Annotated in this window: 46 protein-coding genes (1 of these 46 running past the window's edge); 25 read left to right on the top strand and 21 right to left on the bottom strand. The window is 56.9% G+C overall.

Translation table 11 applies throughout. The features are described from left to right. On the top strand, positions 1-969 hold a 969-nt coding region (locus tag GIV35_RS05800; RefSeq protein WP_329609954.1), incomplete at its 5' end, for a GLUG motif-containing protein. A 239-nt stretch (positions 970-1,208) separates the two neighbouring features. After that, positions 1,209-2,201 (top strand): fimbrial protein, encoded by a 993-nt coding sequence (locus tag GIV35_RS05805; protein WP_236265417.1) that lies wholly within the window; start codon positions 1,209-1,211, stop codon positions 2,199-2,201. 54 nt (positions 2,202-2,255) lie between these two features. On the opposite strand, the gene GIV35_RS05810 is transcribed toward GIV35_RS05805, so the two are convergent. After that, positions 2,256-3,218: a fimbrial protein gene (locus GIV35_RS05810; protein ID WP_236265419.1), complete on the bottom strand. Its 963-nt coding sequence runs from the start codon at positions 3,216-3,218 to the stop codon at positions 2,256-2,258. Positions 3,219-3,302: 84 nt separating this feature from the next. Beyond that, on the bottom strand, positions 3,303-4,058 hold the full coding sequence (locus tag GIV35_RS05815; RefSeq protein WP_236265421.1) for a hypothetical protein: 756 nt from the start codon (positions 4,056-4,058) through the stop codon (positions 3,303-3,305). Positions 4,059-4,299: 241 nt separating this feature from the next. On the opposite strand from GIV35_RS05815, the gene GIV35_RS05820 reads away from it, so the two are divergent. The 7 genes from GIV35_RS05820 (at position 4,300) to GIV35_RS05850 (ending at position 11,545) form a co-directional block, all read left to right on the top strand. Next, complete coding sequence (locus GIV35_RS05820; protein WP_236265423.1) at positions 4,300-5,223, top strand: ABC transporter ATP-binding protein; 924 nt, start codon at positions 4,300-4,302, stop codon at positions 5,221-5,223. Beyond that, entirely contained in the window at positions 5,220-5,954 is a 735-nt protein-coding gene (locus GIV35_RS05825; RefSeq protein WP_236265425.1) for a heme exporter protein CcmB, read from the top strand. The genes GIV35_RS05820 and GIV35_RS05825 overlap by 4 nt, the downstream gene beginning before the upstream one ends. Before the next feature lie 4 nt (positions 5,955-5,958). Continuing rightward, positions 5,959-7,794: a Gldg family protein gene (locus GIV35_RS05830; RefSeq protein ID WP_236265427.1), complete on the top strand. Its 1,836-nt coding sequence runs from the start codon at positions 5,959-5,961 to the stop codon at positions 7,792-7,794. Between the two features lie 217 nt (positions 7,795-8,011). Beyond that, positions 8,012-8,824, top strand: a complete 813-nt coding sequence (locus GIV35_RS05835) for a fimbrial protein (protein ID WP_236265429.1) — start codon at positions 8,012-8,014, stop codon at positions 8,822-8,824. Positions 8,825-9,145: 321 nt separating this feature from the next. Further along, positions 9,146-9,625 carry a hypothetical protein gene (locus tag GIV35_RS05840; RefSeq protein ID WP_236265431.1) on the top strand — a complete coding sequence of 160 codons (480 nt, stop codon included), beginning with the start codon at positions 9,146-9,148 and terminating at the stop codon, positions 9,623-9,625. Positions 9,626-9,670: 45 nt separating this feature from the next. Further along, the gene (locus tag GIV35_RS05845; protein WP_236265433.1) at positions 9,671-10,657 is read left to right on the top strand and encodes a fimbrial protein; all 987 of its coding nucleotides are present in this window, start codon (positions 9,671-9,673) and stop codon (positions 10,655-10,657) included. A 138-nt stretch (positions 10,658-10,795) separates the two neighbouring features. Next, complete coding sequence (locus tag GIV35_RS05850) at positions 10,796-11,545, top strand: SDR family NAD(P)-dependent oxidoreductase (protein WP_223024112.1); 750 nt, start codon at positions 10,796-10,798, stop codon at positions 11,543-11,545. Here GIV35_RS05850 and GIV35_RS05855 read toward each other — a convergent pair. After that, entirely contained in the window at positions 11,542-12,462 is a 921-nt protein-coding gene (locus GIV35_RS05855) for an AraC family transcriptional regulator (protein WP_223024111.1), read from the bottom strand. The genes GIV35_RS05850 and GIV35_RS05855 overlap by 4 nt on opposite strands. A gap of 86 nt (positions 12,463-12,548) precedes the next feature. Here GIV35_RS05855 and GIV35_RS05860 point away from each other — a divergent pair, with 86 nt between their 5' ends. The 6 genes from GIV35_RS05860 (at position 12,549) to GIV35_RS05885 (ending at position 20,352) form a co-directional block, all read left to right on the top strand. Then, positions 12,549-14,024, top strand: a complete 1,476-nt coding sequence (locus GIV35_RS05860) for an aldehyde dehydrogenase family protein (RefSeq protein ID WP_236265436.1) — start codon at positions 12,549-12,551, stop codon at positions 14,022-14,024. Positions 14,025-14,538: 514 nt separating this feature from the next. Beyond that, on the top strand, positions 14,539-15,126 hold the full coding sequence (locus tag GIV35_RS05865) for a fimbrial protein (protein WP_236265959.1): 588 nt from the start codon (positions 14,539-14,541) through the stop codon (positions 15,124-15,126). 57 nt (positions 15,127-15,183) lie between these two features. Beyond that, positions 15,184-15,900: a fimbrial biogenesis chaperone gene (locus GIV35_RS05870; protein WP_236265958.1), complete on the top strand. Its 717-nt coding sequence runs from the start codon at positions 15,184-15,186 to the stop codon at positions 15,898-15,900. Between the two features lie 99 nt (positions 15,901-15,999). Beyond that, positions 16,000-18,462: a fimbria/pilus outer membrane usher protein gene (locus tag GIV35_RS05875; protein ID WP_236485902.1), complete on the top strand. Its 2,463-nt coding sequence runs from the start codon at positions 16,000-16,002 to the stop codon at positions 18,460-18,462. Positions 18,463-18,581: 119 nt separating this feature from the next. After that, a complete protein-coding gene (locus GIV35_RS05880; protein ID WP_236264830.1) occupies positions 18,582-19,574 on the top strand; it encodes a fimbrial protein in 993 nt (330 codons plus the stop codon). 148 nt (positions 19,575-19,722) lie between these two features. After that, a complete protein-coding gene (locus tag GIV35_RS05885; protein WP_223024105.1) occupies positions 19,723-20,352 on the top strand; it encodes a response regulator transcription factor in 630 nt (209 codons plus the stop codon). Positions 20,353-20,363: 11 nt separating this feature from the next. Here GIV35_RS05885 and GIV35_RS05890 read toward each other — a convergent pair whose 3' ends face one another. Together GIV35_RS05890 and GIV35_RS05895 are read right to left on the bottom strand one after the other, a co-directional pair. Beyond that, positions 20,364-23,996 carry a transporter substrate-binding domain-containing protein gene (locus GIV35_RS05890; protein WP_236264829.1) on the bottom strand — a complete coding sequence of 1,211 codons (3,633 nt, stop codon included), beginning with the start codon at positions 23,994-23,996 and terminating at the stop codon, positions 20,364-20,366. A gap of 109 nt (positions 23,997-24,105) precedes the next feature. Further along, a complete protein-coding gene (locus GIV35_RS05895) occupies positions 24,106-24,954 on the bottom strand; it encodes an EAL domain-containing protein (protein ID WP_236264828.1) in 849 nt (282 codons plus the stop codon). A gap of 206 nt (positions 24,955-25,160) precedes the next feature. On the opposite strand from GIV35_RS05895, the gene GIV35_RS05900 reads away from it, so the two are divergent. Further along, positions 25,161-28,385 (top strand): hybrid sensor histidine kinase/response regulator, encoded by a 3,225-nt coding sequence (locus GIV35_RS05900; RefSeq protein ID WP_236264827.1) that lies wholly within the window; start codon positions 25,161-25,163, stop codon positions 28,383-28,385. 37 nt (positions 28,386-28,422) lie between these two features. Here GIV35_RS05900 and GIV35_RS05905 read toward each other — a convergent pair whose 3' ends face one another. The 6 genes from GIV35_RS05905 to GIV35_RS05930 all read right to left on the bottom strand — a co-directional run bounded on the left by GIV35_RS05905 (position 28,423) and on the right by GIV35_RS05930 (position 38,711). Continuing rightward, on the bottom strand, positions 28,423-29,856 hold the full coding sequence (locus tag GIV35_RS05905) for an efflux transporter outer membrane subunit (RefSeq protein WP_236264826.1): 1,434 nt from the start codon (positions 29,854-29,856) through the stop codon (positions 28,423-28,425). A gap of 10 nt (positions 29,857-29,866) precedes the next feature. Then, positions 29,867-32,968 (bottom strand): MexW/MexI family multidrug efflux RND transporter permease subunit, encoded by a 3,102-nt coding sequence (locus GIV35_RS05910; protein WP_236264825.1) that lies wholly within the window; start codon positions 32,966-32,968, stop codon positions 29,867-29,869. Between the two features lie 19 nt (positions 32,969-32,987). Continuing rightward, on the bottom strand, positions 32,988-34,103 hold the full coding sequence (locus GIV35_RS05915; RefSeq protein WP_236264824.1) for an efflux RND transporter periplasmic adaptor subunit: 1,116 nt from the start codon (positions 34,101-34,103) through the stop codon (positions 32,988-32,990). A 62-nt stretch (positions 34,104-34,165) separates the two neighbouring features. Continuing rightward, on the bottom strand, positions 34,166-35,383 hold the full coding sequence (locus GIV35_RS05920) for an MFS transporter (protein WP_236264823.1): 1,218 nt from the start codon (positions 35,381-35,383) through the stop codon (positions 34,166-34,168). A 214-nt stretch (positions 35,384-35,597) separates the two neighbouring features. Then, a complete protein-coding gene (locus tag GIV35_RS05925; protein ID WP_236264822.1) occupies positions 35,598-36,890 on the bottom strand; it encodes a filamentous hemagglutinin N-terminal domain-containing protein in 1,293 nt (430 codons plus the stop codon). A gap of 111 nt (positions 36,891-37,001) precedes the next feature. After that, a complete protein-coding gene (locus GIV35_RS05930) occupies positions 37,002-38,711 on the bottom strand; it encodes a ShlB/FhaC/HecB family hemolysin secretion/activation protein (RefSeq protein ID WP_236264821.1) in 1,710 nt (569 codons plus the stop codon). A 219-nt stretch (positions 38,712-38,930) separates the two neighbouring features. Between GIV35_RS05930 and GIV35_RS05935 the strand changes: the two genes are divergently transcribed. Then, a complete protein-coding gene (locus GIV35_RS05935) occupies positions 38,931-40,040 on the top strand; it encodes a DmpA family aminopeptidase (protein ID WP_236264820.1) in 1,110 nt (369 codons plus the stop codon). On the opposite strand, the gene GIV35_RS05940 is transcribed toward GIV35_RS05935, so the two are convergent. Next, positions 40,031-40,831 (bottom strand): helix-turn-helix domain-containing protein, encoded by an 801-nt coding sequence (locus GIV35_RS05940; protein ID WP_223024092.1) that lies wholly within the window; start codon positions 40,829-40,831, stop codon positions 40,031-40,033. The genes GIV35_RS05935 and GIV35_RS05940 overlap by 10 nt on opposite strands. Positions 40,832-40,934: 103 nt before the next feature. Here GIV35_RS05940 and GIV35_RS05945 point away from each other — a divergent pair, with 103 nt between their 5' ends. From GIV35_RS05945 to GIV35_RS05955, 3 genes are all read left to right on the top strand, one after another. Then, a complete protein-coding gene (locus GIV35_RS05945) occupies positions 40,935-41,750 on the top strand; it encodes a carbon-nitrogen hydrolase family protein (protein WP_236264819.1) in 816 nt (271 codons plus the stop codon). Between the two features lie 63 nt (positions 41,751-41,813). Next, entirely contained in the window at positions 41,814-42,914 is a 1,101-nt protein-coding gene (locus tag GIV35_RS05950) for a polyamine ABC transporter substrate-binding protein (RefSeq protein ID WP_223024090.1), read from the top strand. Between the two features lie 683 nt (positions 42,915-43,597). Further along, positions 43,598-43,885 (top strand): hypothetical protein, encoded by a 288-nt coding sequence (locus GIV35_RS05955; protein ID WP_223024088.1) that lies wholly within the window; start codon positions 43,598-43,600, stop codon positions 43,883-43,885. A gap of 47 nt (positions 43,886-43,932) precedes the next feature. On the opposite strand, the gene GIV35_RS05960 is transcribed toward GIV35_RS05955, so the two are convergent. The 3 genes from GIV35_RS05960 to GIV35_RS05970 form a co-directional block, all read right to left on the bottom strand. Next, the gene (locus GIV35_RS05960) at positions 43,933-44,157 is read right to left on the bottom strand and encodes a hypothetical protein (RefSeq protein ID WP_233475279.1); all 225 of its coding nucleotides are present in this window, start codon (positions 44,155-44,157) and stop codon (positions 43,933-43,935) included. 224 nt (positions 44,158-44,381) lie between these two features. Continuing rightward, positions 44,382-44,579, bottom strand: a complete 198-nt coding sequence (locus GIV35_RS05965; RefSeq protein WP_223024087.1) for a hypothetical protein — start codon at positions 44,577-44,579, stop codon at positions 44,382-44,384. A gap of 319 nt (positions 44,580-44,898) precedes the next feature. Then, positions 44,899-45,867, bottom strand: a complete 969-nt coding sequence (locus GIV35_RS05970) for an AraC family transcriptional regulator (protein ID WP_223024086.1) — start codon at positions 45,865-45,867, stop codon at positions 44,899-44,901. A gap of 101 nt (positions 45,868-45,968) precedes the next feature. Here GIV35_RS05970 and GIV35_RS05975 point away from each other — a divergent pair, with 101 nt between their 5' ends. Beyond that, entirely contained in the window at positions 45,969-47,219 is a 1,251-nt protein-coding gene (locus GIV35_RS05975; RefSeq protein ID WP_105226462.1) for an MFS transporter, read from the top strand. Between the two features lie 40 nt (positions 47,220-47,259). Here the strand turns inward: GIV35_RS05975 and yecR are convergent, their stop codons facing one another. The 4 genes from yecR to GIV35_RS05995 all read right to left on the bottom strand — a co-directional run bounded on the left by yecR (position 47,260) and on the right by GIV35_RS05995 (position 49,462). Continuing rightward, positions 47,260-47,562 (bottom strand): YecR family lipoprotein, encoded by a 303-nt coding sequence (yecR, locus tag GIV35_RS05980; RefSeq protein ID WP_213154309.1) that lies wholly within the window; start codon positions 47,560-47,562, stop codon positions 47,260-47,262. 396 nt (positions 47,563-47,958) lie between these two features. Further along, the gene (locus tag GIV35_RS05985) at positions 47,959-48,393 is read right to left on the bottom strand and encodes a glutathione S-transferase family protein (RefSeq protein WP_105226463.1); all 435 of its coding nucleotides are present in this window, start codon (positions 48,391-48,393) and stop codon (positions 47,959-47,961) included. A gap of 68 nt (positions 48,394-48,461) precedes the next feature. Next, complete coding sequence (locus GIV35_RS05990) at positions 48,462-49,064, bottom strand: glutathione S-transferase (RefSeq protein ID WP_105226464.1); 603 nt, start codon at positions 49,062-49,064, stop codon at positions 48,462-48,464. A gap of 11 nt (positions 49,065-49,075) precedes the next feature. Further along, a complete protein-coding gene (locus GIV35_RS05995) occupies positions 49,076-49,462 on the bottom strand; it encodes a hypothetical protein (protein WP_236264363.1) in 387 nt (128 codons plus the stop codon). A gap of 145 nt (positions 49,463-49,607) precedes the next feature. On the opposite strand from GIV35_RS05995, the gene GIV35_RS06000 reads away from it, so the two are divergent. Continuing rightward, positions 49,608-50,507 (top strand): LysR substrate-binding domain-containing protein, encoded by a 900-nt coding sequence (locus tag GIV35_RS06000; RefSeq protein ID WP_200648081.1) that lies wholly within the window; start codon positions 49,608-49,610, stop codon positions 50,505-50,507. 79 nt (positions 50,508-50,586) lie between these two features. Then, positions 50,587-51,141 carry a hypothetical protein gene (locus GIV35_RS06005; protein ID WP_232914425.1) on the top strand — a complete coding sequence of 185 codons (555 nt, stop codon included), beginning with the start codon at positions 50,587-50,589 and terminating at the stop codon, positions 51,139-51,141. A 308-nt stretch (positions 51,142-51,449) separates the two neighbouring features. Here the strand turns inward: GIV35_RS06005 and GIV35_RS06010 are convergent, their stop codons facing one another. Next, on the bottom strand, positions 51,450-52,724 hold the full coding sequence (locus tag GIV35_RS06010) for a glycoside hydrolase family 68 protein (protein ID WP_202691497.1): 1,275 nt from the start codon (positions 52,722-52,724) through the stop codon (positions 51,450-51,452). Positions 52,725-53,012: 288 nt separating this feature from the next. On the opposite strand from GIV35_RS06010, the gene GIV35_RS06015 reads away from it, so the two are divergent. Both GIV35_RS06015 and GIV35_RS06020 read left to right on the top strand, forming a co-directional pair. Then, positions 53,013-53,234, top strand: a complete 222-nt coding sequence (locus GIV35_RS06015) for a PLDc N-terminal domain-containing protein (protein WP_003190416.1) — start codon at positions 53,013-53,015, stop codon at positions 53,232-53,234. Positions 53,235-53,248: 14 nt separating this feature from the next. Beyond that, positions 53,249-53,764, top strand: coding sequence for a hypothetical protein (locus GIV35_RS06020; RefSeq protein WP_105226467.1), 516 nt, complete (start codon positions 53,249-53,251; stop codon positions 53,762-53,764). Between the two features lie 15 nt (positions 53,765-53,779). On the opposite strand, the gene GIV35_RS06025 is transcribed toward GIV35_RS06020, so the two are convergent. Further along, positions 53,780-57,671, bottom strand: the 3' portion of a protein-coding gene (locus tag GIV35_RS06025) for a CheR family methyltransferase (RefSeq protein ID WP_236264369.1). Its footprint extends 260 nt past the window's final position; the window shows 3,892 of its 4,152 coding nt (coding positions 261-4,152); its start codon lies beyond the right edge, outside the window; its stop codon occupies positions 53,780-53,782.

The raw sequence follows: 57,671 nt of genomic DNA on the forward strand, positions 1-57,671 counted from the left end.
AACCAGGGGGGCTTCATCACTGATGCCATCAGTACCGGGTCGACAAATGGCAACGGCGCCGGCGTCAATGTGGGCGGCCTGGTGGGTTTCAACTCCAACGGTTCGCTTGAGCGCACGGCGTCATCGGGCGAGGTACGCGGCACTGGGGCCGGTAATGTGGGCGGTCTGGTAGGCTTCAGCAAAAACGGCGACATTATCCAGTCAACCTCCACCAGCAAAGTTACAGGGTACGGCGCCATCGGTACCGGAGGCTTGGTGGGAACTAGCCAGAATAGCAGGCTCAAAGAGGTCAAGGCTGGCGGCGATGTATGGGATAGCGCTGGGGAGAATGTTGGTGGTTTGGTGGGTAATAATATTTCCGGCACCATTGATACAGCACAAGCCTTGGGCACTGTCACAGGCGGGCGCAATGCTCGGGTTGGCGGTCTGGTGGGGAACAACTATGAGGGCTCCATCACTCATTCCGTGGCTCGCGGAAAAACCAGCGGGTCGATTTCAAGTCAGGTGGGAGGCCTGGTAGGGGCCAATGCTGGCGAGTTGCAGTCGGTTGAAGCCAGTGGCGCGGTGGTGGGTGGGGAAAGCAGCTATGTCGGCGGCCTCGTCGGCACCCATGGCAGCAACTTCAGCAGCCACATTGAATCGGCCATGGCCAGTGGCACCGTTCAGGGAGGCGTGCGTGCGATTGTGGGCGGCTTGGTCGGTCTAAACCAGAGCTCTATCACCAACTCATCGGCAACTGGCGGGGTCAGTGGTGGCAGCAATGCGACCCTGGGAGGCTTGGTCGGCACGAACGCCGGAAACGTTCGCCTGTCTGTCGCCACTGGGAAGCTCACCGTGTTATCGCCTTATTATGGCCAGACCTTTGGTGGCCTGGTCGGAGCTAACTTCGGTGATATGGCATTCAATGGCGTCTCCGGAGAGGCTGCGCTTGTGCCTTTGTATGGCATAAATTTTGGCTCCATTCATTGATCGTTAACCTTTCCTTCTAATCACAGACGGCCTGACGCAGGTGATGCGTCAGGCCGTCTGCTGACTCTGCGATGCCTGATATGAATTCAGTACTAAATGTTCGGCGTTCAAGGTCGGCCATAGTGTGCGTCGGCACATGGCTGTTTATATGTGGCGTGGCGGCTGAAGCCGGGACGTTGGTCGACAGTGTTGCGACGTCTTGCACATTCAGCAACGGTATGGGCAGGCCGTGGTCGCAAGTGACACCTTTGACGAGTAATACGCCCACTGGCTCGGTGTTATGGGAGCGCGCTGTAGCGCTGAATGCCAACTACAACTTTGCCCCGGCTGCCGGCATTGCCCATGAGTTGGTTTCTATGGGCTATTGGGGACCCGGTACACCGCTGACAGACGGAATTGCCCCCACCAACGTTGACGGCATTGGCCTGAAAATATATGTGAACTCATCGGACGGCCAACGTCGACCACTGCTGCAAACGCCGTTGCCGGTAGCGATGGAGAAAGAGCGTGTTCAATATGATTCGTCCGCTGCGCAAACGCGTGGTTCAACGATGGTTACCAATTATATGCAACAGTTGATTCTGACGGTCGCACCCAGCCAACTGCCTGCCGGAAAATTGATCGTTGATCGTGTCGCCGGCAGTTCTCGGCTTGCGCTTTATGCGGTGGATTTACCCAAAGGCAAAGCTGCTTTTGGCAGCAGTGTGGAGGTACCTACAGACAATATACCGATTGGCATCTGTCGCGCGCCCTACCTGTTGATGGGGCCCGCCGCTATCAATATGGGTAATGGGGGCCCGATTGAAATTCCAAATACCTGTGACGTGCAAACCTACCAGACTATACCGGTGCAACTGGGGCGAATGAGCCTGAACGATTTTCCGCAAGTGGGCTCGACCTCAACGCCTGTGCACTTTGCCATCGAGTTGAGCCAATGCGCCGCCAATGCCAAGCCGGTGATTACATTCACTGACAAGTACGGACCGTCTGCGAATCCCGCCGTTCTAACGCTTGAGCCGATAGCAGCCAGCGCCCGTGGTTTCGGGATTGTCATGAATAATGAATTGACCCAGCAGGTGATTCGATATGACGGTGCAGGGTATGCGATGAAGCGGGCAGGTGAGGGCGCGAAAATACCTTTGAGTGCGCACTATATTCGGTTGGGCAGTGAGGAGGCGTTGAGGGCAGGCGCCGCTAAGGGGGCGGCGGAGTTCACGTTTACGTTTCCTTGAGGGGCGGCTGCATGTTCAGCGACATCGATTGGGCGAAGTGGTGAGCGCTGGCAACTAGAGGTAGCTCATGACAAATGTCATTTCGGTATTTGCTGTACCCGGGGTGATGCCTGAGCCACCGGCGATTTTGAAATAGCGTGCGTTGAGAGGGATTGTAAAATTTCCACCGGCGCTTGAGTATTCCTTGAACGGCAAGGACGTATTTAGGGAGACCGGGACCATGCTGTCGTCAGTGACTTGCAGACCAACTCCCATTGCTGTCGAACCAGGGTTAAGCTTGATGATGCCTTGGTTGTCGCTCAACGAAGGTGAAGAGGACGTTGGTACGAGCGAATACATGACTTTGTTTATCCCGGCTGGGCAATTATAAATTTTGATGTTGAACGGGATAGTTTTATTTGACGGTGCGCCATTTTTTGGGAAGTCACTCAGGCGGTGTTGTCCCATGTGGACGTTGACGTTAGCCGTTTGACAGGCGGGGGCAGTCAGTGTAACGCTGTTCGACAGTTTTATTGTTGAAACTTTAAGGATACCTAACTTAATCCCCGAGATTTCGCCGGCTGGGATGATCGCGCCGCTTATGGTGTCGCCTGTTTTTATAATTCTTAACTGGGTGGTGACTCCGCTCATATTGTAAGTATTAGGTGCAAGTGGCGTTTGGCTCGCCTCCTTGAGTGGATTGCCATTATAGAGTAACTGGAAAGACAGTCCTGAGTTGTTTATAATATGAGTGCTGGAGTTAGCGGGAGTGTTTCCCATGTTATTTATTGCTCCCCATGTTGTTGTGCTATTGCAGTGGATTTCTTTGTTGGACGGGCCGTGAGTAAATACAGCTGATTCAAAAAGGGTTGCGCCTATTGGTGTATCTCGAGGAATAACCAGTGAACGCGGCATGCTGGTTGAGAATGTATCGGCACCTGATCCGTTGGAATACGTACAGTCTGCTGAAACAATGCCCGAACTGCAGATAAATACAGGAGCTGCGTATAGGAGTGCTGTTAAATTTCTGGCTTTCATTTCTGGGTCTATGGTGGCAAAGACGATGAATTGTCAAAAAACGACATAGTGCGTAGCGTTCGGTGCGCGAGGTCAAACCTCAAGTTAGGGGTTGATCTCGGCTTTCATGATTTCGTTAAGCATCTTTTCGGCCTCCTGTATTAATTGAGTGTTGGTTAATATGTCTTGCTCGCTAAGCTTTAATGCTGCTTCCCGGTGCTTTAATGTCTGCTCGAATTGATCCAGTTGTCGTTGACGCTCATCCAGCAACACATATTGACTCAATAATATTTGCTTGTGGTGAGTGATACTGGCGATTAGTGATTTGAGGTTAGCCTCAATTCTTTCTGGCGTGGTCTGTTCGGCAGGTGTCACCAGAAGTTTATCGGTTGCTGGGCCTGTAATTGCCGTGGAACCAACATTGGCATCTGACTGCAAAGAAAAGCTACTTGCTTTTTTCTGGGGTTCGTATCTCAGCAGACTTGTTAGCCACGCGTCACTGATCTTCAAGTTGTAATGAGTACTTACAGCGCTGCATTGAATGTCGGTATCGGTCAGGTCCATCAGCGCATAGGTATCGTCGGTTTGTATTGGGTCAGGCGCACAGGCATCGCGGAAAATATGCCTGAGCACTTGAACGGCCGTCGTAAGGATCTCGGCCGGCACATCACACATATGCAGTTTTTGGCCGTCCCCCTCAATGTTCGTCAGGTAAATCTTGACCAACTCATCGCCCGATTTTTCATTAAGGCTATAAACCAGAAACTGTCGGTTGATGCGGGTTGCGGTGAAGCCGCACAGGACCACTGCGTTGAGTAGCTGGCCTTGGGTATCGGGTACTTCAAGCGTTCGAAATAACATGGGAAATATGGCTCCGTTAGCGTGGGCGGTTGGTGGAGAGGTCAGTAGAATAGCCACCCGAAGATGGCAGCGTTGTCAGACAATTCGTACTTGCCGGCAGACACTTCGACTTACGCCAAGGAGCAATCGGATTTTCCGCTGATGAGGTTTCAGGATCCGTACCCTATCGATAAGGTGCGTCGCGAAACGAAGCGTGCACTCTCAGACGCTTCGCCTCGTCTGAGCAGGTAACTGGGCAACCATGATCGATATAACGCATTTGACCAAACGTTTCGGCAAAGCCCTGGCAGTAGATGATGTGTCTTTCAAGGCTACCTCGGGTGAGGTGTTGGGGATGCTCGGCCCGAACGGCGCGGGAAAGTCCACCACCCTGCGTATGCTTACTGGGTTCGTGTCGCCCACCTCAGGCACCGTCAACCTCTTTGGTTTTGATATATGCCGTCAGACGCGCCACGCTCAACGTCTGATCGGCTACGTTCCTGAAACAGCTGCTTGCTATAACGAAATGTCCGTCGCGAGTTTTTTGGGCTTTATTGCTCAAGTGCGCGGCTTGCGTGGACGCGAAAAGACAGCGCGGGTCACGGCCATGCTTGAGCAATTCGAGTTGATGGAGGTACGTGGCCAGACCATCGATACCCTGTCCAAGGGGTTTCAGCGCCGCGTCGGATTGGCGCAAGCGCTCCTGCATGATCCCAAGATACTGATCCTCGATGAACCCACCGATGGTCTGGACCCGAATCAGAAATACCGCGTGCGCGAGCAACTCAAGGAGTTGGCCCGCGACAAAATCGTCATCATTTCTACCCACATCCTCGAAGAGGTCACTGCATTGTGCAGTCGTGTGCTGGTCATGGATAAAGGTCGGCTGTTGGTCGACAGCACGCCGCTGGAACTGGAAGGTCGTTCGCGCTATCACCAGGCTGTGACGTTGTACGCACCCCGGCCTCTGGATGTCATGACCCTTGGCATGCTGCCAGGCGTTGCAGGTATCGAGGCGGGGCCTGAACCTTTCAGCGTACGGGTGCTGGCGCGCACTGGAGCGGTGATATTACCGGCTATCAATTCGCTGATTGTGAGTCGTGGCTGGGATGTACCACGCCAGGAAGTCGAGCGGGGCTCGCTGGGGGAAGTCTTCCGGCTGCTGACCCGGGAGCAACAACCATGAGGACGTTCTGGCCGGTGTTCAAGCGCGAACTGTGCAGTTATTTCGTCACTCCCGTCGCGTATGTGTTCACCCTCTTGCTACTGCTGCTCAGCGGTATCAGCACGTTTTACCTGGGCGACTTCTACCAGCGTAACCAGGCCGACCTGGCACCGTTCTTCGACTATCTGCCGTGGCTATATGCGTTGCTGCTGCCGACCCTTGCCATGCGTATGTGGTCCATCGAGCGGCAGAGCGGATCTATTGAGTTGTTGATGTGCCTGGCGGTGGGTACGGCTGAGGCGGTTGTAGCCAAGTTCCTCGCCGCCTGGGTGGTCAGCGGGTTGGCGCTGGCGTTGACGTTTCCGCTGGTGATTACAGTCAACTACCTGGGGGCGCCGGACAACGGCGTCATCCTTTGTGGCTATCTGGCCAGTTGGTTGCTGGCTGGCAGTTGCCTGGCCATTGGCGGGTGCCTGTCGGCACTGACCAAGAACCCACTGATTGCCTTCCTTGCTGCGATGGCGTTATGTCTGGCATTCATGGCCTGTGGCTTCCCGGTGGTATTGGATGTCTTGCGTGGTTGGTCAAGTTTGCCCTGGCTCGATGGCGTGGCTTCGCTGAGTTTCCTCACACATTTCGAGGGACTATGCCGAGGTGTGATCGACCCACAGGACGTGTTGTACTTTTTCAGCCAGATCATAGGCTGGCTCGCCGCTACCGTGATTGCGGTTGAATTGAAAAAGGCAGTATGACGCCATGTCATTCAAATCGGTGACGCGCACTTGCTTGCGCCTAATGGTCATTATCGCTGGGTTCGTGGCGGTCAACTTCGAGTTGGCACCACGTTTGGCGTCCATGCGGTTGGACCTTACCGAGCAGCAGCTTTACACCCTGAGCCCGGGGTCGCGTCAGATCATTCAAGCCGTAGTCGAACCCACCGACCTGTATTTTTACTTTTCCAGCCAGGCCGCCAGGGACCTTACGGTCATGCGCAGTTACGCGGTGCGCATCCAGGCACTGCTGCGTGAATATGAGCGTGTGTCAAATGGCCGACTACGGGTGCACATGATTGACCCTGCGCCGTTTTCAGCAGACGAAGCCCGCGCAGTCGAACTTGGCCTGCAACCTGCCCCTATCGGCAAGGCGGGTGCTGCGGTTTTCTTTGGGTTGGCCATCGTTGACGCCCAGGCGCACCACGCCAGCATTGGGTTCTTTGCGCTTGAACAACAAACGTTCCTTGAGTACGACATCAGCCGCACATTGCAGAAGTTGACTCGGCCTGCGCGGCCCGTGATTGGGCTGATGTCTTCGTTGCCATTGGCAGGTGGCTTCGATGTGCAGTCGGGGCGAACCCGGCAGCCGTGGCGCATTATGCAGGAGATCAACAATGCGTTTGAAGTGCGCGAATTGGCGTCCGATGTCGACACCATCGACAGTGCACTCAATGTCTTGATGCTCGTGCATCCCAAACGGTTACCTGTGACGACACTGCGCGCTATTGACCAGTTTGTGCTGCGTGGTGGACGTTTGTTGGTGTTCGTCGACCCTTATAGCGAGCAGGATCGTGGCGATTACTATTTTGGGATACCCAGCAAAGACAAGTCTTCTGGCCTCGCGCTTTTGTTCAAGGCGTGGGGCATCAAGCTTCTACCCGATAGCGTGTTAGGCGACAGCCGCTACGGTCAGTTTGTGGCATTGGCACAAGGCGCAGAGCCGGTCTGGCAAGCGACTGCCCTGGGGTTGTCACCCTCTGCGATGAATGAACAGGATGTGATTACTGCTGGTATTGGCAGCCTTAACCTGACCACCGCCGGTATCTTGAGCGCCTTGCCGGGTGCAACAACTACTCTGACACCGCTGCTGCACAGTTCGGAGCAGGCTATGCCCTACAAGACAGCGCTTCTGAATCATCTGGAAAAGCCTGATGAGTTGTCCAAGAGCTTCAAGGCTACAGGCGAGCGTTACCTGATCGCGGTACGCCTGCAAGGGGCGGCACGCTCGGCTTTCCTGGACTCTCCCGGAGCGCTTACCGAGGCGCAGAATATCAACGTCGTGGTGGTGGCGGATACAGACGTATTGAGCGACAACCTGTGGGCGGATGTGCAGCAGCAAGGGGGCCGTCCGGTCACGGTGCCATGGGCTGACAATGCGGTGTTGGTGCTCAATGCGCTGGACAGCCTGTCCGGGTCGGATGCCTTGATCAGCTTACGCTCGCGGGGGCATTACAGCCGAACGTTCACTGTGGTCGAACAGTTGCAGCAGCAAGCCCGCGAGCGTTATCGCGACATGAGAAGCGAGCTGCAAGATAAGCTCGATCTGGTTGAAAAGCGTCTCGCTGCGTTGGCCGCTGAACAGGGGCGGGATATGCCTCGGACGGCAGAGCAGCAAGCGACTTTTGATCAGTTCAGCAATGAAAAAGATGCGTTAGACAAGAAAATGCGTCAGGTCGCGAGCCATCTCAACTTTCAGATCGAGCAGTTGGGTGTGCGTATGAGATGGCTCAATCTTGTATCTGTCCCCTTGGTAATTACTTGTTTGTTGTTGTGTGTGGCCTTCTTAAGAAAGCGAGCGCAACGCCAGCGCAATATTTAATAAAGGTATTAAGTATATGTGGGGTTTTCGCAGGTGCAGAAGAAGTCTCTGGATTGTTGTTGTTGGTCTACTGAATGCATTGCCGGGCTCTGCATTGGCAGGTTGTGTAATCAGCGGAAATAAAATCTATCCAAAGATTACGGATGTACCATACGACAGTGGGGGTGTGATATCTAGTGTTTGGCATACGGGTACCATGATGCTCAAGTGTATTGGAATGTACAATGGTACCTATACTAACCAGATGAGTGCGGTTGGTGCCGTTGCCGGCACTTCAGTGATGTTTGAAGGGGTTAGTTACAAGCTCTATAAAACGAATGTTATTGATGTTTTCTATTTTGGTACTTTTGCAGTAGATAATGGAGCAGAGCAGCAGTTCGGTTCGGCTCCCTACGTAAGTTCCAAAGTAACGGGTCCCGGTTCCGGGACCTCAGCATTTGATCTGAAAGCTTTAGTTAAAATAAGGTTTTATAGCTCCAGCAAGAGCCTGTCTTCCGGTGTGCGCAATATAGATCTTTTAGATCTTGTTCGAGGTGATATTAACTATTCGACGCCCGGCGTCTATTCTGGTAAATGGATTATGCAAAGTGAAGGCTTTTCGTTTGTGGCAAAAGGTACGTCGTGCGTACTGATAACGCCCGCCATCGTCAAGTTGAAGCAGGTAAGCATCGTTTCTATTCCTACGATAGGTTCAACGGTAGAAGGGGGGGCGTTCACCTTAAGTTTAGCCTGTAATGCGGGTGCCCCCTCATTCAAGGTCAGTTACGCGATGACTGACGTTTATAATCCAGCGAATACATCTACTGTCTTAACCCTGGCTGCTGAACCTTTGAAGGCGAACGGCATAGCATTGCAATTATCGGACGAGGGCCGGGCCGTTATTTTTTCCTCACCGGTGAAATCTTCAATGGGTAGTTTGACGCATGGAGCTCTCAGTAAGGCAATGAGCGTTCAGTACATTCGAACGGAAAAAGTCGCCACGCCCGGAAAAACAACCGCGGCGGTCAGTATGACCTTTACGTACGACTAGTCAGTGGCTCGCGCCAGTTAGCGATCATCAGTGAAGTACCCAAGGACTACCTGACTGCTGTACGGCACTACCGCTATTTCGCCTCGGTCATCATGGTCCATGAAGACACCGACCGTGAAATCGAGGGTGGTTTGTGGCATTGGCACAAGGCGCAGAGTCGGTCTGGCAACCGACCGCGCTGGGGTTGTCACCCTCTGCGATGAATGCACAGGATGTAATCACTGCTGGTATTGGCAGCCTTAACCCGACAACCGCCGGTATCTTGGGCGCCGTGCCGGGGGCAACGTCCTGACGCCGCTGCTGCACAGTTCAGAGCAGGCCATGCCCTACAAGACGGCGCTTCTGGATCATCTGGAAAAACCCGATGCGTTGCCAACGGCTGACAATGCGGTATTGGTGCTTAACGCGCTGGACAGCCTGTCGGGGTCGGATGCGTTGATCAGCTTGCGCCCGCGCGGTCATTACAGCCGCACCTTCACCGTGGTGGAACACGCACGGCAACAAGCGCGTGCGCGCTTGCGCGATATGAGTGCCGAGTTGAAAGGCCGGTTGGACATGACCGAAAAGCGCTTGGCCGAGTTGGCCACAGGGCCGTATTCCTTTGTGTGCATTGTAGGAATTATCTTACTTTCTGTGTGGCTATATCTGATGAGGGCGTCAGATTGGTGCGGTGGTTGCGACTCTCATGCTGAGTTAAATTTTTGCGTGTTTTCAACGAGCGTCTTTTTGAGGTGCCGATTATTCAATGCCGGGAGTTGGGCGTGCCCTTTTATATCTAGCGCTGCTTATGTATCGGAGTAGTCCCAAGAGGCATCCATGTCCTCGTATAGTGATAAGGAACAGGAGGTGAGTATCAGTAAAGCAATAGTATGTTTGATTCTGTTTTTTTCAAGCGGGCAGGCGCTAGCCACCCATTGTATCTATAGTAGCTTAAGCTTGACTCTACCTAGTTTTAGTTATCAAGGAGCCGGTTCAGGAATGATCTCTACGGCTTGGCATCAGGCAAGTAATGCGTCACTAATGAATTGTGATGTGACGGGCGCCGTAAAATCCGAGATTGTCAGCGAAAGTCCGCTGGCGGTCTCTGGAGCTTACTCTTTTGGTGGGGCCTCCTACGCGCTGTTGCAAAGTCCCGTACCTAATATTTCATTTATTATTTCCTTGGCGGACACCAAGGGTAATTGGAAGCCTTACCAAGGGCTACCGGTGACGACCTACGAGCAGGTTGGTAGCGTAAGTAGTACCTTTGGGATTAAAGTATTAGTGCGTTTAGTTGCCACGGGGAGATTGGATCCTGGTTCCTATAGCCTGCCTCCAGTGGATTTACTTCGTACCGGCGTGAGCCAAGGCGGATATTATACAGGGTCGGCCATTACGAAAACTACGGCGACGGTCATTAACTCAAAAAGTCCTACATGTAAACTCTTTGTAGCCCGTGAGTATGCACTTCCAAGAATCGATCTCTCTGATATTCCACGCGTGAATGCGACAGCGGGTACAACTGCCGTTGCTTTTTCCGCAGTCTGTGAGGGGGCGGCTTCTGCGTACAACGTCAAGTATTCACTGATTGATATGAATAAATCAGTGGCGGGCGCCAATTATGTAACGCTTCGCTCTGCTGCCGAATCGGCTCGCCTTGAGTCGATCGGTTTGCAGTTAACGGACGGGACCGACACGTTACTAATGGGGACCGCCTATCCGTTTGGGCAAATTCCAACAGCCGGTGGGATTATTTCAAAAACACTGCTAGTCAGTTACGTACGTCGCGCAATGACCGCCTTGTCTCCAGGACGTGTCCAGGGTGAAGTAGCGCTCATTATGTCTTACGAGTAAATAGAGATCGGTGACGCAAAGAGCGCCGGTGCACTCTGGACGCTCGCTAAGCTTTTCTGGAGTACTGACTATTAACTGCTCGCAAGGATGCTCTTAATCTGAAACGACTGATTTAGCCAGCAACAGAAGGAAGTAGGTATGAAAAAGCTGCATAAGAAAGTCGCACTGGTTACTGGGGCCTCAAAGGGCATCGGTGCAGAGATTGCCAGGCAATTGGCCAAGGATGGCGCCACCGTCATCGTCAATTATGCAAGCAGTCGTGAGGATGCCGACCGCGTGGTTGAACAGATTCTGCAAACTGGTGCCAGGGCTTACGCAGTGCAGGCGGATGTGTCCAATAGCGTCGACCTCAAGGCGCTGTTCAAGACCATCGTGCATGAGCATGGTCATCTCGACATCCTGGTCAACAATGCGGGTGTCTACTCCACCAGCGCGCTGGCCGACATCACAGAGGCGGAGTTTCATCGCCAGTTCAACCTCAACGTCCTGGGGCTGATTCAGTGCACCCAGGCAGCTGTTGACGTGTTCAACCCTAAGGGTGGCAGCATCGTTAATATCAGCTCCAGCGTCACCTCGTTCACACCGGCCAACTCGGCGGTGTACACCGCCTCCAAGGCGGCTGTGGACGCCATCACCCGTACCCTGGCCAATGAACTGGGCCCCAGAAATATCCGTGTCAACTCAGTAAACCCAGGGTTGGTCGTCACCGAAGGCGTACATGCCAGCGGTTTTTTCGAAGATGCGTTCCGTGAACAAATAGAAGCCATCACGCCGCTGGGGCGCATCGGTCAGCCCGAGGATATCGCACCCGCCGTCGCCTTCCTGGCGTCGTCGGATGCAGGCTGGATCACCGGTGAAACCCTGATAATCGGCGGCGGGCTGCACTAAACCTGGGCGGCGTGCTCGCGCACATAGTGGCGGGGCGACTGCAACATGACGCGCTTGAATGCCGTGCTGAATGCACTTTCGGACTCATAACCCAATGAGAACGCAATGGTGGACACCGAGTCATCGGAGTTTTTCAACCGATCACTGGCCAGCAACATGCGCCAGTACGTCAGGTACTCCATGGGGGCTGCGCCGACCACCTGCTTGAAGCGCAACGCGAACGCCGAGCGCGACATGGTTGCCAGTTGCGCCAGTTCCTGGACGCTCCAGCGATGGGCTGGGTCGGCGTGCATCGCGCTCAAGGCAACACTGAGGTTGCGGTCGGCCAGGCCGTAAAACCACCCGATGCCGCTGCTTTCCAGGGTCGCCAAGTGAGTGCGCAAAACTTCGACCAGCATCAGATGCGCCAAGTGTTCGTTCATCAGCGAGCGGCCTGGGCGCTTCTGCTGCAACTCCGAGGTGAACCGCTCCAGCGCCCAGCGCAGGACCGAGGCCTGCGGTTCATTGCCTTGTACGTGAACCAGCGAGGGCAGGCCGCTGAGTAGCAATTGAGTAGGGACGCCGCTGAAGTCAAAGCGGCCACCGACCAACTGAGTTTCATCGCCGCCGTAATGCAGGGCCAGTTCGTCTGCCGCGAGGGTTTGAAAGTGACCGTCGGAATTCATAACCGGCTGGGACATATCGCTGTAGAGCGAAAAAGGCATGCCTCTGGTCATCAGAAAGCAATCGCCCTGATGCAGCCGCTGTGGTTGCTGTTCGCCATCCACTTGCAGCCAGCAACTGCCCTTGACCACCGCCGTGAACTTGATGCCTTCGCGTTCAGGAAAGGTGAAGGCCCAATCACCGCCCAAGGACAGCGTGGCGGAGTGGTAATTACGGATTCTCAACAATGAAAGGACGTCGGACAGAGGATCCATGCAGCACCTGATTGGACGAAAAATAAAGTAATTGCAATTTTATATCAGGGTTCATCCAGATTTCACCTTTAAATATGAGGTTCTCCATGCACATCCACTTTGATACGTCTTATGGTCCACTGATCAACGGGGTGTTTGAAACTGACGATAAGTCGCGCTCGTTTGCCGCGGTCGATCCCGCCACGGGCAGGCACTTGGCCTATATCCGCTATTGCGATGCCACGGACGTCGACCGCGCCGTCAATGCGGCGCATGCAGCGTTTCCCGCCTGGCGTGCCCTGGGCCAGCAGATGCGCGCACGTCTGGTAAATCTGCTGGCGGACGAGATAGAAGAGCACAGTGAGCGCCTGGCCATGATCGATGCCCATGATGTGGGCCGTTGCATCAGCGAAGTACGCAAGGACTACCTTACCGCCGTCCGGCACTATCGCTATTTCGCCTCAGTGATCATGGCTCATGAAGACACTGGTCGGGAAATCGATGGTGGTTACGCCATCGCCAAGCGTGAACCCTTGGGCGTGTGCGGGCAGATCATTCCCTGGAACGCGCCGGCGATTATGGCTGCGTTCAAGCTCGCTCCGGCATTGGTAGCCGGCAATACCGTTGTCCTGAAGCCCGATGAAAACGCTTCTTTATCGACGCTTGAATTAGGCAAGCTGATTAACAAAATCTTCCCTGCCGGGGTGGTGAACATGGTCACCGGGTTGGGGGAGGTCGTCGGTGCGGCGTTGAGCGAGCATCCTCTGGTCAGGAAGCTGTCATTTACTGGCAGTACGCAAGTTGGTCGCACTGTGGCCGGTGTGGCCGCCCGGCGTCTGGTGCCCGCGACACTCGAACTGGGGGGCAAGAGCGCCAATATTGTGTTCCCCGATATCGACGACATTGATGCGGTGGTCGATAACGCCACCTTCGCAGCTATTCATAATAACGGACAGTCATGCCTGGCCGGCACCCGCTTGTTTGTGCATGCCGCGATTTTTGAAGTGTTCAAGCAAAAACTGATTGCCGCGTTCAATCGTGTGAAAGTGGGTTCTCCGCTGTCCGAAGAGTCGCGGGTCAGTTGTTTGGTCAACGCACAACAAGGTGAGCGTGTGTTGAGTTACATCACTATGGGCTTGGAGGAGGGCGCCGAGCTGCTTGCGGGTGGCGGTCGCGCAGTAGTACCAGGTAGTGAGCACGGCTACTTCATCCAGCCAACCTTGTTACTTGCGCGTAATGACATGAGCATCTGCCAGGAAGAGATTTTTGGCCCGGTACTGTCGCTGATCGTGTGGGATGATTATGAAACGATGATTGCCCAGGCCAATGACACCGAATATGGCTTGGCGTCCGGGATTTATACCAGCAACCTGCAGCACGCTATGGAAACCGCAGCGCGGTTGGAGGCAGGATCGGTGTGGATCAATCGCTATTCGAACATTACCGATGGCACCGCCTTCGGCGGCTATAAAAATAGTGGTATTGGTCGAGAGTTTTGTCGGGAAACCTTGAATGCCTATACGCAAATCAAAACTGTGACGTTACAAGCAAGGGTGCCAAACGTATGGTTTGCCGAAAAGTAAAAATAGGTGATTCATTTGTATCGTGAATTTTTTCGCGCTCAGCAGTGATTGAAGCCCGTCGGGCGCTTTAGATTCTATAGATAATATGCAAGATTAAAATGCAGGACTTCAAGTTGGCGTTGCCTCACTGAGGCGCGCCAATTTTTTTCGGCTCGGGTGCGCTTGAGTATTTTGTCCGCTGTTAATGTGACTCACTTTGTAGTTGAATGTGAACCATCTGAAGAAATTCAATGGACCCCTCTCGGTCTGTGCCCAGTTTTTCTTTATCAGCATCCCCTCCTAATCGACTACTCCATATCTTGTATCCTTTCATTCATTACCTCCGCCTGGGGTAGATGTCGGCTGATAAAAATTATTTACGTTGTGTAGGATTAGTCCTACAGCATATGAAGATATATCTTTGCCTTGTATAGATCCCTGCGGTTGGCTGCTTATGTGAGATGAGTAGAATTCAGGAACTCTTAAACAGAGTGAGCTTATCTACTTGTTGTTGCCAACCTAGAGGTACACAATCGTGTCTATTCCATTAAAACTAATTCTCGCGTCGTCCATCGTTGGGCTTTTCGCTACATCTGCTATGGCTGCTGACGGTAGTATCAATTTTACCGGTGAAGTGACTGCTGCCTCTTGCGGTATCAGTGCCGGTGCCGGCACCGGTGTCACAGGTGTCACCCAGAAAGTTATTGATGTAAAAATGGGTAAGGTTAGTATCGACTCGTTGAAAAATAGCCAGGCCGGAATCGTTGCGGGTGCGGCGATCAATATCAATCTTGATTGCGGTAATACTGCTGCTGGCTTGAAGACGGTAAGGGTGAAGTTTGATCCAAATTCGGGCAGCGGCGTAGATATTAAGAATAACAATTTGCTGAAAACTACTGGCACTGCTACTGGCGTCGGGATCGGGCTGTATGACGCCAGCAATAATCTGATCAATTTGGCAGGTAACGGTTCATTTGACGCCCCCTTGATTCCAGCTGGTGCTGAACCAGATATTAAGTACTCGGCTAACTTGAACTTGCGTGCTTCTTACGTCGCCAACGGTGATGTTGTCGTACCGGGTACGGCCAATGGCAACCTGCCGTTTACGCTGACCTACGAGTAAGTCATTTGTTGGGGAGGCACGTAAGTGCTTCTCCAACTTCTGCACAGGCCAAATAGAATGAAACTGCTATCAAAATATTTTCTGACGGGATTTGTGTTGCTGTTCAGTGGTATTTCAAGTGCGGGTATTACATTAGGTGGTACACGTGTTGTTTATCAGGAGAAGCTTAAAGAAACTTCAATCATGGTCAAAAATGATGGTGATAAAGACATCATGGTTCAGTCATGGATAGAGCCAGCGACCAATGTTTCCGAACAAGATGTACCTTTCGCTTTGACCCCAGCACTTAGTCGTCTCGGGGCCAATAAACAACAAAGTTTGCGCATTTTTTATGCGGGCAAAGGCTTGCCAGCGAATAAAGAGTCTGTGTTCTGGCTAAACGTACAGGAAATACCGCAAAAATCAGAATCGGATAATACGTTACAGATCGCCATTCGCCAACGTATCAAGATTTTCTATCGTCCTACAGGCCTTATAGGTTCGGAGGAGGCCGCCAAGCAACTGAAGTGGCAGCTGATTCGTGAGTCCGGAAAGGCATGGCTTGTCGCAAGTAATTCTTCGCCCTTTTATATCTCATTTGGAGAGGTTTATTTAAAACAGTCAGGCAAGCGTTACACGGTTCAAGCAGAAATGATTGGCCCTGGCGCAACGTTAAAGTTCCTCGTTGGTTCGGGAGACTCATTGCCCTCCAAAGAGCGGTTTGGCGTTGAGTACAAAGCGATTAACGATTATGGCGCACCCATAGCTTATGTGGGTGAAGGGGCTGCTGGTTAATCTTTCAGGTTTTTCTGGTCGGTTGCCGTTTAAGAGCAAACGTTGATAGTTGTGAGGCATAATCTTATGTGGGTGTTTCGATCGGGGAGTCGGCGTACGATGACACTGCTCGGGAGTCTTGGGTCGACGGGTTTTTTTGCCCTCGGCGCCTCGGTTCCTTCGGTTGCGTCTGCGGTCGAGTTCAATAGTGCATTTCTGAATAAACAGAGTGCGCCGGTTGAGTTGAAGTATTTCGAGCAGGGAAGTTCGATTGCCCCTGGTGACTACAATGTCGATATCTATCTAAACCAACAATTGATACTGCGCCAGCGTATTGAGTTTGCTACCAATGGTAAAGACAACGAGGTCAAGCCGCTCATACCTCTCTCGGTGCTCAAAGCAGTGGGCGTCAACGTGGTTCGCCTGGAGCAGGAAAAGCTGATTGCCGCGAAGGCAGATGATAAAACATTGATTGACGTAGAGTCGCTTGCGCCTGGTGCGGGTGTGGAGTTCGACGTCACGGCATTGGCTTTGCAGATCAGCATGCCTCAAGCGTATATCCAGCGCCAGGCTCGTGGGTATGTTGATCCGTCATTATGGGATGACGGTATTACTGCGTTCTACTCAAATTACCAGACCAATTTCAGCCGCAATATCAACCAAGGCTACAATAGCGATTACCGCTATGTCGGTCTGCGCAACGGCTTGAATATTGGCGCATGGCGCCTGCGCAATGAGTCGTCGATTTCAGGCTCTACGGGCGTACGTGACAAATTCACCAGCAACCGCACTTATGTAGAGCGCGACATTCGCAGCCTTAAAGGGAAGCTCGCGGCGGGGGAGTTGTACAGCCAGGGTGAAATCTTTGACAGCGTGAGATTCAAAGGCGCGCAGCTATCCTCGGAATTGGGCATGTTGACCGATGATGAGGTGGGCTTTGCTCCGGTGGTGCGAGGTATTGCGGAAACGAATGCGACGGTTGAAATCAGCCAGAACAACTACGTCATCTACTCGGCCACTGTCCCTGCGGGCGCTTTCGAGATCAGCGATATCTACCCCAGTGGGTCCAACGGTGACCTGAGCATCAAGATCATTGAGGCTGACGGGCGCGAGCGCCAATACTCCCAGGCCTATTCCTACCTCCCGGTCATGACCCGTCGTGGAAACACGCGCTACAGTCTGGCGGCTGGTGAGTATTCCAATGAAGGTCAAGCGGCGCCTAAGTTCACCCAGGGTACCTTGGTGTACGGGGTGACGGACAATTTCACCGGCTATGGTGGCCTGATAGCGGCCCAGGCGTATAAGGCGTTGAACCTGGGGGTCGGGGTTAACTCCCCGTGGGGTGGATTATCCTTTGACGTCACCAATAGCAGTTCGCAAGAGCGTTCCGGGCGTAAAAACGTCGGCCAGAGTGCGCGTTTCCTTTATTCCAAGACGCTTAGCCAGACCGATACCACCTTTACGATGGTCGGTTATCGCTACTCCACTGAGTCCTATCGCACCTTCAGTCAACATGTTGAAGAACAAGAGCACGTCGCTACACCTTATTATGGCCGACAGAAAAGTCGCTTTGATGTAAACGTCAACCAATCTCTGGACGGTCGTGGCTCATTGTTTTTGAGCCTCGGCGAAACCAGTTATTGGAACAGGCAAGGCAGTACCCGACGCTGGCAGTTCGGCTACAACGGCAATTATTCAGATATCAGCTACAGCTTTGCGGTATCCCGTACAGAAGGGCAGGCCGGGAGCCAAGGTGCCGATAATCAGATGACGGCATCGTTCAGCATTCCGTTTGGCGACACTCGCCGCTCGCAGCGTCTGTACACCAGCGTTACCACCTCAAACCAGGGTGAGTCTGCGATTCAGACAGGGCTGTCCGGTAACTTGAATGATGAAAACACTCTTAATTATTCAGCGCAAGGCAGCCATAGTAAAACCAGTGGCAGCTCTGCCAGTTTCGGTGTCAACTGGGATACGCCGACTGCCAAAGTCAGTGGTAACTATGGGCAGGGTCGCGATAACAAGCATTTGGATGTCGGCGCATCAGGTTCGGTTGTCGTTCACAGCGGTGGTGTCACGCTGGGGCAGCCCGTGGGTGAAACATTTGCCTTGGTCGAAATACCTGATACCAAAGGTATCGGTATTGATTCATCCACTGCGGTAAGAACCGATAGCAAGGGATATGCAGTTGTGCCTTATGCGCAGCCCTATCGTTATAACTGGATTAATTTGGATACCAGTACAATGGGCAGCAGTATCGAAGTGGCGGAAAGTTCAAGGAAAGTCGTGCCGACTCGCGGCGCAGTTGTTAAAACTCACTTTGAGGTCGAGTCAGGGCGTAGGCTTCAATTTAACTTGACGGACAGCAAGGGTGCGCATTTACCATTTGGCGCTCGGGCATATGACGTTGATGGAAAGGTTCTTGGGTTAGTGGATAATGCTTCGAAATTGCTTGTGTTTGGCTTGAAGGATGTGGGTGAATTTAAAGTCAAGTGGGGTGATTTGGCGTGTGAGGTTAAATATGAACTGCCACCAGTTAATAAGGATCTAATGTACGAGCAATACAATGGTGTGTGTTTGTAGCTCGGTGAGCGAAAGTGGCTTGACGTTCTTTTATAAGTGGTGCTTGTGTTTCAGGTGAGCTGTAGTTAAGGACGATGGCGTAATTTCACGTGGCAATTCATTATGCTGAGGATCAATGAGTGAGGTTTTTCAAAGCTATTATTTTATTGCTGGCTGCTTATACCCCGCTTGTCGTGGCTGCTGGGTGTGTTCAAGAGACTGGATTCAGCCTGACCCCATCGCTCCCACCAATAGCCAATAACACCGGAGGCATGTTGTCCACGTCATGGCACACTGCAGATCTTCAAGTTGGCTGCAGTGCCCTTGGCAGTAGTTATTATGTGAGCAATAACATAACGCCAGCGGGCATTGATTCCGGCAGAACGCAGTTGTTCGAGGGCGTATATTACAGGCTGTACACGACGAGCGAGCGTGATGTTTTTTACTTTGGTGGTGTGGCAGGGCCAGACGGAATCCTTCGCCCGTTTGGTACATCATACGCCCATGGTCTAACCATCCCGGCATCTAACGACTTCAAGTTTCGTGCTACTGTGAAAATCAGGTTTTTCTCCACGTCAAAGTCGATGACACCCGGTGTATACACAGTTAACAGCGCTGGGTTAGTCAAAGGTAATATTAGGTCTAATGGGGCTACTGAAAACCTTGCCGAATCAGGCATGAACCTGTCGGCCTTCTCATTTCTTGTGAATGGTCCTTCATGCACATTGGCAATGCCTGCTGAATTAAAGCTGAAATCAGTAGATCTCTCGCTAATTCCTACGCCAGGGGATAGCAATGAGGCTGCCAACTTTCAACTGGGGTTAAATTGTGCCGGTAGCACGCCAGCTTATCAGGTCAGTTATTCGATGAGCGATGTTAACGATTTAGCCAACCAGTCCTCGACGCTTACATTAGCTGATGCGGCGAAAAAGGCCTCGGGTGTCTCATTACAGGTGGTCGATGGCATGACACCAGTTAACTTCGGTTCTACGTCGAAACGCCTGTTCGGGAGTATGCCAAATGGCGGCGGCATGATAAGCAAATCCATGAGCGTTCGCTATATACGAACCTCGACCATGGCGCGCCCTGGTTCAGTGAGGGCAGGTGTGACAGTTACGTTGTCCTACAAATAATGCTTGTTCTTGGGTGTGCTTTATTTTATTCCCTAAATAGTTCAAGTTGAGCCAGCAGGCTTTCTTTGCGTTTGTGCGTATAATCCTTTGTTTTGCTCTGCATGCAAGGCATTATCTATGAATATATTACCTCAGGAATAACCAGACCATGGGCAACATAGTCATCGTCGACGACCACCCCCTGATGCGCATGGCTGTGCGCGTGATGCTCGAGCAAGAAGGCCACTCGATTGTCGCCGAAGTCGACAACGGCGTGGACGCGGTGGAAATTATCCGAAAATTGCTTCCAGATCTGATCGTTCTTGACCTGAGTATTCCGAAAATGGATGGCCTCTCCGTCATCGCGCACTTGAAGGCTATCGGCATTTCCACCCGTGTGTTGATCCTCACCTCTGGTGACACTCGCAACTTCGCCATGCGCTCGTTACAAGCCGGTGCCGCAGGTTTTGTCTGCAAGGATGACAACCTGGACGAACTGGTCGGTGCGGTGAAGGCAGTGCTGTCGGGTTACAGCTATTTCCCGGCCAACACCATTCACCAGTTACGCGACAATACCCAGGCCGCCAGCGAGGAAAGCCAGCTGATTGCGCAACTGTCCGATCGTGAGATCACCGTGTTGAAACTGCTGGCACGCGGCATGGGCAACCAGGCCATCGCCGATGAGTTGATGATCAATCACAAGACGGTGAGCACCTATAAAATCCGTCTGCAACGCAAGCTGAGTGTGGAAAACCTGATTGCCCTGGGCGAGTTGGCCAAGCGCAATGGCTTGGCGTAGTCGCTCACAGCCTAGGGCTCGAGCATGTTTTGAATGCGCCGTAACTCCTTCTTCACCTGCCTGACCTGCGCCGGTACGTCCTCGGCGCCGGTTCGGCAGCCATGCTCCAGTTCTTTGCACAGCCCAAGCAGATAGTCATTGCGCATCAATGCCGCGCTGCCCCTCAAACGGTGTGCCAGCTCCGCAATGCCAGCGACATCCCGTGTCTCACTGAAGTCACGCAACTGCTCGATATCCTGTTGATTGCTGCGCATCAATTCAGCTTGCAGTTGTTGAATGATTGCCGGGTTGCCACCGGTAATCGGCTGGAGCAGATTCATGTCGAATTCAGGCCGATGCAGCGTCGGTCTGGTGCCTTTATAGGCCGGCTTATCCGCAGGCTCCAGTGATGCCAGGCGCTGTTCAAGGATGGCCAGGCTGATGGGTTTGATCAGACAGTCGCCCATGCCCGCATTAAGACAGCGGTCCATTTCTTCCTGCTGGGCGTCGGCTGTCAGCCCCAGAATCGTCAATACACCGCTGTTGCGTTGCTGTTCTTCCTTGCGGATCGCCAGTGTCAGTGCTACTCCGTCCATGACCGGCATGTGGTAATCCGTGATAAGCCAGTCCACCGGAAAGGCACGCCAGGCCTCCAGCGCCTCCAGCCCGTTGCTGGCTTCAATCACGTTGCAGCCCAGGTACTCCAGCTGCGCGCGCAACATTTGACGGTTCAAGGTATTGTCGTCTGCGATCAGCACTCGCATCGCCCAGCTTGGAGTGGTCTCGCAAAACGCGGGCATTGGCAGTTCTTCTTCAGGCAGCGGTTCCAGAAGCTTGAGCTTGAGGGTTACATTGACCGTAGTACCTTGCCCCAGCGTGCTGGTAAGTTCCAGGCGGCCACCCATCATCTCGCACAGCGACCGCGACACCACCAGCCCGAGGCCGCTGCCGCCATGGACCGAGAGGTCCGACTGAGTCACTTGCGCAAAGGGGCGAAACAGCGTTTGCCGGTCTGCCTCACTGATGCCCATGCCCGTGTCCTGCACTTGCAGATGCATGCTGAGCGTACGCCCTTCCACCACATGGCAAACTAAACGGATCACGATACGGCCGCGCTCGGTAAACTTGATCGCATTGCTCACCAGATTGGACAGTACCTGCTTGAAGCGCAGCGGGTCGATGGAGACATCAAGGGTGGTGCCGGCGTCGATCTCGAGAGTCAGGTCCAGTTTCTTCTTTCGCGCCAGCCCTTCGAACACTCGCGCCACCATCTCCACCAGGTTCTTGAGGTTGGCCCGGCGTGGCGAGAAGCTCAAGTGCCCGGATTCGATACGCACGATGTCCAACGTATTGCCCAACAGCTCCAGCAGGTTCTTGGCGGCCGTGTAGGCCACGTCGATGTTCACTCGATCCAGTACGCCGTGATCAGCGCGTTTGAGCGCCAACTCTAATGTGCCAATCACCGCGCTCATGGGCGTGCGGATTTCGTGGCTCATGGTCGCAAGAAATTGGGTTTTGGCGCGGCTGGCCTCGTCAGCCTGGGTTTTGGCCTGCTGCAGTTGTTCGATCAGGTGATGATGTTGCGAGACGTCTTGCCAGCCGCAGATCACCCCGGCGATCGTGCCATTAGAGTCACGAAACGGCTGAATCCAATGTTCGATGAAGTGGGGTTGTCCCTCGATGGTGATCTGCAGTTGCTGTTCGATGGCATTGCCATCCTCCATGGCTTGCAGGTAACTCTGGTGGAGTGAGGGCGCCAGTTCGATATCGCCATGGTTCGTTTGCAACGCAGTTTTACCCAGCACCTGGGATTGGCATAGCTTCATGACGTGCTCATAGCTGCGACTGCATGACAGCAGGCGTCCTTCGCGGTCGCGTACATACACCGGCACGGGCATGGCATGGTTCAAGGTTTGCAAAAACTCCAGCTGATCATTCAGGGCTTTTTCAGCTGCGACTCGGCGCCGGATCTGACGGCGCAGTTGCACGATTCGGATGATCGAAATCAGCAGCACCAGCAATGCGCAGCAGATGATCTGCAGGATGACCAGTTTATAGTCGCGCCAGTTCTGGCCACTCATGGCCGCATTGGCGCGCCAGCGAATGGTGATTGCATTAAGCTCGTCAGGTGGGATGCTCAGCAGGGCTTTATCCATGATCGACTGCAGCTCGGTTTCGCCACGGCGCATGGCGAAGTTGGCGGTGGCCGCCTGGCCGTCGACGACACCGGCCACGCGCAGTTCTTTTTCATAGAGGCGCGCGGTGTAGTAGCGAGCCATGGACAGGGTCATCAACACTGCGTCGGCGTCGCCATTGACCACCATGCGCATGGCCTCAAGGTTGTTTGTTGGGGTGATCAACTGCACCGTGGGAAAGCCTTTGCGAATGCTGTCGATCATCACATGCCCCTGGACTATGGCCAGGCGCTTGCCGGTCAAAGCATTGAGACTCGAACGCTCTCGGCCCGATTCAGCCGTCGACGCGACCAGCGCAAACGAGCTGGTTGCGAATGGATGGCTGAAACGGAAATGGTTCAGCCGCTCCGGGCTGGCCGTCAACACGGCTAAATCAGTATCGCCGTCGCGTAAAGCGTCCTGAATGCCTTCAAAGCTTGAGGCACGTTGAATCTTGAACTTGAGCCCGGTGCGTTGGGTGATGATCTCGAACAAATCGGATATCACACCGTTGAAGCGGCCCTTGGCGTCAAAAAACGCCGAGGGTGCCATGTCATCGTTAATCATGAAGCGCGCCACTGGGTGCTGGGCCAGCCAGCGTTTTTCCTGGGCGTTCAGATGCACATTATCGTCCGGCATTACCGTGCCGCCGCCGGTCCAGCGCTTGATCAGGTAGCTCATGCGCAGTTGGCCGAATGTGGTCAGCGAGGCATTTAGAATGCGCAGCAGGCGTTGATCTTCCTGCTTGAGTAGAAACCCATAGCCACCTGAGTCGATTTTCACAAACTGGATAAATTTGAGATAGCTGAAAAAGCTATGGTTGACCAGGTAGTGGGTGGTTACCGAGTCGCCCAGAAAAACGTCGACGTTCTGGAACGCGACGGCGGCCAGGGCTTGCGCGGTGGTGCCGTAGGTAAAAAACTGTGCATGAGGATAGCGGTCGGTCAGTAGCGCGTATGGCAGGTAGTCCTTGGAGACTGCTACGGTTAGTCCATTGAGATCTGAGGGAACCGCAATGTCGCTGTCCTGGCGTTGATAGAGTACGGGGGCATTGACGCTGTACGGCAGCGTCACCACCGTGTCAGAAGAGTCGCGATCATAGTCGCTGGACCGGCTGATCAAGTCGATTTCGCCGGCTCGCAAGGCGGCCATCGCTTGCCCTCGGTCAGCAAACCCGACGACTTTGATATCCAGGCCCAGTTGCTGCTTGAGCATTGTCGCCACGTCAGCGCTGATGCCCTCGTAATCACCGTTGCCGTAGACCATGTCGAAGGGCAGGGTGAACGGTGCGACCACGCCCAGGGTGAGGACACGCCGTTGGCGCAACCAGGCCCAGTCTGCTTCCGGTAATTGCAGCTTTTGTGGTTCCTGACTCACTTGGCTAAGTAAGTGAAGGGGCTGTTGCGGCATGGGTATCGTTGCGGCACCGCCGTACGATACAGCCGGCAGCAGTACGGTGAAGAAAGCCACGAAGGCTTTGAGCGTGGACATGAAAACGTATACCTGACTGCAAAATGCCAAGTACGCCGCGCTGGCCGGCTCAAGGTCGACCACGGACGTGGCGGGTGGGGTAGGAAGTTAGAGCGATGTGAATGGGCGTTCAGACTGACGTCAGCACCACCTGTGAGCCCGCAATGTATTCAAGGATGTACGGCAGCAGCGCGGTATCCGCCATCGGCGGGGCGATGGCATATCCCTGCACAATGGATACGCCCAGGGTTTTGAGCCGCTTGAGCTGGGCCGGGGTCTCGACACCCTCGATCACCAGCGACACACCCAGGCTGGCTGCCAGGCTGACGGTATGGGCGACAATGGCGGTGCAGGCCGAGTGCGTGTCGAGTTTGTGTACGAAACCGGCGTCGAGTTTGAGCTCGGTGAAAGGCACATCACACAAGCGCTCCAGTGACGAGAAACCGGTGCCAAAGTCATCCATGGACAAACCGCAGCCCAGCAGCTTGAGTTGCAAGAGGTTGTTCATGGCGACACTGCACGGATTGAGCGTGCCGGTTTCGGTGATCTCGAAGATGATGCTTTGCGCAGGGCACTCATGTGCACGCAGCAGCACTTTAATCGCGTTGCTCAGTATGGGATTGCTGAGCTGGGAAGGCTGCAGGTTGAACGACATCGTCAACGGCAGGTTAAGACTGGCCAGTTTTTGGCGCAGGATCAGCCCTTGTTCGAAGAGGCGTAAGAACAATTCATCCATCAGGTCATGGCGCTCCAGTGCTTGCAGGAAATAACCGGGCGTCAACAGGCCTTTGTGAGGGTGATGCCAGCGTGCAAGTACTTCCAAGCCGCTAATCGTGCCATTTTTCAGCGAAAGCTGAGGTTGATAGACGCCCACAAAGGCGTGATCCGCCAACCCCTGGCGTAGCTCCTGCGCGTCGGGCTCCTGAACCTTACCGGGGTCTGGAACCTGACTGAGGCTAAGTACGGCTGAGTTTTTCATGTAGTGCCCTGCAAGGGATGACCATGAGTCAATTTTGCAGGATGCGCGTAACCATAAGCGTCAGCTCTTTCGAGCAGATGCGTAGGACTAATCTTACTGGCTAATGAAAAGCCTATAGACTCATCCGAGTGGACGGTTGTCCGGTAATCGCACATGAACTTTAAAGGCCAGAAGTCCCCTTATGAACACTGAAAATGGCACCGCGTATGCGCTATAGGCAATCGAGCGTCGGTAAACTTGAAAAAGTCTCGCTGCGCCTGGGTTTCGGCCTGTTGGTGTCTTTTTTGTTGCTAGTGTTCTTCGCCGTGGCCGGCTATTGGGTGACCTACAAGGTCATTCGCGGGGAAGTGCTTAAAGTCGATTATCATTTTATGCGTTTCGTGGGTCGTGCTTACGACCATGAAATATTTCTGTTGCGGGCCATTAAGGCCAGCAGCCAATTGGAATACAAACCGGTATTTAACCCTGAAGCCTATGTGGTCAAGCATACGACGCAGGGCAACATGCGCATTTATGAAGGCCAGGCGTCCCAGGTCGCCACAACGTTTTCGGCGGCATTGCCTATCAAGGCCGTCGACGCGCATGACGGTGTATTGAGCCAACAGCTGCAATTGGGGGTTGCGCTGGCAAATGTGTATGGCGACTTCTGGAGCGGTTCAACCTTCGCGTCGCCGCAAATGTTCGTGTTTGATCTGTCGAGCGATTTCGACATCGCGATTCCTGCGATCAGCCCCCAGCCTCATCCGGGCCAGCGCAATTTTTCCCAAGTCTTGAACGAGGTCAAGCAATCTGCGCGTCAGCTGCCGCCCTTGAGCAGTGACTTGCTGGTGCGCTGGCGGCCCAGTCATTTCTTTTTGGGCGGTGAGGACATTCAACAAATACTGGGCTACGTCTCCGGTCGCATTGAAGAGGACCAGTGGGAACGAAAGGGCCCCCCCAGGGAATTGGTGGCCGCTACCTTGCTGTATTGGGACGAATTTGACACGCCCGGGGTAAGGATAGAAAAGCAGTTTTTTGATCTGCCGCTGTACAGCAATGTCGACATCGTCGCGCCGGACGGCACGCGTGTAGTGGGAGGCAAGTCGCCGCAGATCTACCAATATGAAAGCGGCTTCCATTTCACTACTTCAGGGCTGCTGATCAAGCGCAGTGCCGGGGATATGGGCGCCTGGCAGGCCCTGTATCGTATCCCCTATAAACAACTGATCCTGGATGCACGTTGGCAGTTGCTTGGGCTGGTCGGCTTGCTGGGTTTATGCGTCATCAGTGGTTGGTCGGTTATCCGATGGTATCGACGGCGCATTTTGGTGCCGGCGAGTAATGACTTTCGGGAGTTATTGGTCAACCATGACTTCAACCTGTCTTTGTTGCAAACGGTGCCGCTGGCGTTGTGTGTGGTCAAGGGGCCGCAGATCGAACTGGTGACGCAGAACAGTTTGTATACGCAATGGTTGGGCGAGCCGACCGAGTTTGCACCAATGATGGCGCTATGGCCGCTGTTTGAGCAAAATAAACCCCTTACCGGTGAAGGCTGCCTGTTGGTCGATCAGCGGGTCTTGCATGTGCGCTATACACCCACCGAGTATCTTGGCGACAGCGTGTTGCTGTGTACCTTCACTGATATTTCTTCCCACCGTGAAGCATCCGCATCGTTGCTACTCGCCCGCCAGGCGGCGGATGCGGCGAATGAGCAGAAAAGCAACTTCGTCGCCACCCTGAGCCATGAGCTACGCACGCCGTTGTACGGTGTGCTGGGCACGCTTGAACTGCTGGGCATGACCTCTCTGGATGAACGCCAACGTGGCTATCTGCGTACCATCGATAGCTCATCCGCGGTATTGATGCACTTGATCAGCGATGTGCTGGACCTGTCCAAGATCGAGGCGGGCCAGTTGGTCCTGGAGTCCATCGCGTTCCAGCCACTGGAAATGCTCGAAGAAACCGTACGCGGGTTCTCGGCGATGGCTGCGAATAAGGGGCTGGCGCTTTACTGCTGTGTTGACCCGCGCGTGCCGAACCTGGTGCAGGGCGACCGCCTGCGTATTCAGCAGATCGTCGGCAACCTGCTCAATAACGCGATCAAGTTCACCCAGAGCGGGCATGTCGCAGTCTTCCTGTCGCCTATCGGAGTCTGCGCAGGCGAAGTGAGCCTGCAATGGTGCGTGATCGATAGCGGCCCAGGGATGTCCGAAGCGGTGCAGGCGCAACTGTTCGAGCGCTTTTACCAGGCTGACAGCAAGCATCACACCGTCGCCGGCACCGGGCTCGGGCTGCCTATCTGCTCCCATCTCAGCCAGATGATGGGGGGCGCATTGAGCGTGGACAGTGTGCTAGGCGAGGGCAGTACCTTCATATTCGAGTTGGCCCTGGAAATTCTAGAGGCCCGTCAATCTTCACTGCCGCAGTTATTAGGCAAGTGCATCGATGTTCGCACCCCCTATGCAACCTTGTCCGATAACCTTTGCGCCTGGCTGGAGTGGCACGGGGCACACACTACCGTGATGGGTGATGATGCTCGCGGAGCGCCTGATGCCGTGTTGACGGTCATGCCGCAAGAGGTTGAGGTGGCAAGCTCAGGCGCGATTAATGTCTTCGCCCAGCATGATTTCAGTAGTACGCCCCAGTTTATCGGCCAGGACGTGGTGGTGAACCAGAACAGCGTCGGGTCCATTTGCCGTGCGTTGGTGATGGCGATCACTGGCGAATCGGAGGCACCGTTACCGCAACCACCGGTGACGCATCTGCAACTGGAGCTGAATGTGCTGGTGGCCGAAGACAACCCGGTCAACCAGGTGCTGATGAAAGAGCAACTGGAACGTATCGGCTGTACGGTGGATGTCGTGCCCGATGGCGTCCAGGCGTTGCTGCAGTTGGAGTTGAAGGCTTACGACGTACTGCTGACGGATGTGAACATGCCGCTCATTGACGGCTATGAACTTGCCGATACATTGCGCCAGCGCGATGTGGATATGCCGATTATCGGCGTCACCGCCAATGCGCTGCGCGAGGAGGGCGAGCATTGCATCCGCGTGGGCATGAACAGTTGGTTATCCAAACCGATGGATATCCAGGGGCTCTATCTGTGTTTGCGCAGTGTGCTTGATCCTGCGGTCTTCCAGGCTTGCGAAATCGATACGCCGGTAAGCGATGTAGACGAGATCAATGTACCGGAGCGCATGCTTGAACTATTCCTTGAGACCATCGCCCAGGATATGAGTGAGCTTAAAGCGCTGGACAGGGGGCAGGGCCGTAATGAAACCGTCCGTTTGCTGCATCGGATTCGGGGTGCGTTGGCGGTAGGCAAAGCTAAAAGTCTGATCCAGCTGTGTCGCGAGTTGGAGGTCGCTGTCGCCCGGGACGGGCTGGTCCATACCCATCCAGACGTGGCTGCTTTCATCCAGCGCGTCGAACGCGCTATTGCGAATGTATAAGCATTGAAAATGCCGCCCCGTTCAGGGCGGCTATGGGTTACTTGGATACCACTGATTCCGGCGCACGCCAGCCGCCACCCAACGCTTTATAAAGTTGCACCACATTGAGATACGACGCGGTCTCTGCCTGCGTCAGCGCGTCCTGAGCATTCAGTTGCGTACGCTGCGCGTCCAGCTCTACCAAATACGCCGCACTACCTGCTTCATAACGCGCATGTGCCAGTCGAGCTGCACGCTCACTTTGCGCAGCTGCCTCAGCCAGGCTACGAACCCGTTGCTGCGACAGGCTATAGGTCGTCAGCGCACCCTCGGTTTCCTCAATCGCATTCAGCACCACTTGCTCATAACGCGCTTGGGCACCCACTTCACGCGCCTGCGCCTCGCGCTGCCTTGCCTTGACACTGGCCAGGTGGAGAGCTGGCCAACTGACCGAGGGCATTACGCTGAACGCGCGGCTGCCGCTGTCGCCCAAATCCCCACCGCGCAAGGCCACAAAGCCGAGAAAGCCGCCCAGGTCGATCCGTGGGTAAAGCTCGGCCGTCACCGCGCCAATGTCCGCATTCGACGCCGCCAAAGCGCGTTCGGCGCTGGCGACATCGGGACGCTGGCGCAGCAAGTCGCTGACCTGGCCAATCGGCAGGCGTGTGACCAGTGCCGGCAAGGGTTTCAGGTCGGTCAGCGTTTGCAGGTCACTGGGCCTTGAACCTGTCAATACAGCGAGTCGATAACGGCTGAGCGCTTGACGGGTTTCCAGATTCGGCAATGTGGCTTGCACCCGTGCGCGCTCGGCCAGGGCGCTTGCCAACTCGTCGGCGGTGCCGCGCCCGGCATCCACGCGGCCCTGGACCAGCGCCACGGTTTTTTCCTGATTACTCAGGTTGGCCTGTGCCACCGCTAACTGCCGTTGCGCGCCGCGCAGTTCGAAGTAGTGACGCGCCACGTCGGCGGTCACTACGATGCGGGTTTGCGCCAGGTCTGCCGCGACGGCCTCGGCGCGTGCCGAAGACGCCTGCGACAGGCGCTGCAGCCTGCCGAACAGGTCCAGCTCCCACTGCGCATCCAGGCCGGCCTGATAGGTCTTGGCCAGGTTGCGCTCACCGCTTGGGCCGGGGTTGGCCTGGGACAGGCTACGGGAATAAGCCCCGCTGGCGGTCACCGTTGGCAGTTGGTCCAACTGACGCTGATCCAGCACCGCGCGAGCCTCCAGCAACCGGGCTTGTGCAATGCGCAGGTCATGGTTTCGCGACAGCGCTTGATCGATCAACGCATCCAATTGTGGGTCCTGGAATTGTCGCCACCAATCCTGTTGCACGCGGGTGCTGCTATACAGCGCGGTATCGGGGCTTTGAGTCAGCTCTACTGCGGGCTCGTTACTGGCCCGGTAGTCCGGGCCGACGGTACAGCCCGTCATCCAGGCCGAGCAGACCAGCAGCGCGAGCGGGCGAATCACGAAGGTATTAAAGGGGTGCATGTGTGTCTCCTTACACCGTATGGGCCGTGGCGGCGTCGGCTGCATCGGCAGCGGCCAGCGCACGGGCGCGGGGTGTGGTGGCCGCCATACGATGGTCGACGGCAATGAACGAATACATGGTCGGCAAGACCAACAAAGTGAACAGCGTACCCACCAACATGCCCACCACGATCACCAGACCAAGGTCATAACGGCTGTGGGCACCGGCACCGGAGGCGAACAGCAGGGGAATCAAGCCCGCCACCATCGCCGCTGTGGTCATCAGGATCGGCCGCAGGCGCATCTTGGCGGAGTGCAGAATCGCCTCACGCCGGTCCAGGCCCTGCTTGACCTGCATCTCATTGGCGAACTCCACCATCAGGATGCCGTGCTTGCTGATCAGGCCGATCAGGGTCACCAGGCCGATCTGCGTGTAGATATTGATGGTCGCCATGCCCAGGGCCAGTGGAATCAATGCACCGCAAATCGACATCGGCACACTGATCAGAATGATCAACGGGTCACGCAGGCTTTCATACTGCGCAGCGAGTACCAGGTAGATCACGATGATTGCGAACAGGAACGCCATGACCAGCGCGCCGCTTTCCTGATGGTATTGGCGAGCATCCGAAAGCCAGTCGTAAGTGAAGCCAGGCGGCAGCAGTTTGGCTCGCGCCTCGAGGAACTTCACCGCGTCGCCCATGGCCACGCCCGGGTTGGGAATCGCCTGGAAGATCGCCGAGTTGAGCTGGTCGAACTGGGTCAATTGATTGGGCTCGACCCCGGTGGAGACGCTGACCAGGTTGGACAGCGGTACTTGCCCACCCGTGGCGCTGGTCACATAAAAGCGCGACAGTGCTTCTGGCGTCAGCCGTTCACCACGCAGGCTCTGCGGGATCACATCATAGGAGCGACCGTCCATGGCAAAGCGGTTGACGTAGTTTTCGCCCACCAGCACCGCCAGGGTGTCGCCCAGATCCTTCATGGTCACGCCCAGGCTATTGGCCTTGGTGCGATCGACTTTGATCTTGATCACCGAGTTGTTGTAGTCCAGGTCGCTGTCGACCACCATGAACAAGCCGCTTTCACGTGCAGCGTGCTTGAGTGCTTCCATCGCCTCATAGACCACGCTGTAGTCACCGGCGCTCTTGATCACCATCTGTACCGGCAGGCCACCGGTCGAGCCCGGCAGTGAAGGCAACTGGAAGGCAAAGACGTTGCTGCCCTCGATGGTGTTGGCGCGACTTTGCATATCGCCCTGGATCTGGTCGGCGTTGCGCTCGCGTTTTTCCCAATCGACGAAGTTGACCCCGCCGATGCTGTTGGATACGCCGTTGCTGCCGTTGATCAGCCACAGGTTGCTCTGCTCCGGCAAGGTCACCATGACGTCGTTCCATTGCTTGCCGAACTTCTCGACGTAATCAATGTTGGCGTTCTGTGGTGACTTGATTGCGGTCAGCACGGTGGACTGGTCTTCGGTGGGCGCAAGTTCGGTTTGGGCACGGCTGTACAGCCACGGCACGCTGATCAACACAATGACCGCAATCGTGAACGTGACCCAACGGTGATGCAGCGACAGATCCAGCACGCGTCCGTAAGCGCTGCCGAGGCGATGGAAGAAGCTCTCGGCCTTGCGCGCCATCCAGCCTTCGTTCATCTGGCTGTTGAGCAGCAGTGAACTCATGACCGGCGACAGCGTCAGCGCGATGATGCCCGAGACCACCACCGAGCCGGCCAAGGTGAAGGCGAACTCTTTGAACAGCGAACCGGTCAGCCCGCCCATGAGGCCGATGGGGGCATACACCGCCGCCAGCGTCAGGGTCATCGCAATCACCGGTGCTGCCACCTCACGCGCGCCCAGCAGGGCTGCATAAGTGGGAGACTTGCCTTCTTCGATATGACGATGCACGTTCTCCACCACAATGATCGCGTCATCCACCACCAGGCCGATGGCCAATACCATCGCCAGCAAGGTCAGCAAGTTAATGCTGAACCCGAACATCGACATGAACGCGGCTGCACCCAACATCGACAGGGGAATGGTGACCACCGGAATGATCACTGCCCGCGCCGAGCCGAGGCTTAAGAAAATCACCAGCACTACGATGGCGATGGCTTCGCCCAGCGTACCGAGTACTTCATCAATCGATGCGCTGATAAAACGTGCCAGCTCAAACGGCACAGCGACTTTCACGTCCGGCGGCAGGTTGGCGCGGATGCCCGGCAGCAGTTCGTTGAGTTTCTTGACGATCACCAGAGGGTTGGCATTGGGTGCGGCATTCAAACCGAAAAACACCGCTTGCACACCGTCCATGGTGGCGCTGGTGTCGGTGGACGCCGCGCCCAGTTCCACCGTGGCGATATCGTTCAGGTGCACCACACCGGCAGCGCTAGACTTGACCACCAACTGGCGAAACTCGGCGACATCGACCAGGTCGGTGTTGATCTGAATGTCCGACACCACATACAAACCCTTGGCCTGACCGGGCGCAGCCTGCACGTTGTTATTCAACAGGGCCTGGGCCACATCGCTGCCGGAAATCCCGTGGGCGGCCATGCGATTGGCATCCAGCCAGATACGCATGGCCATTTTCTGCCCGCCGTTGAGGTCAATACTGCCGACCCCTTCGATGGAAGACAGTTGCGGTTGCACCACGCGCTGCAAGTAGTCCGAGAGTGCAGCAGTGGACAGCGTTGGGCTGGAAAAACCCACATAGGCCACGGCTGTGGCTTCACCGGAGGATTTCACAATCACCGGGTCGTAAGCCTGCTCCGGCAAGCGGTATTTGACCTCGTTGACCTTGGCCATCACCTGGGTCATGGCCTTGTTGGAGTCGGCGTTGAGCTTCATGCGCACAGTGATCACGCTTTTGCCCTGGGTCGACGTCGAACTCATGTAGTCGACGTCTTCCACCGTAGCGACAGATTGCGCGATGGCCTGGGTGACGAAACCCTGCATCAGTTGCGGCGAAGCACCGGGGTACTGGGTGGTGATCGTCAGCGTGGAGCTTTCCGTCAGGGGGTACTGACGAATCGGCAGGTTGTTTATGGCCAGCAGCCCCATCAATAAAATCAGGGTGCTGACCACCAGCGCCAATACCGGGCGCCGCACGAACAAGTCGGTGAATTTCATTTTTCAGATCCTTGGTGTATCAGCGGCTCGAGGCCTGGTCGAGCCCTACGGTGTCCTTGAGCGCGATGCGTACCAGGGCGCCGCTGCTCAAGCGCAACTGACCGGAGGTGACCACGCGATCACCGGCCTTTACGCCGTCATGCAGCACGACCCGGCCTTCGGAGCGCTCACCGGTCTTCACGTAGACCTGGCGTACCGTGTTGGTCAGTTGTGTATCGGCGCCTTCGACCACGTAGACAAAGTCACCGTAGGCGCTGTAGCTCACAGCCGTTTCGGGCACGCTGATGACATCTTTTTTGGCTGGCAGATGGACTTCGCCATTGGCGTACATGCCGGGTGACAGCAGGTTGTCCGGATTCGCTAGTGTGGCCTGGACCAGCACCGTACGGGTGCCCGGGTCGATACGTGGTTCGAGGGTACTGACGTGGCCCTTGAACAAGCGCTGCGGGTACGCATCTACGCTGACGCTCATCTCCTGGCCCGTTTTGAGCTGTGCCAGGGCACGTTCGGGCAGGGTGATATTGGCGTACAGCGTCTGTGCGTCGGTCAGCGACACCATGGCATCGCCGGCCTGCACGAACTGACCCAGGTTGACCTTGCGCACACCCAGCACGCCGGTGAAGGGCGCCTTGATGCGTTTTTGATCGATCAGCGCCTTGATCCGCACGATATCGGCCTGCGCCTGGGCGTAGGCGGACTGCACTTGATCCAGTTCCTCTTGCGTCGCCGCCTGCTGAGGCAGCAAACGCTGGGTTCGCAGTAACTGGGCCTTGGCGTTGGCGGCCTGGGCCTGAAGCCTGGCCAGTTCGCCTTGTTCCGGCGCATCGTTGAGCTGCACCAGGGTTTGCCCGGCTTTCACCCGCTCGCCGGGTTGGAATGCAATGGAACGTACCAGGCCGCCGCTTTCGGCGGTGACCATGACTTGGCGGGTGGCTTCCAGTTCGCCGATGCCCGCCAGAGTGTTGGGCATATCGGCTTGCGTGGCGGTGGCGACGGCCACCTGGATGGCCGGCGCAGCCGTTCCGGCCGACGTTTGGGTAGGTTGGGCAGAGGTGGACTGCCGGTACAGGCCGACGGCGCCGCCAATGGCGAGCACCGCAGCAATCGTGACGCACACTTTAAGTTTTTTATTCATGATTCCGGTACTGACGTAAGGCAAAAAATTAAGAACCCTGAGGATTCAACGGTGACGAGCGCTCAACCGGTTGGTTGATGCGCATGAGGGAGTCGGACCCGTGCAGCGAGAATCGCCAGCACGGCACCGAGCCCCAGAAAAAAGACCAAGGCGGCGAGCACGCTGGGGGCAAGCCCCATCGCGTCCACCAGCAGCCCAAGTGGAATGGGCACAGCGTTGAACAGGTAGATGGTCATATAGAAATACGCCACCAACTTGGCGTGGCAGTTGGCGGGAGCCAGCTGATTGATCAGCCGCGCACTGCCGACAAAAATGGCCCCGTAGGCATAGCCGCCGATTACCAGGGCCAACGCGGCGAGCGTCAGCGAATGGACCGAGAAGGCCGTCAGCAGGAGCAGGAAGGCAGCACACTGGGCGAGCAGCCCAGAACGCAATGCACGCGCTGCATCCAGGCGTTTGCAATACAGCTGGCTGGCCCCGGCGATCAACAGGTACACCGCCATGCTGTAGCCAAACATCCCGCGGTCACTCAAGCCCAGTTGCTGTTCGGCTGCGCCAGGGCCAATCACGAAAACGCAGGCCGTGAACGACCAACTGAAAAACACCGACCATGCGCACAAGTGGAAGGGCCGACCAATACCGCGCAGCCCTTCACGTAACGACGCTTGTGCAGTGTGAGCGGCGGTGTGGGGCTGGAGGGCGCGGCGCGGCCAGAGCGCCAGTACGCCGAGGGCGGCGATGGTGACCAGAGCCATGATCGACCAGAAGGGCAGGCTGGCCGGGTACAGGTTCAGTTGCAGTGCCATGCCACTGAGTACCGGGCCGAAAGCCAACCCCAGGATCATTGCCAAGGTGGCCAGCGTCGCCGCCAACTTGCCGTTGTCGAGTGGGCCGAACCGTACCAGCGTTACGTTCACGGCAGTCGTCATGATTCCCGCACCAAGCCCCGAGATGGCGCGGGCCGCACATAGGGCCCACAACGAATCGCATTCGGCGCACAACCAGGCGCCGATCAGCACCAGTGCAATGGCTGGGAGCAGCAAAAAACGCTGGTCTTTGACGTGGCCGGCGATGCGCGCCAGAGTCGTCAAAGCCAGCAAAACACCGATGCCGTAGGCGCCGAATATAAAGGTCAGGTCCACAGCGTTGATCTGCAGGTGTTCTTGGTAAAAAGGGTACAGCGGCGTGGGTGCGCTGCTGTTCATGAGCGCTGCGGTCAGTGACAGCGCGAGAAAAAACAACAAGCCTTTTGAGCTGTGTTTATTGATATCGACGGACATGAGTCTCCCAGCCCAGCGCTCAGGGCTTTTGCCGAGTGAATGTTTGCAAGCGGGATATGAATGCGGTTTAGAGGGCTTTGCCCATTGGCAAATGATACGGACCGGTGCGATTGGCACCATGCCCGAAACCCCAGGCTTCATTCGTCATCGTCCAGGCAGCAACGCTTGAGAAGTGACCGGGCGGGTGTGGACCACCGCGCCCGGCTGGAGCGGTTTACCAGTAGCGTGGTTGCGGGAGGATGCGGGTCGGTTGTTTCAGGCTTGTCGCAGTGTTAAACGCGAACGACGGATAGGCGCCCCAGTTGAACGCTGGGTAGCTCACCACCGGCTTGCTCCATACAGGCGGCGCGACGACATAGGACGGGCGCGAAGCGATCGGTCGATTGATCACCACACCCGTACCATTTTGAGCGCCTGTGGCGGCGGCTCCGCCCGTCACAATAGTGCCAGGCTTGAGGTTGTTAACCGACCCAGCCGTGCCGCCGAAGTGAATCGGGCCCTGGATGTCGATATTGCCGACCAGACTCAACGGGCCGCCATTGCGCAGCACGCCCTGATTGCTCAGATCGCCAGCGATCGACAGCGCCTGTTTGGCGTCCAACACGCCCGTGGAAGCGATCTGTACCTTGCCATCGGCGGTGACCTTCAAGTCGCCGGTCAGGGCCTTGACGTTGCCTTGAACGTTCACGCCTACGCCGGCCGACTTGCCGAGCAGGCGAATCGAGTCTGCGTGCATGCTGCCCAATTGGGCCACATCAATAGCGATGTCGGCTTGGCCGTCGGCGCCGAGGTGCTTGAGCACAGTGGTCGGGTCCATCGCGTCGACTTCGCCTTTCAAGGCCGCGGCGTTGAGTTTTTTGGCTTGCAGCTGCGCATTGATCTGCAGGGTACGTGCGACCAGGTCGACCTCATTGGCACCGGACGCGTCAAGGCCAGCACCTTCCACGCGGATCTGGCCGTGGTCGGTCTGTAATCGAGCTACTTGGCCGTTGGCGTCCAATACCGCTGTGCCCGCTACCAACGACACGCGATTGGCGTTGATAAAGCCAGCGCCGCTGGCGGTGATGCCGTTGGGGTTGGCGATGATCACGCGGGCGCTCGGCCCCGCAACTTCAATCATGCCATTGAGACTTGAGGCGGTTTTGCCGGTGACTTCATTGAGAATGACGCTGGCGGAGGTCCCGTTGAGCAGGCTATTAGCGGCAATGGCGCCGCCCAGGGTGGTTTGGGCGCCTGCGGTGCTGTTGTTGAGGATCAGCCCGGCAGCGCCGACATTGAACTCGGTGAAGCGGTTGTGGGACACACCTGCGGCGTTCGCAGCGACGATGTTGACCACGGGCGTGTCGTTGATCTGCGACAACGCGGCGTTTTGGGCTGCGCTTGGGTCCAGCGTCAGTGCGGGTTGCGCTTGGGCATTGTGTTGCAACAGCGCCAGGCTGCCCATTAAGGCGAGGGCCAGCAGCGTGCGCTTGGATGGGCGCCGAGTGGGTTGGATCATTGGGTTCATACAGACCTCGAGAGTTGAAGGTTAAAGAGGCGTCCCGCAGCTGTGACTGCGGGCGCCGGGTGAGCGCACTGGGTGGCACTCGGATTCCCATCCCTGGGAAAAAGCGTTCGCCTAGAAACGGCTGCTCAGAGAGAAATCGACGGTGGGCGTGGCGGTGTTCATCTCGTCGTTGCTCTTGATCGGCATGCCCAGGGCCAGGTCGTAACCAAAGCGACTGACATTGCCGCGCAAGCCGACAGCTGCGCCGATCAATGGCTGCCGACCTCGCCGCTGGCCGCCCACCGGCGACACCGCACCGGCATCCAGTGCCGCATACGCCTGGCTGCCACTGAAGGCGGTGATGGACAGCTCATTGCGCAGGGTCCAGCCGGTGGGGCCGGCGAGGGTAGTGTTACCGTCAAAGCCGCGCACGCTGTAGCGGCCGCCGATCTGCATGTATTCGGTCGATGGCACCGGCACCGGCGCATATTGGTAGACCAGCGCGTTGCGATAGCCCAAACGCATTGCGCCCAGGTCAAACGGAATCTCAAACGCCGCCTTGGCAGTGAACAGGTGATAGCGACCGTTCCAGTCCTGTTGCTCATAGAGCGCGCCGGGCGTCTTGCTGAGTCCGGGCAGTGAGCCGCGCACACCAGCCTGCGCCGTTAGTTTGCCAAAGCGCAGGTTGGCGCGGTGGGTCAGGCCAAGTTCATAGCTGGTGATCTGCCGGTGCAATTGCTGCAGTTCGGTGGAGGCTACCCAGGCGCGATCCTCACGATTGACCAGGCGAGCGTTGAGCACACTTTTGCTGCGATTGGAGCGACTCACCACGTAATCGAGCCCGGCATCGACGCGTCGGGTGCGCGAGCTGAACGCAATACTGCGCCCCCCGAGGTCTTTGAATAAGGCTTGCTTGCTGTTCCACTCGCTGGCACCGAACGACAGCAGGGCATAGCCTGCGGGCACGTTCCAGGCCAGGCTTTTAGCCGAAGACCCACGGGTGTGGTTATTGATGTCGGTGTCGGTGCTGTAGGTCAGCAGCAGTTGGTCGTAAAGCCCGGTCGGAGAATCGACGGCGACAATCCCACCGAGCTGGTGACGGCCCGTGGCGTCGATACCACTGTTATCGGCAGTCAGCAGGCCAAACACTCGGCGTGCCTGCGGCGGTTGCTGGATGATCACATCGCTTTCACCCAGTTCAACGCCTGGAATCAGATTCAGCGTTGTCGCGGCCTGGCCTGGCAGGCGGCGCACATTTTCCAACGCCTGGTCCAGGTCGCGCACGTTCAGCAGTTCGCTTTTGGCTGCGGGAAAGGCCATGCCTGGCCAGCCAAGGGATTGCGGTTGCTGATCGATTTTGCCCACGCGCCCAGGGATAAGCTGAACGATCAAGTGCCCGCTGCTCAGGTCTTGCGCCGATATCAGCACCTGCGTGGTGATGTACCCATGGGCCATCAGTTGCGCCGCTACCCAGCGACGATAAATCGTCAGCCCTTCACCGCCCACACAGTGCCCCAGGATCGCCGGCGCGCGCTCCAGCCAGTCGAAATCATCTGCACCTTTCCACTCCACAGTGCGGATAACGAAACAGGGTGATTCTTCCGGCAGCTTCAGCGCATTGGCGAAGGGCAGGGGTGTTGCGGTCAGTGCATCCGGGGTTCCAAGTGCCTGGGATTGCAAGCTTTTCAGTTGGAGGTCTTGCAGGCGTTGAGTGCTGGTGACGGTATCGATCGGGCTGGCCGCTCGCGCGACCTGAATCGCCGTAAACAGCCATAGTGTCGTTACATACAGGGTGGTCGTTATACAGGCGTGGAAGCCGAGCGTGCCGGGCGTTGATTTCATCCGCCTATGCTAAGAAGGCCGAGCGCAAGAAAAAATAAGATGAAGCTCGGCGACCCAAGGACGTTACTGACGATGGGGAGGTCGCTGTCGTATGGGTGCTGCGATAAATCGTACGAATGGCCTAACGTCCCGAGGGTACCCACAGGAGGTTATCGTCACGCATCCGCCGCCAACCTAGACTTCACGCACGTTCTTCACTCGACTATTGAGAGTTAAAACATGCGTTTACGAGACCTAGGCATCACCATTGGCACGGGCACCCCTGGGGCGTTCAACGCCATTACCGACGTGCCCGGCGTGCGCGTCGGCCATCACACCCTCAATGCTGAAAGCGCCGACGGCTCGATGCATACCGGTGTGACCGTCATCGAGCCGCGCCCGGTCGCGGCCCATCTGGCGCCGTGTTTTGCCGGCGTTCACGTACTCAACGGCAATGGCGATGCCACCGGCCTTGAGTGGATTCGCGAAGCCGGTTTACTGACCACGCCCATTGCCTACACCAACACCCATAGCGTTGGTGTGGTGCGTGATGCACTGGTGGCCGCCGAGCGCGAGATGGGTAAGCAACACACCTATTGGTGCATGCCGGTGGTACTGGAAACCTACGATGGCATTTTGAGCGATATCTGGGACCAGCACGTCACCGCCGAGCATGTGCACGCCGCATTGGCGGATGCACGCAGCGGCCCGGTGCAGGAAGGCTGTGTGGGCGGCGGCAACGGCATGATTTGCCATGAATTCAAAGGTGGGATTGGTACGTCGTCTCGCGTGCTGAGCGCAGAAGAGGGCGGCTGGACCGTGGGCGCACTAGTGCAGGCCAACTACGGCGTACGCAGCGCATTGCGCGTGGCGGGTTACCCGGTGGGCAGCGTATTGCAAGACACGCCTTCGCCTTACGACGGGCCGGTGAACGTCGGCGTGCCTGGCATGGGTTCTATCGTGATCACCATCGCTACCGATGCGCCCTTGCTGCCCCATCAATGCACGCGCCTGGCACAGCGCGCGAGTATCGGCTTGGCACGGGTTGGTGGCGGCACCGAAGACGACAGCGGCGACATCTTCATCGCGTTCTCGGTAGGAAATACCGGCTTGCCGGTTGCTAATCTCGGGCAACCCGGCCCGCCGACCACGGCCTTACAGATGGTCAATAACGACTACATCTCCGCGTTGTTTGTGGCCGCTGCGGACGCCGTCGAGGAAGCAATTCTCAACGCTCTGTTGGCCGCCAACGACCTGCAGGGCCGTGGCCGGCAAGCGTTGGCGCTCAAGCCCGAACAATTGCTGGCGGCGATGACGAAGGTGGGTTGGACGGCTGCTGTTCACTCCTGAGCCTGAAGGAACAACAGGAACAGCTCGGACTGGGATTTGATCCCCAGCTTGTTGTACATATGCTTGCGGTGAACCTTGACCGTTTCGGCAGAGATCGCCAGCTTGCGGGCGATCTCTTTGTTTGAGCAGCCGCTGAGCATCAGTTGCGCCACCTCGGCCTCACGGGTCGACAACGCCGAGCTGATCTGCAACGTCGGTGACAGCAGGCGCTCTTGCCAGTCTGTTGACGGCTCTGCTGCCGGCGCGCTGTTCGAAGCCTGTTCAAACACGCAACGCTGACGCATCAGCCCGGCCACCCAGGGCTGGATCAACCGCAGCAGGGCCAGTTGCTCCTGGCTGAAACGGCAACGGCTGCCCAACGACAGGCTCAGGGTGCGCTGGGGATCGAGTTGCACATTGAGGTGGATTTCATCGGCGACCACGTTCAGGCGAAAATAGCGCTGGTAATAATCGGTCTGCTCAAAACACTCAGGGGCAACGTCGTCCAGTTGAAACAGCCCACTTCGCGGTGATTCACGATTGGCCAGGTAAAACGGATCGAGCAGGTAAAGCCCCTTGAGGTAGTCCTGGAACAGCGAGTCGGTGCCACCTTCCTCCGTAGGCGATTCAGCCAGTACCAGTGGCCTGCCAGGGTTGAAGATCAGTACCACCCAGCTGTCCACCGGCACATAGCGCCCGAGCAAACGCGTCATGGAGGCCCAGAAGTGCGGTTGGTCGAGGTTTTCGATCAGCCGCCCGACCGCGTCATGCCAGGCCACGTCCTGCAAGGTCAAATTGGTTTGACTACCCATTGCGGGGTACCCCATTGAAGTGATTTTTTCCCATTGCGCTGCACCCCATACTGATTTGAAGGCCCGGGTAAATTCGGGTTTGCACTTTGCCCAAGGACCTGCCATGAACATTGAACTCTTGCAGTTAGTCGGCCGCGACGGTGATATCGCTTATAACCTGGGACGCACCTTGGAGGCCATCGCCAACTGCAACGCGGACACCGACTTGCTGGTATTTCCGGAAACCCATTTGATGGGCTTCGTCGGTGGTGAACAACTGGCCAATGTCGCCGAGCCCCTGGACGGCCCGACGCTGCAAACCGTGCAACAGGCGGTGCGCCAACGCAATGTGTCGGTTGTGATTGGCTTGGTCGAACGTGATGGGGGCGTCTATTACAACACCTCGGTATTGATCACACCCGAGGGTATTGCCTTGCAGTATCGCAAAACCCATTTGTGGCCCTCCGAACGTGCAGACATTACACCGGGCGATCGCTTTGTCACCACGCTGTGGAACGGCGTGCGTGTCGGCCTGCTGATCTGTTACGACATCGAGCTGCCGGAAACGGCGCGGGCACTGGCGCAGTTGGAGGCTGAGTTAATCATCGTTACTAACGGCAACATGGACCCCTACGGTCCGGTGCACCGCACTGCGATCATGGCCAGGGCCCAGGAAAACCAGGTGTTCTGCGTGATGGTCAACCGCGCAGGGCAGGGCGATGACGGTTTGGTATTCGCCGGCGGCAGTGCGGTGGTCGACCCGTTTGGACGCGTGCTGTACGAAGCCGGGCGCGAAGAAACACGCCAGGTGATCAGTCTGGACCTTACTCAAATCAAGGCGGCTCGCAGGGATTATCACTACCTCAATGATCGTCGGTTGCTGTTGCAAGGCGAGGCTGTGGAGCACCCCGACGGCCGCCGTGAACTGCTGATTCGCTGACCGCGTTTGTACCCTCCATAACAATAATCAGCTGGTGCGCAGGTGCCGGCCCAGGAGTTCGTGATGATCGCTATTCGATGTATGCAATGGGGACTGGCTGCCGTTATCAGCGGCGCAATGGCTTGCGCTCAGGCGGCGGAGTCAAAGGTCAATATCTATAACTGGTATGACTTCATCGCGCCCACTACGCTGAAGGATTTCCAGGCGCAGACCGGCATTCAATCGGCCTACGATGTGTTCGACAACAGCGAGGTCATGCAAAGCAAACTCATGGCCGGGCGCAGTGGCTATGACGTGGTGGTCGCCACCGGCGACCTGCTGCCAAACCTGATCAAGGCCGGCGTGCTCAAGGAGCTGGATCGCTCGCAACTGCCCAACCTGTCCCATCTTGACCCGGACATCCTGGCCAAGGTCAGTAGCAACGACCCCGGTAATCGCTTTGCAGTGCCATATCTGTGGGGCACTACCGGCATCGGCTACGACGTAGCCAAAGTCCAGGCGCTGCTGGGCAATGACGCACCGGTGGATTCCTGGGACCTGATTTTCAAGGAGGAAAATCTCGCCAAGCTGGGCGAGTGCGGCGTAGCCATGCTGGATGCGCCCGCTGAAATCATCCCGATCGCCTTGCACTATCTGGGGCTGCCCTATAACAGCCAGAACCCGGACGACTATGTGAAGGCCCAGGCGCTGCTGTTGAAACTGCGCCCACACATCCGCTACTTCGACTCCTCGCGCTTTATCACCGACCTGGCCAACGGCGATATCTGCGCCGTCGTCGGCTGGGCGGGTGGCGTGATGGACGCACGCAAAGCTGCCGATGCCGCCGGCAATGGGCGCCGGATCCAGTACAGCATTCCCAAGGAAGGCGCGCCGATCTGGGTGGAAAACCTGGTGCTGCTCAATGACGCGCCGAATCCCCTGCAGGGCCTGGCGTTCATCGACTACATGCTGCGCCCGCCGGTGATCGCCGCATCGTCCAACTACCTCAGCTATGCCAATGCCAACAAGGACGCCAAAGGGCTGGTTGATGCGAAGGTGCGCGATAATCCGGGGGTGTATCCTTCCAAAGCAGTGCTCGATACGCTGTTTGCACTGGAGCCGCTGCCGTTGAAACTGGAGCGGGTGCGTACGCGGGTCTGGAGCAAGGTCAAGAGTGGGACCTGAGTGCGTGGCGGGCTGTTTGATCTGGCCAAGGGGGAGAATGGAGCGCCTGCAATGATCAGATGACCGTGGTTGAAAACCTTCAAAAACAAGTACACAATCGAGTCTTGGTGCATCATTTGTATTGAAATAAATACCCTTTAAATCAATAAGTAAGCTACCCAGTGAACGTCTCGTTTCCCGCTCCAAGCATTAATGAAAAAGCCACTCTAACGAGTGGCTTTTTTTTTGCCTGCGATTTACGGAATAGACGCTTCGGCGTCTTTTTTTGTGTGCAAAACCGTGGGTGCTCAGGGTGATCCGGTAAGACTCAAATTCGTATTGCTACTGGATTCGCTCAGTTCACCTGTCACCAAGCCTGCTACTGTTTATTCATCTTCCCGGCGTGCATCGACCTTTGGTCACGCGTCACTTCTGGTACCGATAATCCTGAGTCACGGTGGTTTCCAGGCGGTGGACTTGCCCCATCATGCGACAGCAGCAGCTCGCCTTCATCAGCTCAACCCCGACAACCTTCCTATCCTGGCAACTGCTTGAAAAGGCCTCGCTGCGTGATGCGCCCCCAATGCTCACCCGAAGAAGCTATGAGACATGAGAATTGGACCCCATGAACGCGGTGTTTATACTCAGTGAACCCGCAGTGTGAACGGGGCAAAAAACACATGGAGCTACACAAGGAGCAAGGAATGGTCTACGGCCAACGGAAAGAAACGCACACGGGGCGACGATCAACGATGCTTCGCGCTGCCAGCGCGGAATGGTCCGGCGTGCGTCTGCGGGTAGTGCTGACGGAGTGCAAGATCGCGCCAATGGATTTCGCGCTATTTCTGAAGATCAGCCCCCAGCGGCTGACCAATTGGTTTTCTCGTGGTATCCCACACTCGCAGCTCGATAAGGTAGCCAGGCTGTTGAGCGTTAATGCACAGTGGCTGGAAACAGGGGATGGCGAGAAATTCCGGGCGAAAAGCGAGTAGCGGAGCCTGCGCGAGCACATGGCAGAGAGCCCTCGACAGGCGGGGGCTCAAAGTCTCGTGGTTGATTGAGTTACGACGCGACGGTTCGCAATATCAGGTGGTTCGCCGTAGCGGCGATGCTCTGCGCGCACATCCCCCCAATCGCCGCAGATGTGCCGGCGCACATAAGGCAGCGGGTCGAGCAGATCCTGTCGGATCAGGGCGTTCACGCAGCGGGAGATGGTCAGGCCACCGAAGGGAAATCGGGGCTGGAGGTTGACGGAGGCGGGCATGGGGATATGCAGATCCTCCACGGCAATGGGGCTTCGTACTCTGGCAAGGTAGAACGTCTCGGCGGCGAGGTCGCGGTCACAATCACGCACGTAATGGCGTTGCCTATGAGGGCAGCAGGCATGCTCTGTGGGTAGAAAAATCCATCGCGAGGGTGTTAGTGACGGGCTGCCGGCTAGATGTCCAACCCGCAGGTACGTCATCGTTCGCTGACACCATGGCGGTGTCACTTTTTATGGGGGAGGGTGTTCACCTCGCTGGTTTCCCTGACCGCAAACATCAGGCAGCGCACCGCTTCACGATCCGGCTCCGACAAGCAACGGTAGTAGTGGACCAGGCGCTCCTCCTCTCGGTTGAGCTGTCGTGGCCGCAGGGCTGTACCGATGGCGGTACGTAATGAGGGAAAAAACGAAGTATTTAGCATGATCCAAGTTCTTCATGAGATGAATGGAGACGTGGGCTTCTTGCCCAGAACAACTCAATACATAACGGTTATTGTAGAAAAGGGCTCGTCATTTTTCGTGACTGTTGGGTATTTCAGATGGGGCCGTCGGAGGTGTTTGGAGAAGGTGTAGGAGTGATCTTTCAATGGAGGTTGAAAACACGCGATGAGGGGGCGCTACCGCGGATCGGGTCCTATGCAGAGCCTGAGAGGTCCCAGTGCTGGCTTTCGATCAGGTAGTCACGAGCGGTTTTCATTAAATGATTCAGAGGCACAGATCCTCGACTACATGCGCTCAGCGTCAAGTAACAACGGGCTGCCTCACCTTGCGACTTAATCCCGGTGTCTTGCCCGTAATGCGTTTGAATGCGCGGCTGAAAGCGGCCTGGGATGTATAGCCCAATCGCTGTGCTACCTCTTCGATCGGCAGCCTTTCGAGGGTCAGCCACTGGCTTGCGAGCCGCATTCGCAGTTCAGTGACATAGCGCAGCGGCGTCATGCCAATCGTCACCTGGAAGCGATCCGCGAAGGCTGAGCGTGAGGTATTGCATTGCTCTGCCAACTGGGCAACGGTCCAGTCGCGGCCCGGTTGTTGATGGAGCGCTAGCAGCGCACCGGCCAAGCGTGGATCGCGCAAGGCGGCGACCAGGCCAGAGGCATTACCGCAAGCGCACTCCACCCAGCCGCGAACGACCATGGCGGCCACCACGTCGGCCAACCGCGCGAGGATACCGGCGAAGCCCACACGTGCGGCGCTGACCTCGCGTTCCATGGTGCTCAGGATAGGCACCAGTCCAGGGTAGCGCTGGCCGCCGGCATCAATCAACATCAGGCCCGGCATCAGTTTGCCAAGGCCATGGATACTGCCCAGTTCAAACTCCATGCAACCACTGAACAAAATTGTGCTCGGCGTTGGGCCGGCATCGGTTGCGGTGTGCACCGCGCTCACGGTGTCACCGAGGGGGACGCTGTCTAGACCGTCGATGTCCTGAACGGGTGCGTCCGCATGGGAAGACAGTTGATGGGCGGCGCCATGGGAGATGAACACGGCATTGCCGGCAGACAGCGTGTAGGTGGTGCCGTCCGCCATTCGCAGTACCGCATTGCCGACCGCCATGAAATGGAACCAGGCATGCCCAGGTTTTTCAGCGAAGCCCAAACCGAAAGTCGGACTCGTTTGTATACGCCGGTATTCGACGCCACGCAGGCGCATACCGCGCAACAGCTCGTTGATGAGATCCGAGGAAAGAGCAAACTGTTTTGCAGACATTGTTCAGGTGTTTTAGTCAAAAAGTAGAGGTTTTTGATCATAGATCATCCAGTTTCCGGCGCCTAGACTGCGGCTTGAAATGAAGACTGGAGATCCATGCAATGACTGACTGTATATGCAATGCCGTATCCAACCGCCATCCCGGCGCCTTCTCGGAGGCAGAGCCTGCGGCCCCCGCGTGGATGGCGGTCTTCTCGCTGGCAATGGGGGTGTTCGGATTACTGACCGCTGAGTACCTTCCGGCCAGTTTGTTAACACTGATGGCGACTGATCTGGGAGTGTCCGAAGCACTGGCTGGCCAGGCGGTAACGGTGACAGCAGTGGTAGCGCTGTTCGCCGGTTTGTTGGTGCCAGGCCTGACCCGCGGCATCGACCGACGTTGGGTGTTGCTGGGGTTTTCCACGCTGATGGTTGCCTCCAATCTTCTGGTCGCCGTTTCCTCCAGCTTCGCGGTGCTGTTGTTGATGCGCATCTTGCTGGGGATTGCCCTAGGCGGGTTCTGGAGCATGGCTGCGGCCGTGGCGATGCGCTTGGTGCCGAGTGCTTTGTTGCCTCGGGCGCTTTCGATCATTTTCAGCGGGATTGCTATCGGGACGGTTGTTGCCGTGCCGCTGGGCAGCTATCTGGGTGGGCTATACGGCTGGCGCAGTGCGTTCTTTGCAGCAGCGGCGGTAGGCATGGTGACCCTGGCTTTTCAGTCATTGACTTTGCCGCGCCTCGCGCCGCGCCGGCCGGCACGTCTGCGCACCGTTTTCGAAGTGTTGCAGCGCCCGGGCATCGCCATGGGGATGTTCGGTTGTGTGCTGGTGCATAGCGGCCACTTTGCGATGTTCACCTATGTTCGGCCATTCCTGGAAGGCACTACCGGCATCGGCCCGCAAGGGCTGTCGCTGATGTTGCTGGGGTTCGGTGTGGCGAACTTCTTCGGCACGCTGTTGGCTGGCAGGCTGCTGGAGCACCACCCGCTGGCCACTCTGGTGTTAATGCCTGCGCTGGTCGGGGTTGCAGCACTGGCGTTGGTGCTGTTGCCACCCTCGTTGCCGGTGCAGGCAGTACTGCTGGCAATATGGGGCTTGGCCTTCGGCGGTGTGCCGGTGGCGTGGTCGAACTGGGTCGCCAGCGCGGTACCTGATCAGGCGGAAAGCGCCGGGGGCATGGTGGTGGCATCTGTGCAGTCCGCCATCGCCACGGGCGCCGCCGCTGGCGGAGCAGTGTTCAGCCTCGGTGGCAGCGCGGGCGTATTCATAGCGGCAGCGATGCTGATGCTGCTGGCTGCGTTGCTGATTGCGCTGCGTGTCCGGGTTCCTTCTGTCCATGGCGTTCGCGAGTCCACGCCCGCATTGCACCTTTGATTCGGTTTTCCAAACTGCCTCGTTGCGCTTTGGGTGGATGTCACATTTGGCACCGATAATCCTGAGTCACGGTGGTTTCCAGGCAATGAAATTGCCCCATCGTTCGGCACACGGATCTCTCCGCACCTTCGCGTTCTGCGCGTGCGTAGTCCCAAAACTGGCAGCGCCCCGTGGCGATCGCCAAACCTTGGGATTCCCGGATTTGGCCGAGCTCGAATGGCGTATGTACGTAGGAGAGTTGGACCAGCCCATCGGACGGGTTGCCGCCGGTAGCTTCCCAATATTTCGGCGTGACGCAGCCTGCAAAGAGCGGTAGGGCGATGGCGACGATGACGGGTTTCATTGTCGAGGACGATCCTTTATTGGTGAAAATGACGTTGGTAGGCTTCTTTTTTTGTTCGCCAGCATCAACGTAGAGGGCTAAGGCGGCCCAAATTTGACTGACTGGTAACCACTGGGCAGCAGCGGTTCGCCTGCATCGGCCTCAAACCCGACAACCTTCCTGTCCTGATCCATGGTGATGGAAAGGATGCAGTAATTCGGGTTATTGACCGTCGAGCAGTTGACCACACGGCCCTTGGCGGTCGTGGCTTTGAGTTCAGTTCAGCGCCGCCCAGGAAATTCTCCTTGCGAGTGGCGGCGGCAAAAAAATCTGCGCCGTGCCGCCTGTGGGAATCATGAGGGGAAAGGGACTTGCCCCACGGCGGCGGAGTCTAGAAGCGCGTAAAGAGCTCAACAATCACCTGGAGGAAATCGAGACACAAGCTACGGTGGGCCGTGCTGGGGCTGACGGAAATCGGCTACAACCCAAGCGGTTATCGGGCTCTGCGACGCTGCTACCGATTGCGGCGCGGGGCTTTGCGATCAATGTGCTGACTTGCCAGATCAGCCACTGCATCACTTGCCAGCGTTGGACAGGCGATGTGCCGCCAAAACGTGTGTGTTTTTCCGCCAGATATAGAAGCACCGTGGCAGACTCCACCACCACTTGCTGGTTGTCGTTGTCCAGCAGCACCGAGATTTTGGCGTGCGGGATCACCTGCATATACGCGGGAAGGTGTTGTTCATCGCCGGCGAGATGGATGTGGCAAATGTCATAACTGACCGCCAGGGCCTCCAGCATCAGCAGGATTTTATAGCCATTGGCGGTGGGTGAGGAAAAGACGGTGTACATAGAGGCCGTTCATGTGAGCGCAGCGCAAAGAGCCGGCATGTGCCGGCTCGTGGTACGTTGCAGGGGGCTTATGCGATGGGGTATCGCTTGAAGGCCGGGTGTTTCTCGAGCCTCCCAGCATGGCGCTGCAGGTGCGGGAAGGCCTCGGCGTTAACCACTGAGGCCACTGTGAACTGGCTGAAAGACCAGGCCACTGCTGCGCTGATGGCACCTTGGGTCAAGCCTGCATCCGGCGCATGGGCCAGGCGTTTTTCCAAGGCTGAGTAGGCGGCCAGCAACTGGCCGGTTACTCGGTCGAGCCAGGGCTCGTGGAGTTTTTCTGCGGGGCGCAGGTTATGTTCGTACACGATCTGTACGGTTTTCTCACAGGCAGCAAGGGCGAGGCCAATCAACTGTAGGTCTTGGGCGCGCGCGCTGGCTTGCTGTGGCAACAGCTTTCTATCAGTCGGGGCCAACGCTTCGAAGTAATCGAGAATCAGGCTTGAGTCCATCAGTACGGTTGAATCGTCCAGCACCAGGCTGGGCGCTTTTACCACCGGGTTGATGCTGGCAAATTGTTCGTAGGTGCTGAATACCGAAAGTGGCTGATGCTCAAAGTCGACGCCGTAAAGATCCAGGGAAATTGCTACGCGGCGCACGTAAGGCGAGTCCAGCATGCCGACCAGTTTCATGAAACCTCCATTTACGTCAGGGTAATTTTCAACGTGCAGTGGGGATGCTTGAGGTACTTGTACAGGTTGAGCAGCAGCCCCCAGGCGCGGGGGGTGGCCTCGTGGTCGGCCAGGTACAGCGCAATTTCCCCTTCGCCTTCCAGCAGGATCAGGCCCGGCGCAAGGCAGGTGAAAGTCCCTTGTTCCAGGCAGACATCAATGCCTTGGGACGTCATCCAATGGCGGCCCTTCAGCGCGATCACATAGGCCTGCTGCTCCAGCCAGAAGGAGAGTAGTTGATCCTTGGTCACCAGCCATTTCAGGGCATGGCGCCCCTGGTCCATTTTCGTCAGTAATACCTGCGGGGCCTGGTTGAGGCGGGTGGTCCGGAGGCTTGGTTCCATGAGGGTGGTTTTCATCGAAGACGCTCCGCTGTTCTCGAGGTGACGGTGGAACGGAAAGACGCCCGTGGCTGGCAGGAATTGTTAATTTGAGGTTACTTTAACGTTGGTATAGCCCTCAAAATATCGATAATTTTTACCAGAACAGGTTAGCTGAGCTTACATGAGTGCATTTCCTCCATTGACCTGCCTGCGCAGTTTCGAAGCCACTTCCAGATTGGGGAGCGTCACCCTGGCTGCCAAGGAGTTGCACGTCACGCATTCTGCTATCAGCCAGCAGATCAAGGTGCTGGAGGAAATTGTGGGGTTGACGCTATTCGTGCGCGAAGGGCGCGGCTTGCGAGTCAGCGAGGATGGGCGCCTGTATGCGTTGCAGATCCGCAAAGCGCTGGGCGACATCGCCGAGGCCACCCGATTGATCCAGGCACAGCCCAAGATGGGGGAGTTGGTGGTAGCGGTTCTGCCGTCGTTCGGCCGGTCCTGGCTGTTACCGCGACTACCGGGTTTTCAGCAGCTTTACCCTGATATCGGCATTCGTCTGCAAGCCAGCTTGACCATCTCCAATCTGCATCAGGAGTCAGTGGATATCGGCATCCGCATGGGCAAGGGGGATTGGGAGGGCGTCGAGCAAAAGCTGTTGTTTCATGATGAAGTCGTTGTGGTTGCCGCCCCTCATTTCAATGGCGGGCGCCTGCCGCAGACACCGCAGGAGGTGGTCGACAGCACCATCATCTACAACACTGAGTCCTGGTTGCCCTGGTGCGAGGCTGCAGGTGTCGAGATGGGCAGCGAGCGCAAGGGTTTATGCAGCAATGACTCCAACCTGGTGCTGGAAGCCGTTCGCCTGGGGCAAGGCATCGCGCTGGAGCGGCGCAGCCTGGTGCATGACGCTATCGAGCGGGGCGAACTGATCCAGCTGTGTGACGTCAGTGCACCGTACGCGTACCCCTATTGGCTGGTGTGGCCACCCAGGGAAAGTTCGGAAGATAAACAACGCGAGTTCTCCCATTGGTTATCGGGGGAAGTGGAGCGTTACCTCGCGCAACTGAAAAAAAACACCTGACGGAGGATGCCGGCGGCTGCCCTGCGGTGCGCAGCAAACCGTTGATGAAGTGCTGCAACAGCGCCGAATGGCTCAGTGCATGCTTGCGAGGGCTGTAGCGAATCGCCAGATCAGCATCGCCATGGTCGAGGTTGCGCACTTCGGAACTCGGGTCGATCCTCCGCGCAACTGCGCCGCCGACACAAGAGGTGATGTCCGGCAGGCGTTTGCTCAGCCAATGGCTGGTGATGGAAATCGTGCAGGTCAATACGATGCTGGTGGCGGCTTGCGGACGCACGTCCTGGGTGGCCTTGAGCAGCAGCGCAAAGGCCGTGGACACATCACCCGCCAGGCGCTGACCTGGCTTATTGTGGGTCACGCCGTTGGCGGGGCGGGCAATGACCTGATTGTGTCGGGCGGTGGCAGCAATACCTTCCTGTTCAACGGCCTCTTTGGTAATGACCGGGTCGAGGGGTACCAGGCCAGCGATAAGCTGGTGTTCATGGGTATTCCTGACTTGGGACAGCAATACGATTATCGCTCCCATGTCTCGATGTTCGAGGACAACGCGCTGCTGTCCTTCGGGGACAATTCTGTGACGTTGGTTGGCGTGAATATGACTCAGTTGAATGGGGCGGGGATTTATATTTCCTGAATCTCCAAGCAACGGTGATGTGACGCTGAACCTGTGGCGAGGGAGCTTGCTCCCGTGACGGCCTGTCAGCCTAGGCGTATCTACCTGTACTCCCAACATTTGGATCGCGGCGTGTCAGTGAGATCAGCGTCTGCTGTCGAACCGCTACGGGAGCAAGCTCCCTCGCCACAGGTGCGGCGCACACCCCAACTCACTGGCTACATCCTTGTAGCCAGTGAGTTGGGGTAAGTTGCATTAGACGGGATATCTCGATGCTATCCACTACGGGTTTGTCATCGAATTCAAACCCGTTGTCTTACAGCCTCCGTTTACTTGAGCGTAACGTCGAGCATCGGCGGGATGTAGCCGTAGTCATACTCGGCGACCACGAACGTTTGCTGCCCTTTGATCTTGATGCCCACCGTCGGTGCCTCGGTGCCGCCGATACGGATCTGCGTGCCGGTGTCGTCGGTCGGTACGCTGTCGATGAAGGAGGTCACCAGGCCGTTCGGCATGACGCAGTGCGAGTAGGTCTGGAACGGTTGGGAGGACGGGTTGCCCAGTACCAGGCCAGAGCCGTTCAACGGCACATACGGGCCGAACAGCGAATCGGCGACGAAACCGTACACCCCGTCCGGGCCGGTTACACCGTCGGCGTAGGTGAAGGTGTGGCTGATGGTGAACAGGTAGTACTTGCCGTCCTGGAACACGAAGTGCGGGCGTTCGGTCTGGTCGTTGACGCCGACCGCGGTCAGCAGCGGTGGCAGCATTTCCCAGTCGTCGCCGTCTTCGTCGCGGGCCACGGCGATCCCGACGCAGGCGGTCTGAAAGCGCGAGTTGCCGACGTCTTCATAGCCTGGCGGCACGTCGCCGACTTCGGCTTTACCGACCTTGTGCGAACCGCGCTCGCCGGCCACGTTGCCTTCGAACAGCATGTACAGCTTGCCGTCTTTCGGGTCGCGGAATGGCCATGGATCGCGAAAGCCCCAGAAGGCGTTTTGCGCTTCGGTCTGGTACATCTTGCCGTCCGCCTCGAACAGCGGCTTGACCTTCTCGAAGCCCACCAGGCTGACGCCATGCTCGGTGGTCACCACGCGGCCACGCACCTTGACGATGGTCGCGCCGGGCGTGACGGCGGTGTAGTACAGGTCCACTTCGCCTTGTTCGTTCAGCAGGATCGGTGTGCCAGCCCATTCGCGCACGGTGGGCGAAACCCCTTCAGCCATTACTCGGCCGCCGAGTTTCCAGTCTTTGCCGGTGCGGGAGAACCAGTAGTACATCTTTGCCCGGCCATGGCGATCGTTCCAGTCGCGGATAACGTCGTAGTTGCCATTCTGATCGAGGTATTGCGGGTCGTTTGGGTGGCGATCCGCAGTGAGGGTGAAGATCACCGACCAGCCGTCAACGGAGGTGATGTTGCCGTCGATATCACGCAGCGGCATGGTGTCCCAGATAAAAACCTCGTCACTCAATACCGGGAAGTTCGCACTGACCAGCGGCTGGGTGGTGGTGGGGTCGTCCGCATGGACTTTGAGCGCATCGGCGCGGGTCCACAGGCTGGGTTGATGGGGTGTTTTGCCAAATTTCGAAGGGGTGCTTTTCATAGTAAGCCTCGTCCATGAAGGGTTTCAAGATACTGTATTCATATACAGTTATTTGAATTTAGAGGACTCGCCTCGATGGGTCAAGGTTAAAAATGCATTCGTGCATATTTCGCGCTTTTGCCAAAGCTGATACGTTTCAGCTTGTCTCGTTTAAAGAGGTTCGTTCCTGAATGGATCGGCGAAGTTGCCCGCATGATGGCGGCAAACCAAGCGCCAGGCAGAAAGCCCAAAAATAATGAACCCTGCCTGCGCCTGCGCACCAAAAGTTACATAACCTGGAGGTGCATCATGCAAACCACTTACTTCTGGATAGGCCTGGCAGTGATCCTCGTACTGCTCGACGCGTGGATCATCAACAGCATCTGGCGCAGCGATAACGCCTCGGCCAGCAAGGCAGGCTGGAGTGCGGTCGTCGTGGTACTGCCGTTCCTGGGCGCCGCGATATGGGCGATTGCCGGCCCACGGGGTGTCACCAAAGGGCCGTCTTCTCCCGAGCACAGCAAAGGCTGAGTCCGGGCCGCGCTATGAACAACCCAGACCCCGACGACTTACAGAGCCGCAACTATCCGGTACCGGAAGATATGGCCTTGCAGCGCAAGGTCTGGCGCTTTGAAAGGGTGGGTTGGTACGCGCTGCTGGTGCTGATGGGTTTGAGCCTGGCGGGCCTGTTTTCCAGCGGGCCGCTGAGTACCCGCGAGGTGCGCAGTGCCGATGGGCAGTTGCGCGTGGAGTACCAACGCTTTTTGCGCAATGGCGCCTCCGATGGGCTGGTGATTCATGTGCAAGGCAAGGCCCAAGAACCCCTGGAGGTCGAGTTGAGCGGTGAGCTGCTGCGCGGTTTCAATATCGAGATGCTCCAGCCGCAGCCGCTCAAGGCCAGGGCGGCCGGGGAGGGTGTAAGCGTCTGGATGCTGAGCGACAGCGCCGGCCAGGCAGTGCTGTACCTGACCTTGCGCAGCGACACGGTGGGCAGTGTGGATACCCAGGTGTCGCGACCAACAGGGGCGTCCGTGCGCTTTTCTCAGTTCATCTACCCTTGACCGTCAACCCCAACCCTAACGGCGTGAGCGGCACAGTTTTTCGATCAAGGAGATCAACGAGTCATGGCCCACGGGTTTGCTGACATGCGCATTAAAGCCTGATTCAGTGGCCTTTTTCTGGTCATTGCCAGCGCCGTAGCCGGTTAATGCAATAGCCGGAGCCTGTCGAAGGTGGCCTAATTTGCGCAGCTTCTGCATCAGCTCATGGCCATTCATTTTAGGCATGCCGATGTCCGAAATAATCACGTCGTACTGGGCATCCCGGGCTGTTTCAAGTGCGCTTAAAGGGTCGTTGAAGGCGCTCACTTGGGCGCCTTCCATTTCCAGCAGCATGTTCAGCACCTCAAGGACTTCGGCTGAATCATCGACCAATAAAACCTTGAGGCCATTGAGGCGCTGATCTTCGTTCTGGGTAGCGCCGCTATCCAGCAGATGATCCTGCTGTTCGCATAGCGGCAGCCAGATCGAAAAGGTGCAACCAAAGCCCAGCCCTCGCGAATGCACGCTCACCGAACCGCCGTGGGCCTCCACCAATTGCCGCACCAACGACAAACCAATTCCCAGACCTTCGCGTTGGTGGGTCTGGTGCTGGTTTTCCGCTTGCCCGAACAGGTCGAAGATTTCTTCCAGGCTGTCTTGGGCCAGGCCCGCGCCGCTATCGATGACGTCCAGTTGCGCATGCCCGTCCGAGCGGCTGACCACCAATTGCACCTGGCCGTCCTCGGGAGTGAATTTCAGGGCATTGTTGACCAGGTTCCAGATCACTTGCTCGATACGCGTGGGGTCCACGTCAACGATCAAACGGCCCGGCACCGAAGGTGTCTGAAGGCTGACCTGGCGACGGTGGCCGTCGGCAAGCACCACGCTGTGAATGTCCTTGAGGGTGCGAATCAGGTCGATCGGTTGCTTTTTCAGCTTCAGTTTGCCCGTGCGAACCCGTGCGACATCCAGCAGGTCGTCAATGATCCGCGCCTGGCTGGACACCGCCTCGCAGATGGTATTGACCGCCTTGATGGCCGGGCCCGCAACCTTGGTGGCGGGCAAGCGCCGCAACAGTTCGGCGTTCAGCTGAATCAGGTTCAACGGATGCTTGAGTTCGTGGGACATCACCGCGAAGAACTCATCCTTGAGATGGCTGTTGGTCTGGGTTTCCTTCAAGCGCTGATTCTGTTCGTCCTGGGTCCGTTTGTGGCCGGTAAGGTCGCGGGCAATCTTGACGTAGCCGCGCAAGCTATCGCTCTTGAGCTGCGTGACCTCGCCACTGCAATAGAAGCGGCTGCCGTCCTTGCGCACATGCCAGCGTTCATCTTCGCCACGCCCATGTTCGCGGGCGGTGCGCAGTTCGCACTCCGGCACACCAGCGGAGCGGTCTTCCGGGGAGAAAATCAGGTCGTAATAAGCACCCAGCACCTCGTCCTTGGTGTAGCCAAAGATCAATTCGGCACCGGTGTTCCAGTCGGTGATGGCGCCATGGACATCGAGGATGATGATGGCAAAGTCATGGGTGCTCTCGGCAACCAGGCGCATGCGCTCCTCACCCAGGCGCAGTTCCTCTTCGGCCTGGCGCCGCTTGGTGATATCAATGAAGGTCAGCACGGTGCCATCAATGTGATCTTCACTGGAGCGGTAAGGCAGCAACCGCGCGATGTACCAGCGGTCGTGGTTGCTGCTGATTTCCCGCTCGATCATGCTCAACGACTCAAACACGTTGGCGGCGTCTTCGGTCATTTGCGGATAATTGAGGCGGTGGGTGATGTCCAGCAACGAGCGCCCGGTGTCTACCGGCAACATACTGAAAATATCCGTGGCCCGTGGCGTGAACCAGCGAATGCGCATGTTGCGGTCGACGAAGACCGTGGCGATGTCGGTGGACGCGATCAGGTTGGTCAGGTAGTCGTTAACCTTGTCCGTCTCTTCCACCTTGGTCTTGAGCTCGAAATTGACGGTCAGCAATTCTTCGTTGATCGACTGCAACTCTTCCTTGCTGGTTTCCAGCTCCTCGGTGGCCGAGCGCAGTTCTTCGTTGACGGCCTGCATTTCTTCGTTAGAGGCCTTGAGTTCCTCGCTGGAGACTTCCGCCTGTTCGATGGTGTCCTGCAGGTGCAGCTTGGTGCGTTGCAGCTCGCGCTCCAGGTTGCTCATGATCGCGTTTTCGGCCTGGCTGACAGTGTCGATGTCGGGCAGCTGTGGGTCGACGGCGGTTTCCTGGAAGATCACCAGCACGTAGTCGTTTTCGGTCGCTTCATCGCGGTAGGGGCGAGCGCTGATGTCCACCAGGAAGGGGCCTTGCTCGCGTTGGATGCGGATCTTGCGCGAAGACACCGGGCTATTTGATTGCTGGACCTGAAACAGCGTGGTGCGGATATCGAGGCGTAAATCGGGATGCACCAGCGTCAGCAGGTTGTGCGTCACCTCGCCGGCCACGTAGCGCAGGAATCGACCTGCGCCTTCGCTCATGTGCAGGATATCGGCCTGCATATTCACGATAACGCTGGGCGGCGCGGCTTTTTCCAGAGCGCGCAGATGGATGTCCGCGAACGAGACCTTGCTGGGCGCCTTGGTTTCAATCGCCAGCGTTGTGGCGCTCGGGCGCAGATAGCCGCCTCGCGGCATCGTCGGGGCGCGGCGCGCGGCGGACGAGCCGGCACGCACCCTGAAAATGCGGTTGCGCTTGTCCACCGGTACGAACAGGTCCAGGCAGCCGTCGGCCGACTCCGAGGAACCGAGGAACAGGTAGCCACCGGGACGCAACGCGAAATGGAACATTTGCAGGATGTCGCGTTGCACTTCGCGGTCCAGGTAGATCAACAGGTTGCGGCACACGATCAGGTCGATCTGCGAGAACGGTGGGTCGGCCAGCAGGCTGTGTTTGGCGAACAGCACCTTTTCCCGAATTTCCTTGCGCACCCGGTAGTGCTGGTTCTTCTCCTTGGCAAAGTACTGGCGCAACCGTTGAGGCGGTACGTCGGTGATGATCGCTTCGGGGTACACGCCGTTGCGGCCATGGGTAATGGCCCGCTCATCAATATCAGTGGCAAACACCTGCATCTTTGCACCGCTGGCGTCCAGCGCCAGTTGCTCGGCCACCAGCATCGCCAGGCTGTAGGCCTCTTCGCCGGTGGAGCATCCTGCCGACCAGATACGCACTTCCTCACGGTGCGGCACGCTGTCTTCCAGTGACTTCACCAGGTTGGGGATCACGTCTCGCTCAAGCGCTTCGAAGGCCTCGCGGTCGCGAAAGAAGTTGGTCACGCCAATCAGCATGTCGCCCAGCAACGCCTTGGTTTCGTCCGGGTTGGCCTGGAGGAAGTTGTAATAGGTGGCGAGGTCGGGTTGGGCCGTGACCTGCAAGCGCCGCTCGATACGACGTAACACCGTGGCGCGCTTGTAATGCTTGAAGTCATGCCCGGTACTGGCGCGCAACTGGATCAGAATATCCAGCAACAGCTGCTCGGCCACGGCGGCATCGCGTTCGGTGCTGGGTGGGGTGGTCTTGATCTCAGGGTCGTTGGCGGTGGGCAGCACAATCGACTGGGCATTGCGCCACAGTTCCAGCAGCTTCTGCGGCATTTCCACCACAGGCAGCACCAGGTCGACCATCTGGGTTTCGATGGCCGCCAGCGGCATGCCATCGTACTCGGCGTCTTCCGGTGCTTGTACCAGGGTGATGCCGCCTTGCTCTTTGATGCGCGACAGCCCCACCGCGCCATCTGAGCCGGTACCGGACAGGATCAGGCAAAACGCGCGTTCTTTATGGGTGTCTGCCAGGTCGCGAAAAAACAGGTCGATGGCAATGTGCGGTCCACCTTCGCGCACGGAAGGTGAGACCGCGAGGTAGCCATCATTCATCTTCAAGAGCTGTGCTGGCGAGATGACGTACACGTGATTCTTTTCGATGGGCGTGGCG

It is taken from the genome of Pseudomonas sp. PA-1-6B, assembly GCF_021609545.1.
Taxonomy (GTDB): domain Bacteria; phylum Pseudomonadota; class Gammaproteobacteria; order Pseudomonadales; family Pseudomonadaceae; genus Aquipseudomonas; species Aquipseudomonas fluorescens_BV.

Coding starts and splice junctions, on each gene's coding strand:
- GIV35_RS05995 (WP_236264363.1), bottom strand. CDS start 49,462: ATGAAAACCACCCTCATGGAACCAAGCCTCCGGACCACCCGCCTCAAC.
- GIV35_RS05970 (WP_223024086.1), bottom strand. CDS start 45,867: ATGTCTGCAAAACAGTTTGCTCTTTCCTCGGATCTCATCAACGAGCTG.
- GIV35_RS05975 (WP_105226462.1), top strand. CDS start 45,969: ATGACTGACTGTATATGCAATGCCGTATCCAACCGCCATCCCGGCGCC.
- GIV35_RS05810 (WP_236265419.1), bottom strand. CDS start 3,218: ATGAAAGCCAGAAATTTAACAGCACTCCTATACGCAGCTCCTGTATTT.
- yecR (WP_213154309.1), bottom strand. CDS start 47,562: ATGAAACCCGTCATCGTCGCCATCGCCCTACCGCTCTTTGCAGGCTGC.
- GIV35_RS06020 (WP_105226467.1), top strand. CDS start 53,249: ATGAACAACCCAGACCCCGACGACTTACAGAGCCGCAACTATCCGGTA.
- GIV35_RS05910 (WP_236264825.1), bottom strand. CDS start 32,968: ATGAAATTCACCGACTTGTTCGTGCGGCGCCCGGTATTGGCGCTGGTG.
- GIV35_RS05965 (WP_223024087.1), bottom strand. CDS start 44,579: ATGCTAAATACTTCGTTTTTTCCCTCATTACGTACCGCCATCGGTACA.
- GIV35_RS05885 (WP_223024105.1), top strand. CDS start 19,723: ATGGGCAACATAGTCATCGTCGACGACCACCCCCTGATGCGCATGGCT.
- GIV35_RS05990 (WP_105226464.1), bottom strand. CDS start 49,064: ATGAAACTGGTCGGCATGCTGGACTCGCCTTACGTGCGCCGCGTAGCA.
- GIV35_RS05920 (WP_236264823.1), bottom strand. CDS start 35,383: ATGTCCGTCGATATCAATAAACACAGCTCAAAAGGCTTGTTGTTTTTT.
- GIV35_RS05935 (WP_236264820.1), top strand. CDS start 38,931: ATGCGTTTACGAGACCTAGGCATCACCATTGGCACGGGCACCCCTGGG.
- GIV35_RS05895 (WP_236264828.1), bottom strand. CDS start 24,954: ATGAAAAACTCAGCCGTACTTAGCCTCAGTCAGGTTCCAGACCCCGGT.
- GIV35_RS05855 (WP_223024111.1), bottom strand. CDS start 12,462: ATGGATCCTCTGTCCGACGTCCTTTCATTGTTGAGAATCCGTAATTAC.
- GIV35_RS06000 (WP_200648081.1), top strand. CDS start 49,608: ATGAGTGCATTTCCTCCATTGACCTGCCTGCGCAGTTTCGAAGCCACT.
- GIV35_RS05955 (WP_223024088.1), top strand. CDS start 43,598: ATGGTCTACGGCCAACGGAAAGAAACGCACACGGGGCGACGATCAACG.
- GIV35_RS05875 (WP_236485902.1), top strand. CDS start 16,000: ATGACACTGCTCGGGAGTCTTGGGTCGACGGGTTTTTTTGCCCTCGGC.
- GIV35_RS05925 (WP_236264822.1), bottom strand. CDS start 36,890: ATGAACCCAATGATCCAACCCACTCGGCGCCCATCCAAGCGCACGCTG.
- GIV35_RS06010 (WP_202691497.1), bottom strand. CDS start 52,724: ATGAAAAGCACCCCTTCGAAATTTGGCAAAACACCCCATCAACCCAGC.
- GIV35_RS05950 (WP_223024090.1), top strand. CDS start 41,814: ATGATCGCTATTCGATGTATGCAATGGGGACTGGCTGCCGTTATCAGC.
- GIV35_RS05860 (WP_236265436.1), top strand. CDS start 12,549: ATGCACATCCACTTTGATACGTCTTATGGTCCACTGATCAACGGGGTG.
- GIV35_RS06015 (WP_003190416.1), top strand. CDS start 53,013: ATGCAAACCACTTACTTCTGGATAGGCCTGGCAGTGATCCTCGTACTG.
- GIV35_RS05930 (WP_236264821.1), bottom strand. CDS start 38,711: ATGAAATCAACGCCCGGCACGCTCGGCTTCCACGCCTGTATAACGACC.
- GIV35_RS05985 (WP_105226463.1), bottom strand. CDS start 48,393: ATGTACACCGTCTTTTCCTCACCCACCGCCAATGGCTATAAAATCCTG.
- GIV35_RS05945 (WP_236264819.1), top strand. CDS start 40,935: ATGAACATTGAACTCTTGCAGTTAGTCGGCCGCGACGGTGATATCGCT.
- GIV35_RS05825 (WP_236265425.1), top strand. CDS start 5,220: ATGAGGACGTTCTGGCCGGTGTTCAAGCGCGAACTGTGCAGTTATTTC.
- GIV35_RS05940 (WP_223024092.1), bottom strand. CDS start 40,831: ATGGGTAGTCAAACCAATTTGACCTTGCAGGACGTGGCCTGGCATGAC.
- GIV35_RS05820 (WP_236265423.1), top strand. CDS start 4,300: ATGATCGATATAACGCATTTGACCAAACGTTTCGGCAAAGCCCTGGCA.
- GIV35_RS05915 (WP_236264824.1), bottom strand. CDS start 34,103: ATGAATAAAAAACTTAAAGTGTGCGTCACGATTGCTGCGGTGCTCGCC.
- GIV35_RS05815 (WP_236265421.1), bottom strand. CDS start 4,058: ATGTTATTTCGAACGCTTGAAGTACCCGATACCCAAGGCCAGCTACTC.
- GIV35_RS05830 (WP_236265427.1), top strand. CDS start 5,959: ATGTCATTCAAATCGGTGACGCGCACTTGCTTGCGCCTAATGGTCATT.
- GIV35_RS06005 (WP_232914425.1), top strand. CDS start 50,587: ATGCTTGCGAGGGCTGTAGCGAATCGCCAGATCAGCATCGCCATGGTC.
- GIV35_RS05900 (WP_236264827.1), top strand. CDS start 25,161: ATGCGCTATAGGCAATCGAGCGTCGGTAAACTTGAAAAAGTCTCGCTG.
- GIV35_RS05850 (WP_223024112.1), top strand. CDS start 10,796: ATGAAAAAGCTGCATAAGAAAGTCGCACTGGTTACTGGGGCCTCAAAG.
- GIV35_RS05960 (WP_233475279.1), bottom strand. CDS start 44,157: ATGCCCGCCTCCGTCAACCTCCAGCCCCGATTTCCCTTCGGTGGCCTG.
- GIV35_RS05870 (WP_236265958.1), top strand. CDS start 15,184: ATGAAACTGCTATCAAAATATTTTCTGACGGGATTTGTGTTGCTGTTC.
- GIV35_RS05905 (WP_236264826.1), bottom strand. CDS start 29,856: ATGCACCCCTTTAATACCTTCGTGATTCGCCCGCTCGCGCTGCTGGTC.
- GIV35_RS05840 (WP_236265431.1), top strand. CDS start 9,146: ATGCCCTACAAGACGGCGCTTCTGGATCATCTGGAAAAACCCGATGCG.
- GIV35_RS05835 (WP_236265429.1), top strand. CDS start 8,012: ATGTACAATGGTACCTATACTAACCAGATGAGTGCGGTTGGTGCCGTT.
- GIV35_RS05890 (WP_236264829.1), bottom strand. CDS start 23,996: ATGTCCACGCTCAAAGCCTTCGTGGCTTTCTTCACCGTACTGCTGCCG.